Source organism: Streptomyces griseochromogenes (assembly GCF_001542625.1).
GTDB lineage: Bacteria > Actinomycetota > Actinomycetes > Streptomycetales > Streptomycetaceae > Streptomyces > Streptomyces griseochromogenes.
The window spans coordinates 337016-392421 of record NZ_CP016279.1; the positions used below are offsets into that span (position 1 = coordinate 337016).

56 protein-coding genes, 1 tRNA gene and 3 pseudogenes (1 of these 60 cut by a window edge) are annotated in these 55406 nt (G+C 71.1%); 38 read left to right on the forward strand and 22 right to left on the reverse strand.

Annotated features, from left to right (window positions below; genetic code table 11):
• Positions 1 to 155: the 3' portion of a hypothetical protein gene (locus tag AVL59_RS01610; RefSeq protein ID WP_067299424.1), read on the forward strand. 526 nt of this gene lie to the left of the window's left edge; the window shows 155 of its 681 coding nt (coding positions 527-681); its start codon lies beyond the left edge, outside the window; its stop codon occupies positions 153 to 155.
• Between the two features lie 19 nt (positions 156 to 174).
• Here AVL59_RS01610 and AVL59_RS01615 read toward each other — a convergent pair whose 3' ends face one another.
• From AVL59_RS01615 to AVL59_RS50255, 3 genes are all read right to left on the reverse strand, one after another.
• Positions 175 to 1971 carry a SpoIIE family protein phosphatase gene (locus tag AVL59_RS01615; protein ID WP_237281414.1) on the reverse strand — a complete coding sequence of 599 codons (1797 nt, stop codon included), beginning with the start codon at positions 1969 to 1971 and terminating at the stop codon, positions 175 to 177.
• A 1127-nt stretch (positions 1972 to 3098) separates the two neighbouring features.
• Positions 3099 to 3428, reverse strand: a complete 330-nt coding sequence (locus AVL59_RS01625) for a hypothetical protein (protein WP_067299426.1) — start codon at positions 3426 to 3428, stop codon at positions 3099 to 3101.
• Between the two features lie 1348 nt (positions 3429 to 4776).
• Positions 4777 to 5046, reverse strand: a complete 270-nt coding sequence (locus tag AVL59_RS50255; protein ID WP_159399856.1) for a hypothetical protein — start codon at positions 5044 to 5046, stop codon at positions 4777 to 4779.
• Between the two features lie 6 nt (positions 5047 to 5052).
• On the opposite strand from AVL59_RS50255, the pseudogene AVL59_RS55895 reads away from it, so the two are divergent.
• Both AVL59_RS55895 and AVL59_RS01635 read left to right on the forward strand, forming a co-directional pair.
• Positions 5053 to 5232, forward strand: a pseudogene (locus AVL59_RS55895) (hypothetical protein); the annotation flags it as partial.
• A 2-nt stretch (positions 5233 to 5234) separates the two neighbouring features.
• Positions 5235 to 5624, forward strand: a pseudogene (locus AVL59_RS01635) ((2Fe-2S) ferredoxin domain-containing protein); the annotation flags it as partial.
• 138 nt (positions 5625 to 5762) lie between these two features.
• Here AVL59_RS01635 and AVL59_RS53860 read toward each other — a convergent pair.
• Positions 5763 to 6037 (reverse strand): annotated as a pseudogene (locus AVL59_RS53860) (tetratricopeptide repeat protein); the annotation flags it as partial.
• Positions 6038 to 6118: 81 nt separating this feature from the next.
• Here AVL59_RS53860 and AVL59_RS01640 point away from each other — a divergent pair.
• Together AVL59_RS01640 and AVL59_RS01645 are read left to right on the forward strand one after the other, a co-directional pair.
• On the forward strand, positions 6119 to 6517 hold the full coding sequence (locus AVL59_RS01640; protein ID WP_067299428.1) for a BlaI/MecI/CopY family transcriptional regulator: 399 nt from the start codon (positions 6119 to 6121) through the stop codon (positions 6515 to 6517).
• A 3-nt stretch (positions 6518 to 6520) separates the two neighbouring features.
• The gene (locus AVL59_RS01645; RefSeq protein ID WP_067299429.1) at positions 6521 to 7459 is read left to right on the forward strand and encodes a M56 family metallopeptidase; all 939 of its coding nucleotides are present in this window, start codon (positions 6521 to 6523) and stop codon (positions 7457 to 7459) included.
• Positions 7460 to 7515: 56 nt separating this feature from the next.
• Here AVL59_RS01645 and AVL59_RS01650 read toward each other — a convergent pair whose 3' ends face one another.
• A complete protein-coding gene (locus tag AVL59_RS01650; RefSeq protein WP_237281415.1) occupies positions 7516 to 8235 on the reverse strand; it encodes a phosphatase PAP2 family protein in 720 nt (239 codons plus the stop codon).
• A gap of 200 nt (positions 8236 to 8435) precedes the next feature.
• On the opposite strand from AVL59_RS01650, the gene AVL59_RS51970 reads away from it, so the two are divergent.
• Positions 8436 to 8579, forward strand: a complete 144-nt coding sequence (locus tag AVL59_RS51970; protein ID WP_159399857.1) for a hypothetical protein — start codon at positions 8436 to 8438, stop codon at positions 8577 to 8579.
• A 40-nt stretch (positions 8580 to 8619) separates the two neighbouring features.
• Here AVL59_RS51970 and AVL59_RS01655 read toward each other — a convergent pair whose 3' ends face one another.
• Together AVL59_RS01655 and AVL59_RS01660 are read right to left on the reverse strand one after the other, a co-directional pair.
• Positions 8620 to 9993: a sensor histidine kinase gene (locus tag AVL59_RS01655; RefSeq protein ID WP_067299431.1), complete on the reverse strand. Its 1374-nt coding sequence runs from the start codon at positions 9991 to 9993 to the stop codon at positions 8620 to 8622.
• Positions 9990 to 10661 (reverse strand): response regulator transcription factor, encoded by a 672-nt coding sequence (locus AVL59_RS01660; protein WP_067299432.1) that lies wholly within the window; start codon positions 10659 to 10661, stop codon positions 9990 to 9992. Before AVL59_RS01660 ends, AVL59_RS01655 begins: the two co-directional genes overlap by 4 nt.
• A 151-nt stretch (positions 10662 to 10812) precedes the next feature.
• Here AVL59_RS01660 and AVL59_RS01665 point away from each other — a divergent pair, with 151 nt between their 5' ends.
• The 4 genes from AVL59_RS01665 to AVL59_RS01680 are packed head-to-tail and all read left to right on the forward strand — an operon-like array spanning position 10813 to position 13478.
• Positions 10813 to 11472: a DUF4956 domain-containing protein gene (locus AVL59_RS01665; RefSeq protein ID WP_079146482.1), complete on the forward strand. Its 660-nt coding sequence runs from the start codon at positions 10813 to 10815 to the stop codon at positions 11470 to 11472.
• On the forward strand, positions 11469 to 12287 hold the full coding sequence (locus AVL59_RS01670; protein WP_067299433.1) for a polyphosphate polymerase domain-containing protein: 819 nt from the start codon (positions 11469 to 11471) through the stop codon (positions 12285 to 12287). Before AVL59_RS01665 ends, AVL59_RS01670 begins: the two co-directional genes overlap by 4 nt.
• The gene (locus AVL59_RS01675) at positions 12284 to 13141 is read left to right on the forward strand and encodes a phosphatase PAP2 family protein (RefSeq protein ID WP_067299434.1); all 858 of its coding nucleotides are present in this window, start codon (positions 12284 to 12286) and stop codon (positions 13139 to 13141) included. The genes AVL59_RS01670 and AVL59_RS01675 overlap by 4 nt, the downstream gene beginning before the upstream one ends.
• A 28-nt stretch (positions 13142 to 13169) precedes the next feature.
• A complete protein-coding gene (locus tag AVL59_RS01680) occupies positions 13170 to 13478 on the forward strand; it encodes a hypothetical protein (RefSeq protein ID WP_237281416.1) in 309 nt (102 codons plus the stop codon).
• Positions 13479 to 13853: 375 nt separating this feature from the next.
• On the opposite strand, the gene AVL59_RS01685 is transcribed toward AVL59_RS01680, so the two are convergent.
• Positions 13854 to 13927: transfer RNA gene (locus AVL59_RS01685), tRNA-Gly, on the reverse strand.
• A 284-nt stretch (positions 13928 to 14211) separates the two neighbouring features.
• On the opposite strand from AVL59_RS01685, the gene AVL59_RS53130 reads away from it, so the two are divergent.
• The 3 genes from AVL59_RS53130 to AVL59_RS01695 all read left to right on the forward strand — a co-directional run bounded on the left by AVL59_RS53130 (position 14212) and on the right by AVL59_RS01695 (position 15563).
• Complete coding sequence (locus AVL59_RS53130; RefSeq protein WP_167549290.1) at positions 14212 to 14370, forward strand: hypothetical protein; 159 nt, start codon at positions 14212 to 14214, stop codon at positions 14368 to 14370.
• Between the two features lie 106 nt (positions 14371 to 14476).
• On the forward strand, positions 14477 to 15052 hold the full coding sequence (gene dcd, locus AVL59_RS01690; RefSeq protein ID WP_067299435.1) for a dCTP deaminase: 576 nt from the start codon (positions 14477 to 14479) through the stop codon (positions 15050 to 15052).
• A gap of 13 nt (positions 15053 to 15065) precedes the next feature.
• Positions 15066 to 15563 carry a phosphoribosyltransferase gene (locus tag AVL59_RS01695; protein ID WP_067299436.1) on the forward strand — a complete coding sequence of 166 codons (498 nt, stop codon included), beginning with the start codon at positions 15066 to 15068 and terminating at the stop codon, positions 15561 to 15563.
• A 77-nt stretch (positions 15564 to 15640) separates the two neighbouring features.
• Here AVL59_RS01695 and AVL59_RS01700 read toward each other — a convergent pair whose 3' ends face one another.
• Positions 15641 to 16681 carry a Yip1 family protein gene (locus AVL59_RS01700; RefSeq protein WP_208870287.1) on the reverse strand — a complete coding sequence of 347 codons (1041 nt, stop codon included), beginning with the start codon at positions 16679 to 16681 and terminating at the stop codon, positions 15641 to 15643.
• Positions 16682 to 16760: 79 nt separating this feature from the next.
• The gene (locus AVL59_RS01705; protein ID WP_067299438.1) at positions 16761 to 18242 is read right to left on the reverse strand and encodes an FG-GAP and VCBS repeat-containing protein; all 1482 of its coding nucleotides are present in this window, start codon (positions 18240 to 18242) and stop codon (positions 16761 to 16763) included.
• Positions 18243 to 18529: 287 nt separating this feature from the next.
• On the opposite strand from AVL59_RS01705, the gene AVL59_RS01710 reads away from it, so the two are divergent.
• The gene (locus AVL59_RS01710; RefSeq protein WP_067299439.1) at positions 18530 to 18856 is read left to right on the forward strand and encodes an antibiotic biosynthesis monooxygenase family protein; all 327 of its coding nucleotides are present in this window, start codon (positions 18530 to 18532) and stop codon (positions 18854 to 18856) included.
• Between the two features lie 37 nt (positions 18857 to 18893).
• Here AVL59_RS01710 and AVL59_RS01715 read toward each other — a convergent pair whose 3' ends face one another.
• A complete protein-coding gene (locus tag AVL59_RS01715; RefSeq protein ID WP_067299440.1) occupies positions 18894 to 19154 on the reverse strand; it encodes a GntR family transcriptional regulator in 261 nt (86 codons plus the stop codon).
• Positions 19151 to 19405 carry a GntR family transcriptional regulator gene (locus AVL59_RS01720; protein WP_067299441.1) on the reverse strand — a complete coding sequence of 85 codons (255 nt, stop codon included), beginning with the start codon at positions 19403 to 19405 and terminating at the stop codon, positions 19151 to 19153. Before AVL59_RS01720 ends, AVL59_RS01715 begins: the two co-directional genes overlap by 4 nt.
• A 460-nt stretch (positions 19406 to 19865) precedes the next feature.
• On the opposite strand from AVL59_RS01720, the gene AVL59_RS01725 reads away from it, so the two are divergent.
• Positions 19866 to 20114: a hypothetical protein gene (locus AVL59_RS01725; RefSeq protein ID WP_237281417.1), complete on the forward strand. Its 249-nt coding sequence runs from the start codon at positions 19866 to 19868 to the stop codon at positions 20112 to 20114.
• 84 nt (positions 20115 to 20198) lie between these two features.
• On the opposite strand, the gene AVL59_RS01730 is transcribed toward AVL59_RS01725, so the two are convergent.
• Entirely contained in the window at positions 20199 to 22481 is a 2283-nt protein-coding gene (locus AVL59_RS01730; protein WP_067299442.1) for a (Fe-S)-binding protein, read from the reverse strand.
• Positions 22482 to 22674: 193 nt separating this feature from the next.
• Here AVL59_RS01730 and AVL59_RS01735 point away from each other — a divergent pair, with 193 nt between their 5' ends.
• The 5 genes from AVL59_RS01735 to AVL59_RS01755 all read left to right on the forward strand — a co-directional run bounded on the left by AVL59_RS01735 (position 22675) and on the right by AVL59_RS01755 (position 27965).
• Positions 22675 to 23703, forward strand: coding sequence for an MraY family glycosyltransferase (locus tag AVL59_RS01735; protein ID WP_067299443.1), 1029 nt, complete (start codon positions 22675 to 22677; stop codon positions 23701 to 23703).
• Positions 23704 to 23797: 94 nt separating this feature from the next.
• Complete coding sequence (gene dnaK / locus AVL59_RS01740) at positions 23798 to 25642, forward strand: molecular chaperone DnaK (protein ID WP_067299444.1); 1845 nt, start codon at positions 23798 to 23800, stop codon at positions 25640 to 25642.
• Positions 25639 to 26301 (forward strand): nucleotide exchange factor GrpE, encoded by a 663-nt coding sequence (gene grpE / locus AVL59_RS01745; protein WP_067299445.1) that lies wholly within the window; start codon positions 25639 to 25641, stop codon positions 26299 to 26301. Before dnaK ends, grpE begins: the two co-directional genes overlap by 4 nt.
• Positions 26302 to 26337: 36 nt before the next feature.
• Positions 26338 to 27507: a molecular chaperone DnaJ gene (dnaJ, locus tag AVL59_RS01750; protein ID WP_067299446.1), complete on the forward strand. Its 1170-nt coding sequence runs from the start codon at positions 26338 to 26340 to the stop codon at positions 27505 to 27507.
• Between the two features lie 5 nt (positions 27508 to 27512).
• Positions 27513 to 27965 carry a heat shock protein transcriptional repressor HspR gene (locus tag AVL59_RS01755; RefSeq protein ID WP_067299447.1) on the forward strand — a complete coding sequence of 151 codons (453 nt, stop codon included), beginning with the start codon at positions 27513 to 27515 and terminating at the stop codon, positions 27963 to 27965.
• A gap of 93 nt (positions 27966 to 28058) precedes the next feature.
• Here the strand turns inward: AVL59_RS01755 and AVL59_RS01760 are convergent, their stop codons facing one another.
• The gene (locus AVL59_RS01760) at positions 28059 to 28583 is read right to left on the reverse strand and encodes a hypothetical protein (RefSeq protein ID WP_067299448.1); all 525 of its coding nucleotides are present in this window, start codon (positions 28581 to 28583) and stop codon (positions 28059 to 28061) included.
• A gap of 336 nt (positions 28584 to 28919) precedes the next feature.
• Between AVL59_RS01760 and AVL59_RS01765 the strand changes: the two genes are divergently transcribed.
• Together AVL59_RS01765 and AVL59_RS01770 are read left to right on the forward strand one after the other, a co-directional pair.
• Positions 28920 to 30026, forward strand: coding sequence for a sugar ABC transporter substrate-binding protein (locus AVL59_RS01765; protein WP_067299449.1), 1107 nt, complete (start codon positions 28920 to 28922; stop codon positions 30024 to 30026).
• Positions 30027 to 30463: 437 nt separating this feature from the next.
• On the forward strand, positions 30464 to 31516 hold the full coding sequence (locus AVL59_RS01770; protein WP_067299450.1) for a helix-turn-helix transcriptional regulator: 1053 nt from the start codon (positions 30464 to 30466) through the stop codon (positions 31514 to 31516).
• On the opposite strand, the gene AVL59_RS01775 is transcribed toward AVL59_RS01770, so the two are convergent.
• Genes AVL59_RS01775 through AVL59_RS01795 form a run of 5 tightly spaced genes read right to left on the reverse strand, consistent with a single transcriptional unit; the run spans position 31479 to position 35706 of the window.
• Entirely contained in the window at positions 31479 to 32459 is a 981-nt protein-coding gene (locus tag AVL59_RS01775; protein WP_067299451.1) for a helix-turn-helix transcriptional regulator, read from the reverse strand. The genes AVL59_RS01770 and AVL59_RS01775 overlap by 38 nt on opposite strands.
• The gene (locus AVL59_RS01780; RefSeq protein ID WP_067299452.1) at positions 32456 to 32641 is read right to left on the reverse strand and encodes a hypothetical protein; all 186 of its coding nucleotides are present in this window, start codon (positions 32639 to 32641) and stop codon (positions 32456 to 32458) included. The genes AVL59_RS01775 and AVL59_RS01780 overlap by 4 nt, the downstream gene beginning before the upstream one ends.
• Positions 32638 to 33645, reverse strand: a complete 1008-nt coding sequence (locus AVL59_RS01785; RefSeq protein WP_067299453.1) for a helix-turn-helix transcriptional regulator — start codon at positions 33643 to 33645, stop codon at positions 32638 to 32640. Before AVL59_RS01785 ends, AVL59_RS01780 begins: the two co-directional genes overlap by 4 nt.
• Positions 33642 to 34643, reverse strand: a complete 1002-nt coding sequence (locus AVL59_RS01790) for a helix-turn-helix transcriptional regulator (protein ID WP_067299454.1) — start codon at positions 34641 to 34643, stop codon at positions 33642 to 33644. Before AVL59_RS01790 ends, AVL59_RS01785 begins: the two co-directional genes overlap by 4 nt.
• A 25-nt stretch (positions 34644 to 34668) precedes the next feature.
• Positions 34669 to 35706: a helix-turn-helix transcriptional regulator gene (locus AVL59_RS01795; RefSeq protein ID WP_237281418.1), complete on the reverse strand. Its 1038-nt coding sequence runs from the start codon at positions 35704 to 35706 to the stop codon at positions 34669 to 34671.
• A 297-nt stretch (positions 35707 to 36003) separates the two neighbouring features.
• Here AVL59_RS01795 and AVL59_RS01805 point away from each other — a divergent pair, with 297 nt between their 5' ends.
• Positions 36004 to 36339 (forward strand): Rieske (2Fe-2S) protein, encoded by a 336-nt coding sequence (locus tag AVL59_RS01805; protein WP_067299457.1) that lies wholly within the window; start codon positions 36004 to 36006, stop codon positions 36337 to 36339.
• A gap of 191 nt (positions 36340 to 36530) precedes the next feature.
• On the opposite strand, the gene AVL59_RS01810 is transcribed toward AVL59_RS01805, so the two are convergent.
• The gene (locus AVL59_RS01810; protein WP_067299458.1) at positions 36531 to 36980 is read right to left on the reverse strand and encodes a pyridoxamine 5'-phosphate oxidase family protein; all 450 of its coding nucleotides are present in this window, start codon (positions 36978 to 36980) and stop codon (positions 36531 to 36533) included.
• 150 nt (positions 36981 to 37130) lie between these two features.
• Between AVL59_RS01810 and clpB the strand changes: the two genes are divergently transcribed.
• The gene (clpB, locus tag AVL59_RS01815; RefSeq protein WP_067299459.1) at positions 37131 to 39728 is read left to right on the forward strand and encodes an ATP-dependent chaperone ClpB; all 2598 of its coding nucleotides are present in this window, start codon (positions 37131 to 37133) and stop codon (positions 39726 to 39728) included.
• 3 nt (positions 39729 to 39731) lie between these two features.
• Here the strand turns inward: clpB and AVL59_RS01820 are convergent, their stop codons facing one another.
• A complete protein-coding gene (locus AVL59_RS01820) occupies positions 39732 to 40157 on the reverse strand; it encodes a hypothetical protein (RefSeq protein ID WP_159399858.1) in 426 nt (141 codons plus the stop codon).
• Positions 40158 to 40342: 185 nt separating this feature from the next.
• Between AVL59_RS01820 and AVL59_RS01825 the strand changes: the two genes are divergently transcribed.
• The gene (locus AVL59_RS01825; RefSeq protein WP_067299461.1) at positions 40343 to 40873 is read left to right on the forward strand and encodes a YbjN domain-containing protein; all 531 of its coding nucleotides are present in this window, start codon (positions 40343 to 40345) and stop codon (positions 40871 to 40873) included.
• Positions 40874 to 40932: 59 nt separating this feature from the next.
• Here the strand turns inward: AVL59_RS01825 and AVL59_RS01830 are convergent, their stop codons facing one another.
• A complete protein-coding gene (locus AVL59_RS01830; protein ID WP_067299462.1) occupies positions 40933 to 42117 on the reverse strand; it encodes a pyridoxal phosphate-dependent aminotransferase in 1185 nt (394 codons plus the stop codon).
• A 139-nt stretch (positions 42118 to 42256) separates the two neighbouring features.
• Here AVL59_RS01830 and AVL59_RS01835 point away from each other — a divergent pair, with 139 nt between their 5' ends.
• The 13 genes from AVL59_RS01835 to AVL59_RS01895 all read left to right on the forward strand — a co-directional run bounded on the left by AVL59_RS01835 (position 42257) and on the right by AVL59_RS01895 (position 55404).
• A complete protein-coding gene (locus AVL59_RS01835) occupies positions 42257 to 42589 on the forward strand; it encodes a hypothetical protein (protein ID WP_208870288.1) in 333 nt (110 codons plus the stop codon).
• 322 nt (positions 42590 to 42911) lie between these two features.
• Complete coding sequence (locus tag AVL59_RS01840; protein WP_067299463.1) at positions 42912 to 43436, forward strand: DUF2617 family protein; 525 nt, start codon at positions 42912 to 42914, stop codon at positions 43434 to 43436.
• 108 nt (positions 43437 to 43544) lie between these two features.
• Positions 43545 to 45182, forward strand: coding sequence for a polyamine aminopropyltransferase (locus tag AVL59_RS01845; protein WP_067299464.1), 1638 nt, complete (start codon positions 43545 to 43547; stop codon positions 45180 to 45182).
• A gap of 91 nt (positions 45183 to 45273) precedes the next feature.
• Complete coding sequence (locus AVL59_RS01850) at positions 45274 to 46194, forward strand: SRPBCC family protein (protein ID WP_067316780.1); 921 nt, start codon at positions 45274 to 45276, stop codon at positions 46192 to 46194.
• Between the two features lie 58 nt (positions 46195 to 46252).
• Positions 46253 to 47059 carry an aldose epimerase family protein gene (locus AVL59_RS01855; protein ID WP_067299465.1) on the forward strand — a complete coding sequence of 269 codons (807 nt, stop codon included), beginning with the start codon at positions 46253 to 46255 and terminating at the stop codon, positions 47057 to 47059.
• Positions 47060 to 47069: 10 nt separating this feature from the next.
• Positions 47070 to 47618 (forward strand): orotate phosphoribosyltransferase, encoded by a 549-nt coding sequence (gene pyrE / locus AVL59_RS01860; protein ID WP_067299466.1) that lies wholly within the window; start codon positions 47070 to 47072, stop codon positions 47616 to 47618.
• Between the two features lie 145 nt (positions 47619 to 47763).
• On the forward strand, positions 47764 to 48786 hold the full coding sequence (gene fbaA, locus AVL59_RS01865) for a class II fructose-bisphosphate aldolase (RefSeq protein WP_067299467.1): 1023 nt from the start codon (positions 47764 to 47766) through the stop codon (positions 48784 to 48786).
• A gap of 67 nt (positions 48787 to 48853) precedes the next feature.
• Positions 48854 to 50308 carry an MFS transporter gene (locus tag AVL59_RS01870; protein ID WP_067299468.1) on the forward strand — a complete coding sequence of 485 codons (1455 nt, stop codon included), beginning with the start codon at positions 48854 to 48856 and terminating at the stop codon, positions 50306 to 50308.
• A 135-nt stretch (positions 50309 to 50443) separates the two neighbouring features.
• Positions 50444 to 50857, forward strand: a complete 414-nt coding sequence (locus AVL59_RS01875; protein ID WP_067299469.1) for a DUF3151 domain-containing protein — start codon at positions 50444 to 50446, stop codon at positions 50855 to 50857.
• 145 nt (positions 50858 to 51002) lie between these two features.
• Positions 51003 to 51851: a tryptophan 2,3-dioxygenase family protein gene (locus tag AVL59_RS01880; protein WP_067299470.1), complete on the forward strand. Its 849-nt coding sequence runs from the start codon at positions 51003 to 51005 to the stop codon at positions 51849 to 51851.
• On the forward strand, positions 51844 to 53028 hold the full coding sequence (gene kynU / locus AVL59_RS01885) for a kynureninase (protein ID WP_067299471.1): 1185 nt from the start codon (positions 51844 to 51846) through the stop codon (positions 53026 to 53028). The genes AVL59_RS01880 and kynU overlap by 8 nt, the downstream gene beginning before the upstream one ends.
• Positions 53029 to 53257: 229 nt before the next feature.
• Positions 53258 to 54151: an alpha/beta hydrolase gene (locus AVL59_RS01890; RefSeq protein WP_067299472.1), complete on the forward strand. Its 894-nt coding sequence runs from the start codon at positions 53258 to 53260 to the stop codon at positions 54149 to 54151.
• Between the two features lie 161 nt (positions 54152 to 54312).
• Positions 54313 to 55404 carry an alpha/beta hydrolase gene (locus AVL59_RS01895; protein ID WP_079146486.1) on the forward strand — a complete coding sequence of 364 codons (1092 nt, stop codon included), beginning with the start codon at positions 54313 to 54315 and terminating at the stop codon, positions 55402 to 55404.
• The last annotated feature ends 2 nt before the right edge of the window (positions 55405 to 55406 follow it).

Consider the following 55406-nt stretch of genomic DNA (forward strand, 5'->3'; position numbering starts at 1 on the left):
ACGGTGCTGCGCTCGGCGTCGCACTGGTGGATGTCCGGGACGACAGGACCGTCGAGACAATGCGGTCCTGGGGCTGGCGTTACGCCGGAGACGACACCCTCCAGGCCGTGCCGCCCGGTCCGTTCCGCGTTCTGGTGCTGGCTCCGGGAGAGTGAGCGGCCGGGCCGTCCTGGATCACGCCTCGGCTCCGGTCACGGGCACCGGCAGGCGCAGGGCGAGAAGGGCGATGTCGTCGGTGCTGCCGGGGGCCATCCGGGCGGACAGCCGGTCGCACAGGGTGTCCAGCGGATCGTGGGCGAGAGCGAGGGCATGACGGCGCAGCCGGGCGAGCCCGCTGTCCAGGTCGCTGCCGCGAACTTCGATCAGGCCGTCGGTGTAGAGCAGGAGCGTGGACCCCGGCGGCAGGGCGTGGGTCGCGCTCGGCCGATGACCGCCGGCGCCCAGGTGGGTTCCGAGGATGAGTCCCTGCCCGGATTCGAGGTACTGCGCGTTCCCGTCGGAGGTCAGCAGCAGGGGCGGCGGGTGCCCGGCACTGGTCCAGTGCAGCGTCCAGGGGCCGGTGTCCGGACCTTCCACCCGGGCGAGGACGAGGGTGGCCATCCGCACGGTGGTGATGGCGTGCATGGCGTCGTCGAGGCGGTCCACGACGGCACCGGTCGGCCCGGGGTGGTCCCAGGTGAGGGAGCGCAGGATGCCGTGCAGCTGCGCCATCCCGGCCGCGGCGGTCAGATCGTGGCCCACGACGTCGCCGATGACCAGGGCGAGCGTGCCGTCCCTCAGCGGGAACGCGTCGTACCAGTCCCCACCGACCTGGGAGCCGGCCGGAGCGGGCTGGTACCGGGCGGCCAGCTGGAACCGGCCGTGCTCGGGCAGCGGGGGGAGGAGGTTGCGCTGCATGGCCTCGGCGACCGCACGCTGCCGGCCGAACCGGCGGGCGTTGTCGATGACCAGGCCGACCCGGCGGCCGATGTCGCTCACCACGTCCAGATCGCCGGTGTCGAAGGGCCGTGCCGCCTCGGTGCGCACCAGTGTCAGCGCACCGGTGACGTGCCCTCTGCTGCCCAGCGGCACCGTGATGACGGATGCCGCGCCGGTTGCTCCGAGGAAGGCGCTGTGGACGGCGGCGAGGGGGGAGTCGGGCGGTGCGTCCAGGTCCGGCCGGACCTGCAGGACGGGACCGCCTCCGCTGAGCACCTGGACCAGGGGCGAGTGGGCCGCCTCCCCGGCCGGGGGCAGGTGACCACGCCAGTCCTCCTGCCGGGCGTCACGGCCCTCGGGGCCGGTCACCGCCACTCGGTGCACCTGGCGGGAGCCGACCCGCAGGTCCACGGCGGCCCAGTCGGCGAGGCGGGGAACCAGGAGCCGGCTCAACCGGGCGAGGGCCTCGTCCACCTCAAGGGTCTGACCGAGCACGTCGGTGATCTCCGCGACGAGTGTCAACCGCTCGGCGAGACTCTCCAGAGCGCTCGTATGAGCGGCTCGTTCCGCCTGCTCCACCCGCTCTGACTGCTCCGCACGTTCCGCGCGTTCCCTACGGGCACGGCGTTCCGCCGCGATCTCGACGATCAGCACGACCATGCCCAGGGAGACGCCGGAGACGTCGTCGTCCGTCAGAGGTGTGGCCGACCAGGACATCGGGACCAGCCGTCCGTCACCCCGCAGGAACCGGTCGTCGTCCCCGCGTGCGGGACGCCCCTCGGCCAGCGCCCGCAGCAGCGGACAGCGCTCTCGTGGGACAACGGCGCCTCCCGGGTCCCGATGGCACAGGTCATGCAGGTCCTGCCCGTGCACCACCGCTGCCGCGCGACCCAGCAGCCGCTCGGCGGCCGGGTTGACCGCGACGATCCGCCCGGCCGGGTCGAGCACGGCGACGGCCGTGCCCAGCTGCTCGGCCACGTGCTGCCACAGACCCGGCATCGCCGCCGACAGCCGTCTCTCGTGGTCTCCGCCGGACCTCAAGTCCTCCACCACGCCGCCGCCGTCCTTCCCGCACAGAACCACACCGCGACCCGGGATCCCCCGGGCCGCCGGGTCACGGAGACGTCGGTGCCCCGACGGGTCCCTCTTCGAGTACCCGGCCGCACGGCCGGCACGACAGCGCCTCCGCGAACCGCGGTACGGCCGCTCCCGCCGGGCGTGTCACTGCCGGTGGCTCACGACGTGGGTCTGCGCCGCTCAGTTGTTCCGTGTCCCGGGTCCTGCCCGACGACATGCCGTTCCGACACGGCCTTCCGCCGCCGAAGTCCCGGCTGCCGGAAGGGACTTCGGTATCTCCCAAAACCCTTGCCGGAGCGTGAAGATGCCGCTGTTGACCGTGGTTGTCCGTTCTTACGGGCACGCTTTGGGCACGACTGCGCGTGGGGCGCGTTTCCCTTGAGCGGCGGATGCTTGTGCGTGCAGCGCTGCCTCGATCACGAAGGGGCTCTTCGGCTCTGGCGGCGTTTCACACGGTCACGCCGTCTTTCCCATTTCGTCCTCTATGGCCCCTCTTGCCGTGATGGCCATCTCTCCCGTCACGCCCGTCTCTGCCGTCCCGCCCGCGCCTGCCGTCTTTGCCTGGTGGGCCGGAGGGGCCCCTCGGGCCATCGGGACCGGCGGGGCCGGGCGGACCGGACGCGCCGGGCTCGGCAAAGTGTTCCTGGAGGTCGATGTTCTGTACCTGCATGGCGTCGAGCTCCATTTGATGCGCGACGAGCACGGTTGACTGCGCGACGAGCGCGACAATCAGCGCTGCGCGGAACGCAAGGGGGCGCCACGGCCTACGCGGCAATTCGTTTACGCTACTCACAATATCCCTCACGCTGTGTGACGGCGAAAGTGTAAAGGGCGCAGCGGGGAACCAGGGCGATGCCGGCCGAGCGCGCAGGAGCTACGAAAGGGCCCCCGACGGGCCCGTCACTCAGACGGCAATGCCCCTCCAGCCGAGAGTTCATGACGAGGAGTTCGCAGACCCGTTCCCGACGCGCGGCATACTCGCCCGGTCACCGATCCGGGTGGCACCCGTGGGGGTGCTGCAGTCGATGAACACCTGCCAGTGCATCACGGAGGAACTGCCCGTGAGGGCCCTATCCTCCGACGTCCCCACTGCGGCCCTGGGCTCAACGCCGGCTCGGGGTCTCAGCCGGCGCTGGATTGGCGACAGCGTCTTTCCCGTTGGTGCCGTCCTTGCCGTTGGTGCCGTCCTTGCCGTCTTTGCCGTGTGTGCCGTCAAGACCGTTGGTGCCGTCCTGGCCGTCCTTGCCGTCCTTGCCGGCCGGGCCGACGGGGCCTGGTGGACCGGAGGGGCCGGGCGGACCGGAGGGGCCGGACTCGACGTGGTATCCCTGGATGTCGACGTGCTGTGCCTGCAGATGGTTGATCTGCATCTCCTGGGCGACGATCACAACTGACTGCGCTACGAGTGCGGTGATCAGCGCTGCGCGGAGCACGAGGGGGCGCTGCGTTCCACGCAGCAATTCGTTTACGTTTCTCACATTGTCCCTCACGGTGCGTGACGGCGATAGTGTAAAGGACGAGGAGTCGGAGAAGGTGGAACTCCTCGTCGAGGTTTTGGCCCGGGGCGACCTCGAAAGTCCTGAGCCTGTCGATCACTGCACGGAGGTGCTGATGCTTCGGCCTGGAGGATGAGGACGCAGAGCAGCCGGACTGCCGCGAGGAATGGCGTCCCTGGAGTCCGAATCAAGGAGGCAGAGCCTGCCTGTCGACACCGTTCATCACGGTCCACCTGAACCATGACGAATACTTTGAACCCGACCGTGCGTCACAATCTCGGTGTCGTTCGATGGGCAGTTGAGGATGCCGCGGAAGGCGGGCCGGCGACTCCGACGCCGATCGTTCCGCCCCTCCGTCGGCCGTCATGCGACGGCCACAGCCCAGCCCGCGCGCTCCGCCCCTCGGCGCCCTCCGCGACGCCCGTGCCGAATGGCGCCGAGCCCAAGCAGCAGCCAACAGCCCCACACCCGAGCGTGCGACGGACACGACGTACGTCCTCGCGCACTGGGTCTTCGCCGGTACCCGGAGGCAGGATCGGTCGACTTCCGGGTCCGGATGACCGACAGCAGGAAGTCGCTGGCGGTCTCGACGCGACAGTCCGCAAGGCAGGCCAGGAAGCTGTAGCCATGCCAGATGATCCGCCGGAGGGGCCGGACGATCAGCGTTCTGGCACGAATCTGCCATGCGACTCACTGATCACCACACACAGCACAAAGGCCCGGGTCTCCGACCCGTGCCTTCTCCATGGAGCGGGTGACGAGAATCGAACTCGCGCTCTCAGCTTGGGAAGCGACGGCGCTTGCGTCGATGGTCTGCCCCTGACCTGAACAGACACGTCGAGCTGCAATCCCATCAGCAGTCCGGCTCGCCGCCCTGGGGCGGGAAATGGCGGCAGACCGCCGGGCGGTGAGCGAGTGGGGGCAGCGGGCCGTTGACGGGGCCCTGCTGAGCGTCGTCGACCATCCCGGGTGGGCGGCCGGCGCTCCGGCTGCGGCGATGGGCTCGGAACGGATGCTCGACGCCCGCCTCTGCCAGTTGGAAGGCGGGCCACCACCAACTGCCGCCCGGACAGAATCCGGCTGACGCGGAGGGGAGTGGGCGTGGTCTCGCCGCTGTGGGCTGCAGCGGGGTCTGCGGCCATGGCTGCACAGGAGCACGGCGGCAGGCGTCGCGGCACTACGGCCGCTGCGGAAGCCGTTGGCCACAGGGTTCATGGCCACAGCCGGGCCGTCGCCCAGAGTCTCGTAGTGTCGGCGCAGAGCGGGCGCGTCGAGGATGGCCCAGTCACTCCTTGATCGTCGCCGTCTCGGCCGCCGGTGGGGTCGCGGCAAGGGACGTCGGGCGACGGTGCCGCAGCATCCAGGGGAGCCTGACCGTCTTGCCACGACGGATGGCGAAGCGCGCCAGGACGACGTGGCCACCCATGAAGACGACCTTGAGAAGGACAACCGCCAGGATTGCATTGACGCCCCACTCGGTCCATGCCGACGCGGCCAGCGCGGCACCGAAGGCTCCCACGTGTCCGGCGATGACCAGTGCGCCCACCACCGTCATGGCTATCGCCTTGCGGTGCCGCAGAACTTGGTCATCGCGGGCGCGTTCATCGCCGGCCTGGTCGCGTGGGACCTGATCGGCACCCTGCCGCTGCCACTGGGCGTGGCCGGCCACGAGGGCTCCACGGTCATCGTCGGCCTCAACGGACTGCGCCTGCTGCGCGGGGCGGCGTGGCGGCGGGCCGCCGAATGCGCCGACGCAAGGCTCCCGCACAGGGCGAGCCCCGGTGCTCGGTCACCGTGTGCCGGGGCTGCTGCTGCGGCACCGCCAAGATCCCCGGCGTCGACCATGCCACCCAACTCAACACGCTCAAGGCCGAATTGAGTGCGGTCGCCCGGATCTGGGCCGTGAACTGCCTGGACACGTGCGAGCAGGCCAACGTCATCGTGGTCCAGCCGTCCTCCGCCGGCCGGGCCGCGGGTGGACGGCCGGTCTGGCTCGGTCTCGTCAACGATCCCGACGCGACGGCCGACATCGCACAGTGGGTGCGATCCGGTGGCCCCGGGCTCGCCGATCCGCCCGACATCCTGGACCTGTACGAGTTCGCTCCGTCGCGGCGGGTGCGACGGGGCGTCGAGGAGTGGGCGGACGCGGCTGCGCCGGGTCGGCATGGGTGCAGGGCGCGAGGGCGCCCAAAGGCTGAGTCTGCTGCGTCGGTTCGCGCCTTCGAAGGCCGTGGACTCCTGTCCCGCTCGGTCAGTGGACGCGCAGAGCGGCAGTGAGTCTTCGCGGCGCTGGTAGACGGTGAGGCTGTCGCCGAGGTCGGCGTAGGTGAGGGCGTGGACGCGTCTGTACTTCTGGGGGTCTCGGGGCACCAGGGCGTCGTGCTGCTGTTGTTCGGTGCTGACGTGGTCGTCGAGACCGGTCAGGGTGCGGGCGGCGGGCCGGCGACGGTGCCGCCGGCCGGTCCGCTGACGCGGGAGTGGATGGGCTGGGGACCGTCGTCGCGCAGCAGGGCGTCTTCGGCGGCAAGGCAGACCCGAGAGCACGCCTTGGCTGTTTTTCTACGTCTCGTAGTAGCTTGAACGGGGCGAAGACAGAGCTTGCTGGAGCAGGCAGAGGGAGGTGCCGGATGACCGGCGGTACTGACGGCCCGAAGGAGTCCCGGCGCCGTGCGCGGGGAGAGCTGGAGGGGCAGGTGCTGGCGGCCCTGTGGGCGGCCGGCGGGCCGGCGACGGCTGTGGTCGTGCACGAGAACCTGGGGGACGACGACACGGCCCACACCACCGTGCTGACCATCCTGACGCGGCTGTGCGACAAGGGGCTGGTGACCCGGCAGCGTGAGGGGCGTAGCTACGTGTACACGCCCGTGGACGACCGGCCGGGGATGGCCGCGGCCGGAATGCACTCGCTGCTCGACGACGGTGGAGACCGCGCGGTGGTGCTGGCCCGGTTCGTGTCCGATCTGTCGGCGGAGGACGAACGGCTGCTGGAGCAGCTGCTGCACGGTGACGGCCCCCTGCGGGGGTGAGGCGTGTTCTGGCCCGTACCGATGTATCTGCCGCTGCTGGTGAGCGCGGCGCTGGCGCTGGTGGCGCCATGGGCGGGGCGCCGGATGCCGCCCCGGGCAGGGACGTGGGCGATGGCGTGCGCGGCCGTCGTGGCGGCCGGTACATGGGCGACCGAGCTGGCGATCCTGGCGTTCACCGCGATAGGGCAGGTGCCGCTGGTGGCGGAGCAGGGGCCGTGGTCGGTGAGCGTGCTCGCGGCGGAGGACCCGGTGAACCGGAAGGTCGCCGCGGTGTGCGCCGGGGTGGTGCTGGTCGTGGTGGGCAGTGTGACAGTGGCGTCCTGGCGCCGGGGACGAGCGCTGGTCGATGCCTGGCGGGAGTGCCGGCACATCGCGGGAGGCGGGGACCTCGCGGTGGTCGACGATCCCGTCCCTGCGGCCTTCGCCGTGCTCGGCGCGCCGGGGCGTGTGGTGGTCTCCTCCGGGATGCTGCGGCTCCTGGACGCGCCGGAGCGTCGGGCCCTGCTCGCCCATGAGCGCGCGCACCTGCGCCATAGGCACCAGGTGTTCTCGCTGGTACTCCATCTGACGACCACGATCGATCCGTTGCTGCGGCCGCTGGAGCGAGCTGGGGCGTTCGCGGTGGAGCGGTGGGCGGACGAGGAGGCGGGCGCCGAGGTGGCGGACCGGCGCCTGGTGGCGCGGGCCATCGCACGGGCGGCCCTGGCGGCGAGCCGGGCCCGGCAGGCGGCTCTGGCCGCCACCGGCGGGCCGGTGCCGCAGCGCGTCCAGGCGCTGATGGCTCCGCCGGTCTCGCGCCACCACGGCGCGACGGCCGTGTTCGCGGTGCTGATGGCGGCGTGCTGCGCGAGCCTGGCCCTGACCGCGCACGACACGGAGCGGCTGTTCGAGGCCGCGATGCACGCCCATGCCGCCGCCGGAGCACACCTGCCTGCGCGGTGACCGCTTCGGTGTGGAGCGGTACCCGCCGCGGTCCTTCGGGTACCGGCCCCTGAGGTCTACCGGGCGTGCTGCGGGGTGGCCACCACGGGTTCGGCGGTCAGCAGCGGGCGCAGTGCGCCGCCGCTCAGGGACGCGACCAGCGTTGCGGCCCAGCGGCGCAGAGCCAGGCTGGTGAGGTAGGCGACGGGCAGGGCCAGGAGAGCGGAGCCGAGGACGTCGTGGGGGTAGTGGGCGCCGACGTACACCCGGGTGAAGCCCTCCATCAGCGCGAACACGGCGGCGATGGCGCTCAGGCGGCGGTCCAGCAGGAAGAGCGCGGCCACGGTCGCGGCGGCGACGGTGGTGTGGCCGCTGGGGAAGGCGTAGTCGGACGGCGCCGGGCAGGCGTCGACGATGTAGGCGTGGGGCATCGACCGGCAGGGGCGTACCTCGCCGACGATCTTCTTGACCACCTCGGCGGCGGCGAAGGCGACCACGACGGCGACCGGTGCGGCCAGCGCGACGGTCATCGCCCGCGTGCCGCGGCGGCGCGCGTTCCACCAGCCCATCACCATGAGTACGGCGAAGACGCCCAGGCCGAGGTTGGTCCACAGCTCCATGGGGGTGTTCAGCCACGTGGTGTCACGGGCGAAGTCGGTGACGGTGGTGAACAGCGAGCCGTCGATGCCGGAGCCGTCGAAGGCCAGTTGCGCGGTGGCGGCCGCGGTCATGGGCACGTCCTTCCATGTCAGCACGAGGCGACGCGGAACGGCACGGGCGTCGCTGGTGATCCCCACGCTCGCGATGGCAACAGAGTGACGTCGCGGTGAATCAGTAGTGGCCGTCAAGCCAATCTACTACATGTTGTAGAAACTTTGTCTCCGGTCCAGTGGGCAGGATCGCCAGGGTCACGGCTGGCCGTCAGTCCGGGGTCGGCGCGGCCGCGTGGTCTTGTGCATCCCGGCATGCGGGTTCCGACTCCCGCGCTGTCGCACTCATGTATCGAGACGGTCTGCTACCGGGCCTGGCTGCCGCCGGAGCGGCGGTCACGGTGTCGCTGGGCATCGCGGCCCCGATCGCCTGCACCGAAGCCCCCGCGCGCCTCCCCCCGGTCACCCGCTGCCTGGAGCTGGACTGGTGAAGGCGGAACGAGGGCATCGCAAGCAGAATGCGCGCGCCGGTCAGCACGGCATGCGCAGAGTGACAGTCGCTCCTTGACTCGCGTTGTCCACGTGGGCAGTGCCGCCGTGGGCGGTGGCGACGGCGTGGACGAAGGCGAGTCCGAGGCCGGATCCGTCGCTGGTGCGGCTGGCCTCGGCGCGGGCGAAGCGGTCGAAGGCGCGTGGTAGGAACTCCGGTGGGAAGCCGGGGCCTTCGTCCGTGACGGACACCTGCAGTTCCTCCTCCTCGACTGTCGCCGTGAGGCGGACCGTGCCGTGGCCGTGCCGCAGGGCGTTGTCGACGAGGTTGCCGATAGCAGGCCTCATCCATCGGGCGTCGACGTCGACGATCAGGCCGGAGGTGTCGACGGTCAGTGTGCGGCCGGCCCGCTCCGCGGTGCGCCGGTGCGGGGTGACGGCGGTGTCGAGGAGGTCGGTGAGGGGCACGGGCGCGCGGGTGATGTGGCCGGTGCTGCCGAGTTCCTCCAGGTCCAGCAGGGCGTTGGAGAGGTCGATCAGGCGCTGCACCTCGGTGTCCACGGCGCGCAGGGTCTCGGTGAGTTCGGCGGCGGAGCGGGGGCGGTGCAGGGCGACGTCGAGTTCGGCGCGCATCAAGGTGAGCGGGGTGCGCAGTTCGTGACTGGCGTCCGCGACGAACCGGCGCTCGCGTTCGGCGGATGCCTCCAGGCGGTCGAGCATGTGGTTGAGGGTGTGGCCGAGGCGGGTGATCTCGTCGTCGCGGTCGGCGGGCACGTCCAGGCGCAGGTTCTGGGTGCCGTCGGTGAGGGTCGCGGCGCCGCCGCGGTAGCGCTCGACGGGGCGCAGGGCGGCGCGGGCGGTGCGGTAGCCGACGTAGGAGGCGGCGATCAGGGTCAGGCCGGAGGCGATGGCCAACTGGGCTAGGAGTTCGCGCAGCGCCTCGTCCCGGTGGCCGCGCCGGACGGCGGCGATCACGATCCTGGCCCGTCGGTCCGCCGTGACGCGCTTGGCCTGGACGCGCAGGGTGCCCGGGGTGATCGGGAGCAGGGGGCCGACGTCGCGCCGTACGGTGGCGCCCCGCGCGACGGCGCGGAGTTCGGCGGGGGTGAGCAGGGGCTGGTGGCGGACGGCGTCGCTCGCGCACAGGACGCGGCCGTGCGCGTCCAGGACCTGCCGGAGGCTGCCGCTGGGCCCGGGAGGGAGCCGGACGCCGGCGCGCACCGCCTGGTCGAGGCTGTGCCGGTAGGTGGTCAGGTCGTCGTTCAGCTGCTGGTCGAGGGCGGTCTGGACGCGCCAGTAGACCAGGCCCGCCGCGCCGGTCAGGACCAGTGACATGGTGATGGCGACGGCCAGCACGAGACGGATGACGACGGGCAGCCGCCGGAACCGGGCGGGCAGCCGGCCCGGCAGGGTCACGGGGCGGTCTCCAGCCGGTAGCCGCGCCCGCGCAGGGTCGTGATCGTCGTACGGCCGAAGGCCCGGTCGACCTTGGCGCGCACCTTGGAGACGTGCACGTCGATGGCGTTGCTGCGCAGGTCGGCCTCGCCGTCCCACACCTCCTCCAGCAGCCGCAGCCGCGACACCACGCACCCGGCGTTCTCCATCAGCACCCGCAGGACGCCGAACTCCCGCCGTGACAGGTCGAGTTCGCTGTCCGCACGCCAGGCGCGCTGCTGCTCGGGATCGAGGACCAGGTCGCCGACCTGGAGCCGGCCGGCCGGGTCGGGGCGGCGCCGGGATATCGCGCGCAGCCGTGCCAGCAGTTCCTCCATGGCGAACGGCTTGACCACGTAGTCGTCGGCACCGGCGTCCAGTCCGGCGACCCGCTCGCCGATCGCCCCGCGTGCGGTGAGCAGGACCACGGGTACGTCGATTCCTTCGCTCCGCAGTGTCCGGCAGACCTCTACGCCGTCCATGCCGGGCAGCATCACATCGAGCAGTACGGCGTCCAGCCGGGGGTCGCGGGCGGCGGCGAGCCCGGAGGGCCCGTCGTAGCGGCCTTCGGCGGTGTGTCCGGACTCCGTGAGGTAGCGGACGACCAGATCGGTCAGGCGGGTCTCGTCGTCGACGACCAGGCAGTGCATGCCGGGCAGAGTAGCCGCCCGCCGGTCACGGCCGGCCGACGGGAAGCCTTCATGATCTGTTCATGTGACATCCCTACCGTCCTTCCGGTCGCGGTGCTCCGCGGGCCGCGACCGGTCCGCCGTCCGACGTGCCGTGACGGAAGGGACAGCCATGCACGCACTGGTGCTCGCCGCCAAGGGCATCACCACCCACATTGCGGTCATCGATCTGCTGACCCGTGGTGGTCTCGACGTCATCGCTCTGCTGGTCCTGGTCGGCTGGCTCTACCGCCGCCGTCCGAGCGCACCGGCGATGCCGCTGGTCCTCGCCTCTCTGAACATCGGCCTGTTCGCCGCGATGAGCACGATCAGCGCCGGCAAGTTCCCGGCCGGGGTCGGCTTCGGCCTGTTCGGCATCCTTTCCCTGGTCCGCCTGCGCAGTGCCGCCTTCACCCTTCGAGACGTCGCCTACACCTTCGTCACCCTCGTGATCGCCCTGTGCACGGGCCTGCCGCAGCGGCAGACCTGGCTCGTCGTCACCCTCGACGTCGTGGTCCTGGCGGCGGTCCTCATAGTCGACGACCCAAGGTCGTACGAGCCGCCGACCCGGACGGTGAAGCTCACCCTCGACCGGATCTACCCGGACCCGTCTGTCATCGCCGGAGACGTGGCCTTCCGCTTCGGTCAGGCACCGCTGTCCGTGGTCGTGGACGAGGTCGACTACGTCCGTGAGACCACCCGGGTCTCCGCCCGCTACCCCGCCCCACCGCAGGAACGGGAACCCGCGATCACTCCGGACGTCGAGCCCCGCGAACCGGTGACGGCGTCATGACCCTCGCCTCCTCCCTCGCGGCCGGGCTGAGCCTGGCGGAGCTGCGCGGTGCGACGCTCGCCGAGGTGGACGCGGCCGCGGCCCTCCAGCACCGGGTCGACCGCAAGTACCTGGTCCCGCTCGACCGTGCCCGCCGCCTCATCGCCGCTCTCGCCGACAGCCACCACGTCCTGGACCTCGGCGGGCGTCGTACGACGAGCTACCTCAGTACCTACTTCGACACCGAGCGGCTCGGCGCCTGGCGGGCCCACGTCCAGGGCCGCCGGCGCCGCTGGAAGGTCCGCACCCGCCTGTACGTGGAGGACGGGCTGTGCCGGGTGGAGGTGAAGACGAAGGACGGCCGCGGCGCCACGGTCAAGCACGCCTTGAAGGTCCCGACCGCCGACTACGGCGAACTGACCACACAGGCAGCTGACTTCGTCGACGAGGTGCTGGAGCAGGCCGGCATCCCCATCACCGCCAAGGAACTCTCGGCCTCCGCCGAGGTCCGTTACGTCCGTGCGGCTCTCGCCGACCTCGACCACGGCAGCCGCGTCACCCTCGACGGCACCCTCAGCTGCCACTGCGACGACCGCACCGCCGCACTCGACCCCGGACACGTCCTGATCGAGACCAAGGGCGGCGCGCAACCCGCCCCCGCCGACCGTCTGCTGCTCGGCATGGGCGTCCGTTCGGTCTCGCTCAGCAAGTACATCGTCGGCCAGTCCCTGCTCACCCCGGGCCTGCCCGACAACGACGTACGCCGCCTCGCCCGCGCCCACTTCACCACCGAGGCGCACCCGGCACCGCTCACCGAAAGGATCCCCGCAGCATGAACGTCCTGCGCGGCATCAAATGGCCGTACGCCCTGATCGCTCTCCTCGCCGTCGCGGCCGTCGGCGTCGGCACGCTGCAACCGCAGCTGGTCTCGGCCGCCGCCGGCCTGGTGAAGAAGAAGCCCAGCGCGACACAGAAGATCAAGCAGGATCCGCCGCCCACGCTCTTCACCGACGCCGAGATCGCCACCATCGGCAAGCAGACGGCGGCCCAGCGCAAGAAGGCCGACACCCTCTTCGCGCAGTGGAGGGAGGCGCACGGCACCGCCCGCGACGACAAGGCGTTCACCGCCTGGGCCGCCCAGCAGGTGCCCGCCCCGCCCACCGCGGCGCAGCGCACCGCCGAACTCCGTCAGGACCAGCAGCTCGCCAAGACCCGCACGGCGGCCGGGAAGAAGGCCGCGACCTGGCTGGAGCTCCACGGCAAGAAGGACATCTGGAAGCTCTACCTCCACGACCAGGGTGAACTGATCCCCGCCAAGCAGGGCACGGCCGAGAAGACCCAGCTCAAGGCGGTGCTGAAGCTGGCCAAGACGATCAGCGACCAGGTGGCGGCCAAGGACAAGCAGCCCGCCCCGTACGTCCTGGACCCCACCCTGCGCCCTGACAAGCACATCAAGCCCGGCGCCAAGGGCCCGTACTCCTACCCCTCCAGCCACGCCGCCCGGTCCGCCGCCGCCGTCACCTACCTCACCGTCCTCTCCCCGCACCGCGCCGCGGACTACCAGTGGATGCAGGACGAGATCCTCTACTCCCGCCTCTACATGGCCGGCCACGTCACCAGCGACATCACCGCCGGCACCCTCCTCGGTGATCTGATCGGCGACTACGAACTCACCGTCAGCGGCCACTGACACCCGCCGTCGTACCCGGCGCCGTCCCTTGTCCGGGGTCTCACCCCGCGGCGGGGCGGCGCCGTACCGCGGTGAGGGCCGGGCCGAGGGCGAGGAGGAGGTGTGGTCCGCCCACCGCGCCCAGACGGGTATCACCCGGCGCGAGTACGACGACTACATGAGCGGCGCGACTCCGGCGAGTGGGCTCACACTGGAGGATCCCGTCTCCTTCGACGAGCCGGTGACGCTCAGCGCGCTGCGCTCTGCGGGGGCTTTCCACCCTCCGCAGAGCTACCGGTACATGAAGGGCGATGAGCTTCGGCAGGTGGCAGCTTGCACGGCGTCCCCTCCTTCGTAGGGCGTCCGCAGCGCGGTGCTGTCGGGCGTCTTCGGGGGCGGCCGTATCTACTGGGCATGCGGGGCATTGAGTACCACCTGCGCATGCCGCCGCGGGGGAACGGCTGAGTGGAGGAGCGAGCGGTCCAGGATGCTGGGCCCCCGCAAGTCCTGCTTTGCGTAAGCGACTTGGCCGCCATTTGCGCAATATGTGATGCGGGTCACGTGAAATGTGTCTCACTATTTGAGACAGGTGGCTGGTGGGGTGGGGTGCATGCCGCGCGAATGTCCCCGAGGGGGCTATGTCGCCTGCATATAGGGCGCGCGGAGGGCACGCCACCCTCAAATTGGACTAGATAACAAACAAACCCCAGGCCACTGACCTAGGGTTTCTCTCTGGAGCGGGTGACGAGAATCGAACTCGCGCTCTCAGCTTGGGAAGCTGATGTTCTACCATTAAACTACACCCGCGTAAGACGGACAGATCGACTCCGGTGGAGTTGATGTCCGAACGCTCGCTCACTGTACCTCATCGAAGACCCCCCGTGTGTGGATCACCGGAGCGGGGTCCGGCGCAGGCGGGGGATCCGCCTGCGGGGGAGTCGAGTTGGGGCGTACCGTGGAGGCGTGGGAGAGGGTCCGGGTGGGGCCGGAGAGCCTCCTGGAGAGTCGTCTCTTTGATCCCGTAATGTGGCTTTTGTCGTCCATGGCAGTAACCCGGACGCGGCTCTTGGGGAAGGGACTTGAGGGATTTGATGGAACGCACCGTCGTTCGCTGTGCGGACGGGCACGTCTTCAGCACCGCTTCGTTCCCGATGCAGCAGGCCGAGCGGCTCGGCCCCGGCCGGCTGCTGAGGTGTCCCCGGTGTGCCCGGCTCCGCAGTGTGGTGCCGGTCACCCTGGAGAAGCGGTAGCGGACGGAGCGGTCGGCCGCTCCGGCGGGACCGGACCAGGAAGATCGAAAGGCGCGCGGGCCGTCACGATTGTCACGGCTCCGCGCGCCTTGCGTATCCTCGGGACGTGCTTCTCTCAGACAAGGACATCCGGGCCGAGATCGACGCCGGGCGGGTACGGATCGATCCCTACGACGAAACCATGGTGCAGCCGTCGAGCATCGACGTCAGGCTGGACCGGTACTTCCGGGTGTTCGAGAACCACCGGTACCCGCACATCGACCCCTCCATCGAGCAGGCCGATCTGACGCGGCTGGTGGAGCCCGAGGGCGATGAGCCGTTCATCCTGCATCCCGGGGAGTTCGTGCTGGCCAGCACGTACGAGGTCATCTCCCTTCCCGATGATCTCGCCTCGCGGCTGGAGGGGAAGAGCTCGCTCGGGCGGCTCGGGCTGGTCACGCACTCCACCGCCGGGTTCATCGACCCCGGGTTCAGCGGCCATGTGACCCTGGAGCTGTCCAACCTCGCCACCCTGCCGATCAAGCTCTGGCCGGGGATGAAGATCGGCCAGCTGTGCATGTTCCGGCTCAGCTCGCCCGCCGAGTTCCCGTACGGCAGCGAGCGTTACGGGTCCCGATACCAGGGGCAGCGCGGGCCGACCGCCTCGCGGTCCTTCCAGAACTTCCATCGGACCCAGGTGTGAGGGCGACGACGACATGAGTGACGTGCGGGAGAACCTGACCTACGAGCGGTTCGGCGGCGCCATCCGCGAGCTGGCGCAGACCATCGCCGACGACGGGTACGAGCCGGACATCGTGCTCAGCATCGCCCGCGGGGGTGTCTTCGTCGCCGGCGGGCTCGCCTACGCCCTCGACTGCAAGAACATCCACCTGGTGAACGTCGAGTTCTACACGGGTGTGGGGACGACCCTCGAGATGCCCGTCATGCTCGCGCCCGTCCCCAACATCATCGACTTCTCCGACAAGAAGGTGCTCATCACCGACGACGTCGCGGACACCGGCAAGACGCTCAAGCTGGTGCGCGACTTCTGCCTCGACACCGTCGCCGAGGTGCGCTCCGCCGTGATCTATGAGAAGTCCCACTCCCTCGTGAAGTGCGAGTACGTGTGGAAGCGGACCGATGACTGGATCAACTTCCCGTGGAGCGTCGAACCGCCCGTGGTGAAGCGGGCCGGGCAGGTCCTCGACGCCTAGGCGAGAACGGCGAGAACGGCGACAACACGGAGAAGGGCCCCGGCGCTGCCGGGGGCCCTTTCCTGTGCCGGACGGGACTAGAACGTGCCCAGCTTCACTATCGACAGCAGCGCGATCAGCTGGATCGCCGACGCGCCCAGCGCCTTGGGCCAGGGCAGGTCGTGGGAGCGGGAGACCATCAGGGTCAGCAGGGCGCCCGCGCCGATCCAGGTGGCCCAGCCGAGCAGCTGGACGAAGCCGGCGTCGCCGCCGAAGAACATGGCGACGAGCAGGCGGGGGGCGTCCGTGAGCGATGTGATCAGCATGGACAGGCCCACCGTGGGCTGCCAGGCACCGTCGCCGCCGAGCTGGCGGGCCAGGGTGTGGGTGACCACACCCAGGACGAAGGCGCTCAGCACCATCGCGACGGCGGTGATCAGCACGATCGGGACCGCGTTGGACAGCGTCGCGTTGATCGCGTCCTTGCGGGCGTTGTCGAAACCGAAGACGGCGAGCAGGCCGTAGAGGAAGGTGACGATCAGGGCCGGGGCCCACATCGTGTAGTCCCGCATGCGCAGGAAGGTCGCGTCGGGGGCGAGCACGATGCCCCGCAGGAGTTCCTTCCAGTGCAGGGGCGGGCCGGTGGGGCCGGAGGGCGCGGCCGAGCCGGCGTGGTAGGTCGCGCCCTGGGTGTAGCCGGAGGCCTCGTCGATCGAGAAGGCCTGGGTGTGGCCCGGGTTGTTCGCCGCGTACGGGTCCCGCGCACCGCCCGGGCCCTGGCCCGGGTAGCCGCCGTCGCCGAAGTACTCCGGGCCGTCCTCGGCCTGGCCCGGGTAGCCGTGGGACGGCCCCGGCTGCGGGTAGCCCTGCGGCGGGTACGACGGCTGCGGACGGCCGTACGTCGGCCCCCGCTGCCCGTACGACGGTCCTCCGGGCTGTCCCTGCCCGTACGACGGTCCCGCGGGCCGCCCGTGTCCGTGCGACGGTCCCTGCGGCGCCTGCTGTCCTTGGGGGGTGCGGTTGTCCCGGCCCCCGCGTCCGATCCTGAATCCAGCCACGTCAACGAACGTACCCGGTCCCGCACAGCGACGTGTCCGGCCGGGGCCTCGGGGCCGGGCTTTGCTGCCGACCTGTGACATCCCCTAAGGGGCCGTCAGGGGACCGGTCCGGGACATCCCCCGGTTTCACCGGCCCGCCGGACGGCCCGGGCGGAGCGGGTCAGTCCGCGAACAGGGCGCCGAACTGGGGCTCGCCCGTCGTGGAGATTCCCGCGGCGCTCGCCGAGACGGACCGGGAGCCGGCCGTGGTGATCTTCGTGCCGTCGGAGGGCAGATAGGTCAGCGCGCCGTCACCGCCGTTCTCGTACGACCCCACGACCAGGTCGGCCCGGCCGTCGCCGGTGACGTCGTCCAGCTTGACGTCGGCGCCGAACAGGTCGCTCTTCTCGTCGTCGCCGGGGACGCCGGCGGTGCTCTGGCCGAAGGACTGGGCGCCGGACGTGGTGTTCACACCGGAGGCGGAGCCGTACAGGACGGCGACCTGGCCGGTGTCGGTGACGCCGTTCATGTCCTCGTTCGGGCTGCTGACGACGAGGTCCTGGTAGCCGTCGCCGTTGACGTCGCCGAGGTCGAGGTCCCAGCCGAAGCCGTCGCCCTTCTCCGCGGTGCCGGGCACGCCGCCGGTGTCCTGGGTGATGCCCGTGGTGGCACCGGGGCCCGAGGCGGAGCCGTAGGTGACGCTCACCTTGCCGCCCTTGGCGGCGTCCGGGACGGTCTGGCCGTCGCTGGTGGTGTTGTCCCAGGAGGAGCCGCTGACGATGTCGCCGAAGCCGTCGCCGTTGATGTCGCCGATGCCCGTGACGATGCCGGGCTTGAGGGCCTTGGCCGAGGCGGCGCTCAGCCCGCTCGCGGTGCCGGGCAGCCAGTAGTTGGTGTTCCAGTGCGACGAGGTCTTCGTCTCGTAGCCGTCGACCACGAGGTCGGTGCGGCCGTCGCCGTTGACGTCACCGGCGGTCAGGCTCATCGGCCCGTAGGGGTAGTCGTTGCTGCCCGACTGGATCGGCGGCTTGACGGTGGTGCGGCTGCCCGGGGTGCCGGAGGTGCTGAAGCCTCCCCTGTAGAGGTAGAGGGTGCTGGCGGAGCTGCCGACGACCAGGTCGGCCTTGCCGTCGCCGTCGAAGTCGCCGGCGGCCAGGTCCTTGCCCCAGTAGTCGTGGGAGCTGGGGGCCGGGTCGGGCACGTCGACGCCCTTGCCGGTGAGGCCGTTCGCGGAGCCCCAGAGGATGGCGAGGCCGCCGCCGTCGGTGTCGGTGCCGACCTTCTCGTGCGGGGCGCCGACGGCGAGGTCGTCGTAGCCGTCGTTGTTGAAGTCGGCGTACGCGAGGTCGTAGCCGAACTCGTCGCCGGCCTCGGCGGTGCCGGGGGCACCGGTGGTGTTCTGGCTGATCGTGGTGCGCTTGGCGCCCGAGACGCCGGTGGCGGCGCCGTACAGGACGACGACCTGGCCGGCGTTCTGGTGGCCGCTGACGTAGGCGGTGGCCGCCGAGGTGGCGATGTCGCCGATACCGTCGCCGTTGAAGTCGGCCTTGGCCACCTTGACGGAGTCGGCGGCCGTGGCGGGAGCTCCGGCGAAGGTGAGCAGACCGCCCGTCAGCGCGGCCGCGGTGGCCGTCGCGAGGGCGAGTCGGCGGTGCGTGTGCATGCTGTTCTCCTGCGGCATGCGGGGATGCCCGGCGGGGCATCCGCAGTCGATGAGGTGCCGGACCGCCCGTGTTCGCCGTGGGTTGTCCCAGGGTTCACCGAGCGGTCGGCGATCAGGAGACCGGCCGCGGCACGTAAGGGTTGTACGTGAGTTCGGTTATTTTCCGGGGCTGATGGGGCCACCGGGCCCGGGACGTTCCGGCGTGCCACGTCGGGAACTCCCCCACGCGGGGTCACCTGCGGGCAGCCGCCCGAGCCGGAGCGGAGGGGGAGGGGCAGGATGGGCGCATGAGCGTAGTCAAGATCAATGTGCTGACCGTGCCCGCCGAGCAGCGGGAGACGCTGGAGAAGCGGTTCGCCTCGCGGGCCCACGCCGTGGAGAACTCGGACGGGTTCGAGTGGTTCGAGCTGCTGCGGCCCGTCGAGGGCACCGACACCTACCTCGTGTACACGCGCTGGCGCGACGAGGAGTCGTTCCAGGCGTGGATGGAGGGCCCGATGAAGTCCGCGCACCAGGGCGGCGGGGAGGGCGGCGAGCGGCCCAAGCCTGCTGCTTCCGGTTCCACCCTGTGGTCCTTCGAGGTGGTGCAGCAGGCGGGGCCGAAGGCCCAGTAGGAGAGCCGAGCGCGGGGCGCCCCGTCGCCGGACGGCCCTATGCGGGCGGTTCGGATTCTCCGGCGGGGCGCTTTGCCACGAAGGAGCCGAGGCCTACTTCGGCTCGGATGAGTCCCTCGGACTTGAGGTGGGCCAACGCCTTCTGCGCGGTCGAGGTCGCGATGCCGAACTCGGTGGAGAGTTCGACGACGGAGGGCACGCGGGCGGCCACGGGGTACTCGCCGCCGGCGATCCGGCTGGTCATGGCCGCCGCCACCTGGCGCCAAATGGGGCGAGTGCGGTCAAGGGCGGTGGTCATGCGGGCGGTTCGGACTCTTTGGCGGGGAGCTTCGCAACGAAGGAGCCGAGGCCGGGTTCCGTGTAGGTCAGGCCTTCTTCGCGCAGGGCTCGCAGCACCTTGTGTGCCGTTGCGTTGGCGATCCCGAACTCCGCCGTGAGCTGTACGACGGACGGCACCCTGGTGCGCGGTCCATACGTGCCGTCTGTGATGCGGCGCCGGATGATCTCGGCGACCTGGCGCCAGCGGGGGATGTCGGGAGCGAATTCCATCACCCCACCATCATCCGCATGCCTGTACAACCGTGCGATACAGGGGATCCCTGTGATCCCTAGAATGCCTAGACTTCCTCCGCTAGGGTAAGGACACGAAAGACCCCCGCGACGGGTGGAGCCGTCCGGGGGCGTGGCCACCAGCTGAAATGGAGCTGATGACGTGACCGACCTTATCCGCCGCCTTGCCGCTTGGGTGGGGTTCCTGGTCCTCCCTCCGGGAGAGGAGCGCGTGCCGTACCCTGCCCCCGTCGCCGCCCCCCCGGCCGATCCCGCCCCTGTCCCTCCCGCGCCACCGCAGCCCGTACGGACTCGACACGCCCCTCGATGCCACCGCCGCCAGGGCCGTACGACCGTACGTGACGGCCCATGAACTGCGAGAATGGCGAAGGGAGTCGGCGCCGGCGGCACTGGGGCAGGACATGCCCGGTCCGTACTGGATCCACGGGCTGGAGGTCGCGTGAGCCGACCGACCCGTCTGCTGCCCTGGATCACCGACGACCGCGACGGGCCGCTCTCCCGGCCGGCCGACGTCACGGAGTCCGTTCAGCTCGGTATGGGCGGCCAACTCCTGGACCATGCGCGCGAGATCCTGCCGGACGCCCCGCCCGGCGAACTCCGCTTCCTCGCCGAGCGTTTGACCCGGGCCCTCGATGATGCCCTCCGTGTCGCGGAGAGCCGGGGTCGGCGGCTGGACCAGCTGAACTGAGCCGAGCTGCCCGGCGGCCGCACATACGACGGCGCCCCCTGCCTGTGCGGGTCAGGGGGCGCCGTCGGGCTTTTCAGCGGCCGGTCACTTCACCGGCTCGGGCTCCGGCTCGCTCTCCGGCGCCGCCTCGCCCGCCGGGTCGACCGGCGTCCTGACGGAGTCGAGGAGCAACTGGGCGACGTCCACGACCTGGATGGACTCCTTGGCCTTGCCGTCGTTCTTCTTGCCGTTCACGGAGTCCGTGAGCATCACGAGGCAGAACGGGCAGGCCGTCGAGACGATGTCGGGGTTGAGGGAGAGGGCCTCGTCGACGCGCTCGTTGTTGATGCGCTTGCCGATCCGCTCCTCCATCCACATCCGCGCGCCACCGGCGCCACAGCAGAAGCCGCGCTCCTTGTGGCGGTGCATCTCCTCGTTGCGCAGGCCCGGGACCTTGCCGATGATCTCGCGCGGGGGCGTGTAGATCTTGTTGTGGCGGCCCAGGTAGCACGGGTCGTGGTAGGTGATGATGCCCTCGACCGGGGTGACCGGGATCAGCTTGCCCTCGTCCACCAGGTGCTGGAGCAGCTGGGTGTGGTGGATGACCTCGTAGTCGCCGCCGAGCTGCGGGTACTCGTTGCCGAGCGTGTTGAGGCAGTGCGGGCACGTGGCGACGATCTTCTTCGCCGACTTCGGCTTCCTCGACTCCGCCGTGACCTTGCCCTCGTCGTCCAGCTCCTCGCCGAACGCCGTGTTCAGGGCCATGACGTTCTCCATGCCGAGCTCCTGGAACAGGGGCTCGTTGCCGAGACGGCGGGCGGAGTCACCGGTGCACTTCTCGTCGCCGCCCATGATCGCGAACTTCACGCCCGCGATGTGGAGGAGCTCCGCGAAGGCCTTCGTCGTCTTCTTGGCGCGGTCCTCGAGGGCGCCGGCGCAGCCGACCCAGTACAGGTACTCGACCTCGGTCAGGTCCTCGATGTCCTTGCCGACGACCGGGACCTCGAAGTCGACCTCCTTCAGCCACTCCAGGCGCTGCTTCTTCGCCAGGCCCCAGGGGTTGCCCTTCTTCTCCAGGTTCTTGAGCATCGTGCCCGCCTCGGACGGGAACGCGGACTCGATCATCACCTGGTAGCGGCGCATGTCGACGATGTGGTCGACGTGCTCGATGTCCACCGGGCACTGCTCGACACAGGCGCCGCAGGTGGTGCAGGACCACAGGACGTCCGGGTCGATGACGCCGTTCTCCTCGGCGGTGCCGATCAGCGGGCGCTCGGCCTCGGCGAGAGCGGCCGCGGGAACGTCCTTCAGCTGCTCCTCGGACGCCTTCTCCTCGCCCTCCACGGTCTTGCCGCCACCCGCGAGCAGGTAGGGCGCCTTGGCGTGGGCGTTGTCGCGCAGCGACATGATCAGCAGCTTCGGGGAGAGCGGCTTGCCGGTGTTCCAGGCGGGGCACTGCGACTGGCAGCGGCCGCACTCGGTGCAGGTGGAGAAGTCCAGCAGGCCCTTCCAGGAGAACTGCTCGACCTGGGAGACGCCGAAGACGTCGTCCTCGCCCGGGTCCTCGAAGTTGATCGGCTTGCCGCCGGAGGTCATCGGCAGCAGGCCGCCCAGGGAGGTCTCGCCGGTGGCGTTGCGCTTGAACCAGATGTTCGGGAAGGCCAGGAAGCGGTGCCAGGCCACACCCATGTCGGTCTTCAGGGCGACCGTGATCATCCAGATGAAGGAGGTCGCGATCTTCAGACCCGCGAAGAAGTAGGTGAGGTTCTGGAGCGTGGAGACGTCCATGCCCCGCAGCCACGACACCACCGGGTAGGAGATGAAGAACGAGGCCTCGTAGGCGTCCACGTGGTGCTGGGCGCCCTCCAGCGCGTGCAGCATGAAGATGCAGACGCCGACGATGAGGATGACGCTCTCGACGAAGTACGCCTGGCCGAAGTTGGAGCCGGCGAAGCGGGACTTGCGGCCCGGCTTGTTCGGCTTGCTCAGCTGGCGGATCACGATCAGGACCGCGATGCCGAGCACCGTCATCGTGCCGATGAACTCGACGAAGATGTTGTACGGCGCCCAGTCGCCGATGACCGGCAGGATCCAGTCGGCCTTGAACAGCTGGCCGATGGCGTTGACGATCGTCAGCAGCAGGGAGAAGAAGCCGACCGCCACGAACCAGTGCGCCACACCGACGATGCCCCAGCGGTTCATCCGGGTGTGGCCGAGGAACTCCCTGGCCACGGTGAGGGTGCGCTGGACGGGCTCGTCGGTCCGCGTGCCGGCGGGCACGTTCTGGCCGAGCCGCATGAAGTTGTAGATCTGAAGGATGGCGCGGGCGAACAGGGCCACGCCGACCACGATCAGAACCAGCGACACGATGATCGCGGCGAGTTGCATTTCGGGGCTCCTCGGGCCTGCGAGGGACATTACTAAGCGGTAACTTATGCAGTCCGTTCGAGACTACCCGCATCTTTCCTCGCACTGTAGCCAGGTGCGGGGTGATCTGGGTCGCTGAGGGGCGCCTGACCCGGCAGGCAATCGGATCGTGTTATTCGTACCGAATTGCTACATTCATGCCTAACTTATAGCCGTGCTCTACGGGATCGCAGCCGCCACCGCCGCCCTCCTCCTCGCCGCCCTGCTCGCGGCGCTGCTCAGGGTGCCCGCCCGGCGGGCGGGGCTCGTCGACCGGCGGCGGCAGCGGCCGGTCCCGGTGGTCGGGGGGATCGCCGTCGTGGTCGTCACCTGTCTGGTCTCCTGGGCGGGGGAGTGGACGAGGGTCGCGCCGCTCGGCGAGGGGGTCGGGGAGCTGCTCGTCGCCGGTGCCGGGGTCGCCGTGCTGGGGCTGGTCGTCGACGTGTGGAGGCTGCGGGCGAGGGTCCTGGTCGCCGGTACGGCCGTCGCGGCGGCCTGCGTGGTGCCGTACGACGAGACGGGCATCTGGGGCGGGATCCTGGCCGTGGGCTGGATCGTCTTCGCCTCGCTCGCCTTCAAGGGGCTCGACCACGCCGACGGGCTGGCCGGAACGGTCGGGGTGGTCACCGCCTTCGGGGTGGGGGTCTGTGCCGCCGCCGAGGTGATGGACGGGCTCGCGGTGCTGCTCAGCGTGTTCGCCGCCGCTCTCACCGGCTTCCTGATGCACAACTGGCATCCCGCGCGGGTCGGCCTCGGAGCCGGCGGGGCGCTGTTCACGGGGTTCCTGCTCTCCTCGTCCGCCGTCTTCACGCGCGCGGGGTACGCGCTGGGGCCCACGGCGGGCGTGCTGTTCTGTCTCGGTGCCGTCGCCGCCGCCGACTTCCTGCTCGTGCTCCTCGCGCGCGGGACGGCCCGCCGGCCGCTGCTGCGGCGCGGCCCGGACCACCTCGCCCACCGGCTGCGGCGGCTCGGGCTCACGCCCCAGGGGGGCGTCGTGCTGCTGGGCGCCGGTTCCTTCTCCTCGGTGCTCGTGGGGGTGCTCGTGCACACCGGGTGGACCGGGCGGGGGGCCGTGCTGTGGGTGGCCGGCGGGGTGCTGCTCGCCGTGCTGGTGCTCGTTCGGGTGCCCGTTCAACCGCCGCAAACGGCTCGCCGGGATGTATCGACGCAGGTCAGAGGCCAGTTGCGTGTAAGGAACGGATAAGAGTTGAGTCCTACTGACTCAGCTCTGTTGACCGGGCGAATCTCCTCGTGCACACTTGAGCCTGTTCCACTCAAGTCAGCTGGAGGAATCAACCATGGCACGTGCGGTCGGCATCGACCTGGGCACGACTAACTCCGTCGTCAGCGTTCTGGAGGGCGGCGAGCCCACCGTCATCACCAACGCCGAGGGCGCCAGGACCACGCCGTCCGTCGTCGCCTTCGCCAAGAACGGCGAGGTGCTCGTCGGCGAGGTCGCCAAGCGCCAGGCGGTCACGAACGTGGACCGGACCATCCGCTCGGTGAAGCGCCACATGGGCACCGACTGGAAGATCCAGCTGGACGGGAAGGACTTCAACCCGCAGCAGATCTCCGCCTTCATCCTGCAGAAGCTGAAGCGCGACGCCGAGGCCTACCTGGGCGAGAAGGTCACGGACGCGGTCATCACCGTCCCGGCCTACTTCAACGACTCCGAGCGCCAGGCGACGAAGGAGGCCGGCGAGATCGCCGGTCTGAACGTCCTGCGCATCGTCAACGAGCCCACCGCGGCCGCGCTCGCCTACGGCCTCGACAAGGACGACCAGACGATCCTCGTCTTCGACCTCGGTGGCGGCACCTTCGACGTGTCCCTCCTGGAGATCGGCGACGGCGTCGTCGAGGTGAAGGCCACCAACGGTGACAACCACCTCGGTGGTGACGACTGGGACCAGCGCGTCGTCGACTACCTGGTCAAGCAGTTCCAGTCCGGCCACGGCGTGGACCTGTCCAAGGACAAGATGGCCCTGCAGCGTCTGCGCGAGGCCGCCGAGAAGGCCAAGATCGAGCTGTCCTCGTCCAGCGAGACCTCGATCAACCTGCCCTACATCACGGCGTCCGCCGAGGGCCCGCTGCACCTGGACGAGAAGCTGACCCGCGCTCAGTTCCAGCAGCTGACCGCGGACCTGCTGGAGCGCTGCAAGACGCCGTTCCACAACGTGATCAAGGACGCCGGCATCGCGCTCGGCGAGATCGACCACGTCGTCCTCGTCGGCGGCTCCACCCGTATGCCCGCCGTCGCCGAGCTCGTCAAGGAGCTGACCGGCGGCAACGAGGCCAACAAGGGCGTCAACCCGGACGAGGTCGTCGCCATCGGCGCCGCCCTGCAGGCCGGTGTCCTCAAGGGTGAGGTCAAGGACGTCCTGCTGCTCGACGTCACCCCGCTGTCCCTCGGTATCGAGACCAAGGGCGGCATCATGACCAAGCTGATCGAGCGCAACACCACGATCCCGACCAAGCGCTCCGAGATCTTCACGACGGCCGAGGACAACCAGCCGTCCGTGCAGATCCAGGTCTACCAGGGCGAGCGCGAGATCGCGGCCTACAACAAGAAGCTCGGCATGTTCGAGCTGACCGGTCTGCCGCCGGCGCCGCGCGGCGTCCCGCAGATCGAGGTCGCCTTCGACATCGACGCCAACGGCATCATGCACGTGACCGCCAAGGACCTGGGCACGGGCAAGGAGCAGAAGATGACCGTCACCGGCGGCTCCTCGCTGCCGAAGGACGAGGTCGACCGCATGCGCCAGGAGGCCGAGAAGTACGCGGAGGAGGACCACGCCCGCCGCGAGGCCGCCGAGACCCGCAACCAGGGCGAGCAGCTCGTCTACCAGACCGAGAAGTTCCTCAAGGACAACGAGGACAAGGTCCCCGGCGAGATCAAGACCGAGGTCGAGGCCTCCGTCGAGGAGCTGAAGGCCGCGCTCAAGGGCGAGGACACCGCCGAGATCCGCACCGCCACCGAGAAGGTCGCGGCCGTCTCGCAGAAGCTCGGCCAGGCCATGTACGCCGACGCCCAGGGTGCGCAGGCCGCCGCGGGCGGTGCCGCCGGCGCCGAGGCCCCGAAGGCCGACGACGACGTCGTGGACGCCGAGATCGTCGACGACGAGCGCAAGGACGGTGCCGCGTGACGGAGGAGACCCCGGGCTTCGAGGAGAAGCCCGACGTCCCCTCCGGCGCCACCCCCGACGACGCCGAGCCGAAGGCCGCCCCCGAGGAGGGGGCGGCCCCGGCCGGGGACGGAGCAGCAGACGTGGGCCTGGTGGCCCAGCTGGACCAGGTGCGTACGGCGCTCGGCGAGCGCACGATGGACCTCCAGCGCCTCCAGGCCGAGTACCAGAACTACCGCCGCCGCGTCGAGCGCGACCGGATCGCGGTCAAGGAGATCGCCATCGCGAACCTCCTGACCGAGCTCCTGCCGGTGCTCGACGACATCGGCCGCGCGCGGGAACACGGCGAACTGGTCGGCGGCTTCAAGTCGGTGGCCGAGTCGCTGGAGACCGTCGCGGCCAAGATGGGTCTGCAGCAGTTCGGCAAGGAGGGCGAGCCCTTCGACCCGACGATCCACGAGGCCCTGATGCACAGCTACGCGCCCGACGTCACGGAGACGACGTGCGTGGCCATCCTGCAGCCCGGGTATCGCATCGGCGAGCGCACCATCCGCCCCGCGCGGGTGGCCGTCGCCGAGCCGCAGCCCGGCGCGCAGACCGTCAAGGCCGAGGACGCCGAGGAGAACTCGGCGACCGGCGCCGCCGACGACAAGGAGAACGGTGGCCCGGAGGAGGGCTGACGTAATCGCTGAAGACAGGAAGGAGGGGCGTCGGGGATGAGCACCAAGGACTTCATCGAGAAGGACTACTACAAGGTCCTCGGCGTCCCCAAGGACGCCACCGAGGCCGAGATCAAGAAGGCGTACCGGAAGCTCGCCCGCGAGTTCCACCCGGACGCCAACAAGGGCAACGCCAAGGCGGAGGAGCGCTTCAAGGAGATCTCCGAGGCGAACGACATCCTCGGCGACCCGAAGAAGCGCAAGGAGTACGACGAGGCACGCGCCCTGTTCGGCAACGGCGGCTTCCGCCCCGGGCCGGGTGCCGGCGGCTCCTACAACTTCGACCTGGGCGACCTCTTCGGAGGAGGAGGCAACGCCCAGAGCGGAGGCTTCGGCGGCGGACTCGGTGACGTCTTCGGGGGCCTGTTCAACCGCGGTGGCACCGCGGGCACCCGCACCCAGCCCCGGCGCGGCCAGGACATCGAGTCCGAGGTCACGCTGAGCTTCACGGAGGCCATCGAGGGCGCCACGGTGCCCCTGAGGATGTCCTCCCAGGCGCCCTGCAAGGCCTGCTCGGGCACCGGCGACAAGAACGGCACACCGCGGGTGTGCCCGACCTGCGTCGGCACCGGGCAGGTGGCGCGGGGCTCGGGCGGCGGGTTCTCGCTCACCGACCCGTGCCCCGACTGCAAGGGCCGCGGTCTGATCGCCGAGCACCCCTGCATGGAGTGCAAGGGCAGCGGCCGCGCCAAGTCGTCGCGCACGATGCAGGTCCGGATCCCGGCCGGGGTCACGGACGGCCAGCGCATCCGGCTGCGCGGCAAGGGAGCGCCCGGCGAGCGGGGCGGACCGGCGGGCGACCTGTATGTGATGGTCCATGTCGGCGAGCACCCGGTGTTCGGACGCAAGGGCGACAACCTCACCGTCACCGTGCCGGTGACGTTCGCCGAGGCGGCCCTCGGCGGCGAGGTGCGGGTCCCGACCCTCGGCGGCCCGGCCGTCACCCTGAAGCTGCCGCCCGGCACGCCCAACGGCCGCACCATGCGCGCCCGGGGCAAGGGCGCGGTCCGCAAGGACGGCACCCGCGGCGATCTGCTGGTCACCGTCGAGGTGAGTGTCCCGAAGGACGTGACGGGGAAGGCTCGTGACGCGCTGCAGGCGTATCGCGAGGCGACCTCGGGCGAGGACCCGCGTGCGGAGCTGTTCGAGGCCGCGAAGGGAGATTGAGCGAGATGGACGGCCGTCGGCGTAACCCGTATGAACTGACCGAGGAGACCCCGGTCTACGTCATCTCGGTGGCGGCCCAGCTCTCCGGACTCCACCCGCAGACGCTGCGCCAGTACGACCGCCTCGGTCTGGTCTCACCGGACCGCACCGCAGGGCGGGGCCGCCGTTACTCGGCCCGCGACATCGAACTGCTCCGCCAGGTGCAGCAGTTGTCGCAGGACGAGGGCATCAACCTGGCCGGCATCAAGCGCATCATCGAACTGGAGAACCAGGTCGCCGCGCTCCAGTCCCGCGTCGCGGAGATGCAGGCGGCCCTGGACGGCGCGGCGGCCGCGATGCAGCAGCGCGAGGCCGCCGTCCACGCCTCCTACCGCCGCGACCTGGTCCCGTACCAGGAGGTGCAGCAGACCAGCGCGCTGGTGGTGTGGCGGCCCAAGCGGCAGCAGTCCTCGGACTGACGGCACCTCGGTGCGGCACCGGGCCCGCGGACGTACACCGTCCGCGGGCCCTCGCCTTTTCACCGGCCCCGCGGCCGGCCGCCGCGGACGCGGTCAGCCGGGGAGCAGGTCGCCCGCCAGCTCCAGCGCCATCATCCACATCGGCTGTCCGCCGGTGCCGAACGCGGCGGCCAGCGCGTAGCCGACGGCCGCGTCCGTGGCGTCCGGGGCCGCGTCCCTGCGCCACTCGGCGAACACCCGCCCGTCGCCCCCGGAGGAGAAGTCGCCGAGGCGCTCCCGGCCGCGCAGCAGCCGGCTGCTCGGGATCGAGCCGGGCACCAGACGCCAGGAGCGGCCCGCGTACCGGACGTCGACGCGGTACGAACGCCGGGTCACCCGCCCCCTGGCCAGGTCCAGCTCGGCCGGGGCGCCGTCGACGGTGAGCGTCAGCACGGCGCCGTCCCGGGTGCCGATCGGCACATGGTCCGCCCTGTCCGTACCGGTGGTGCGGCGCAGTACGACCCGGGGCACCGACGCGCCCTCCACGACCACCTCGCCCTCCCGGCCGTCCAGCCGGACGGTGATCGCCCCGAAGAGGTCGTCGTCCGTGACGCTCTCGGGTGTCGGGTCTTTCGGCATGCGGTCGTTCCCTCGCTGTCGCTGTCCGGGCCGTACGCCAGGGGGACGCACGGCGGGGTGCTCACGTTCCCGGCGCCGCGCAGTTGGCCGGGTCTGATCGATCATCTGATCGATCAAGCTCCTTTGCCCTCTCATGGACTGCCCTTGGGATGGAGGGTCCGTAAAGAGTGTTTGGAGGCGATTCCGCTCCTCCTTCACAGGCTCAGCGGAGCGTGCTGTTGCGCACTCGTTAAGTAATTCCGCTTGACGCTGGGTGGCGGCTCCAAGTTGTCTTTTCAGACACCTGGGTCGTAAAGCAGCACCCACGTCCGGAACGCACCTGAAGTGAGCCCCCGAATGCGCCGTATCGCCATATCCGTGGCCGCGTCCACGATGACCCTCTCGCTCGCCGGCTGCGGCGTGCTGAACGCGACGGGGGACGGCGCGAGCGCGAGCCCGACGAAGGGCGACGACGTCACCATCGGGCTCCTGCTGCCGGAGAAGGCGAACACCCGCTACGACAAGTTCGACTACCCCATCATCAAGAACAAGGTCTCCGAGCTGACCGGCAAGAAGGGCGAGGTCCAGTACGCCAACGCCGACGCGGACGCCGGCCGGCAGACCGACCAGATGCAGCAGATGATCGACGACAAGGTCGACATCATCCTGCTCGACGCGGTCGACTCGCACGCCGTCGCCGGCGAGGTCAAGAAGGCCAAGGAAGCGGGCATTCCGGTCATCGCCTACGACCGGCTGGCCGAGGGCCCGATCGACGCGTACATCTCCTTCGACAACGAGCTGGTCGGCGAGGTGCAGGCCCGCTCGCTGCTGGCGGCCCTCGGGTCGGGCGTCGACACCTCCGACAAGGTCGTCATGGTGAACGGCTCGCCCACCGACCCGAACGCCAAGCAGTTCAAGCAGGGCGCGCTCTCCGAGCTGAACGGCAAGGTGGACATCGCGGCGAGCTTCGACACCACGGACTGGAAGCCGGAGAACGCCCGGGCCGAGATGACCGAGGCGATCAACAAGATCGGCAAGAACAACATCGCCGCGGTCTACGCCGCCAACGACGGCATGGCCGGCGGTGTCATCAAGGCCCTGGAGGCGGCCGGCGTCACCAAGCTGCCCCCGATCACCGGCCAGGACTCCGAACTCGACGCGGTCCAGCGGGTCATCGCCGGCGAGCAGTACATGAGCGTCTACAAGTCCTACCCGGACGAGGCCGAGGCCGCGGCCCAGATGGCCGTCGCCAAGGTGCAGGGCAAGGACATCCAGTTCGACGCCCTCACCCAGGACAAGGTCGACAGCCCCACCGACAAGGACATCCCGGCCAAGCTGGTCCAGGTGTCCGAGCTGACCAAGAGCAAGATCAAGGACACGGTCATCGAGGACGGGATCTACACCGTCGGCGACATCTGCACCGCCAGGTACAAGGCGGCCTGCGCGGCGATCGGCCTGAAGTAGCGGGCGACCGCGGCACGGTCAACCGGGGCGCGGGCCCGGACGTCACCCGCGTGTGCGGGACCGGCGTGCCGGACGACTGCACGAGACGCGGCGGCCGTCGGCGGGTTTTCGACGGTCGCCGCGTCACGTTCTGAGCGGCCCTCTCGCATCGCGCCACCCCCGTGCGCGCGATGCGACGGCCCCGGCCGAACGGGGGGAGTCCGGCCAGGGCCGCTCCGGGTGCCTGGGCACCCGGGGGAAGCGGGAACAACGATGCCCCTGTGACGATCGCGCCACCACCATCATCTTGTTGCAATGCGACGGGCGGAGGCCGGGAGGAACCTGTCCATAACGGCGCTTTACGTCGCCCACGGCCGAGCGAGCCGTGTTGCGGACCCGCTCCCGGCCGCGCATAGTTGCGCTGCGGAGGTGGCAGCAAGCCGGGGGTGGAATGGGCGATGGCCGGGCACGGAACGGAGGAGCATCCACACGGTGCCGACCGGCTGTGCGGGGCCGGGGACCGCGTGTATTCCCGCGCCGTACGCCGGGGACGGGTGCCGCGCACGGACGCGGTGCCGGTGCCCTGCCTGCTGGAGCTGGCCCTGCTGCACCCCGACCCCGACGACATGGACTGGCTGGTGCCCACCTCCCCGCAGGAGGTGATGACCCGGCTGCTGCGCGGGGTCTACGACGAGGTCAGGGAGAGCCAGCGGCGGATGGGCTCGGCGGTGGCCGCCTTCGAGTGGTACGCCGGCCTCGGCGGTGGGCTGCAGGCGCTGTCGGCACCCGGCGAGCACACGGCCATCCGCGTGCTGGACGGACTCGCCCGCATCCAGGCCGCGATCGACGAGGCGACCGAGGCGTGCACCACGGAGGTGCTGATCGTCCAGCCCGGCGGCATCCGGCGGGAGGACGAGCTGACCGAGGGACTGCACCGGGCGCTGGACCTGCGCGGCCGGGGCGTGCGCATGCGCGCCCTGTACACGCATGTGGCCCGGCACGGGCAGGGGCTGCTCAACTACCTGGAGTTGATGGGTGACGCGGTCGAGGCGCGCACCCTGGACGAGGTCATCGACCGGCTGATCCTTTTCGACCGCAAGGTTGCCTTCATCCCCGCCAACACCGAGCGCACGATGGCCCTGGAGCTGCGCCACCCGGCTCTGGTCGAGTACCTGGTCACGGTCTTCGAACGGCTGTGGCGCCTGGCGCTGCCGCTGACGGCCGCCCTCCCCGACAGCGGCATCGAGGGCATCTCGCACCGCGAGCGGTCCATCGCCGCGCTGCTCGCGGAGGGCCACCAGGACGCGGTGATCGCCGAGCGGCTCGGCATCAGCGTCCGCACCTGCCGGGCCCATATCGCCCGCCTGTCGGACACCCTGGGCGCGGCGAGCCGTACCCAACTGGGCGTGCGCATCGCCCAGGTGGGCCTGGACCAGCCCCGGCACCCCGCCCCGCCGGCCGCGGCCGCCGTACTCAGGGTTCCTGGTCAAGAATCCCCGACCGGGCGATGAGATAGCCGAGCTGGGCGCGGCTCTCGCTGCCGAGGACCGCGGCGAGTTTGGCGATGTGGACGCGGGCGGTGCGGATGTTCATGCCGAGGCGCTCCGCGACGGCGGCGTCGGTGAGGCCCTCGACGAGCAGGCCGGCGATGGCGCGCTGGCGGGGGGTGACGCCGTTCAGGGTGGGACGCTTCACGGTCTGCGGGTAGATGGGCGTGGCCAGCCGCCACAGCCGGTCGAAGGCTGTCACGAAGAACCGGAGCAGGGCCGGGTGGCGGACTTCCAGGGCGATCCGGCCGTCGTCGCCGGCCGGGACGAAGACGACGGTGCGGTCGATGACGATCAGCCGGTCCGGCAGCTCGTCCAGGGCGCGGGCCTCGACATCGCCCTGCAGCCGCTGGAAGCCGGCGTACACGGCGGGCACATGGCGCAGGGTGTGCTGGTAGAGGCCGCGCATCCGGGCGCCGCGGTCGAGCACCGCCTGGTCGCGCGCCGTGGCGGCCGTGCCCGCGGCCTCGCCGCGCCTGCCGGTGAGCCCGGCGCGCGACTGGATGGTGAGCACCTCCTCGCTCGCGTCGGCCATCGCCTCGGTGATGGCCCGGTTGATGCGCTCGGTGCCGCTGTGCAGCCGCAGCACCGGGGTGTCGGCGCCCACGTGGGCCGGCGTCTCGATCCGCGTCAGCGGCTCGAACTGCTCCACCAGCCGTTCCTGGCGCCGCCGTTCGGCGGCGATGCGGGCGGCCGAGAGGCCGAGCAGCCGGTGCAGCGCCGCGGTGGGAGTGACCGGCTCCAGCAGGCCGGGGTCGCCGGGGGCCGGACGCAGCAGCCCGGAGCCGATCAGACAGGGGGCGTCCGCCGCGTCCCCGGCTTGCAGGCGGCCGTCCCGCAGGGCGCGCTCGTACAGCGTGGCGCCCGCCTCGCAGAGTTGCCCGGGGCCGTGTTCAGGATGGCTCACGGGGTCGTCTCCCGCGGTTCGAGAAGGGTGGAGTCCGCTGTCAGGCAGCCGAGTCGGGCGCGGCTCTCGCCACCGAGGGGGGCCGCGACGGTGCGCCGGTGGGGTGTGACGCCGTTCGGGGCGGGGTGCTGGACGGCGCCCGCGTCGCGCAGATCCTCGGTCCCGTGCTCGCGGTGGCTCACCCGCCCGCCTCCTCCGGTTCGAGTATCCCGGACCTCGCTATCAGGTAGCCGAGCTGGGCCCTGCCCTCGCTGCCCAGGGTGACCGCGAGCCGGGCGATGTGGTCGCGGGCCGTGCGGACGTTCATGCCGAGGCGGTCGGCGATGACGGCGTCGGTGTGGCCTTCGACGAGGAGGGCGGCGATGGCGCGCTGGCGCGGGGTGACGCCGTTCAGGGTGGGCCGGCGGACCGGTTCCGGGTACATGGGGGTGGCCAGCCGCCACAGCCGGTCGAACGTGGTCGCGAAGTAGCCGACCAGCGCGGGATGGCGGACCTCCAGCGCGAGCGTGCCGTCGTCGTCGGCCGGTATGAAGGCCGCCTTCCGGTCCATGACGATGAGCCGGTCGGTCAGCTCGTCCAGGCAGCGGGCCTGGCTGTCGCCGGTGAGCCGTTCGTTGTAGCCGAGGATGGCCGGCAGATGGACCGCCGTGTGCTGGAAGAGGGTCCGGATGCGGCCGCCGCGGTCGAGCAGTCTCTGGTCACGGCGGAAGGCGGTCTCGCGGGCGGCTTCACCGCGCGGACCGACGAGTCCCGAGTAGTGCGGCTGGATGCACAGGACCTCCTCGTACGTCTCCTCCATCGCCTCGGTGAGGGCCTGGTTGATGCGCTGGGAGCCGCTGTGCAGGCGCAGCAGCGGGGTACCGGCGCCGGTGCCCGCGGCCTGCGGCCCGTCCGTCCGCAGCAGCGGCTCGAACTGCTCCACCAGCTGTTCCTCACGCCGGTACTCGTCCGCGACCCGGGCCCGGGAGCCGCGCAGCAGCTGGTTCAGGGCGGCGGCGGGGGCGACGGGTTCGAGGCGGGCGGGGTCGTCGAGGGCCGGGTGCAGCAGGCCGAGGTCGGTCAGGCAGGGGGCCTCGCCGGCCTCGTCGGCGCGCACGTGACCGTCCGTGAGGGCCTGGGTGTACAGCTTCACTGCGGCCGGGCACAGATCTTCGGCTCCGTGCTCCTGATGCGGCTTCGTGGTCAATCCGCCGCCACCTCCCCCTCCTCGTCCTCCTGCCTCAGGATCCCCGACTCGCCTATGAGAAAGCCGAGTTGGGCGCGGCTCTCGCTGCCGAGGGTGGCGGCCAGCTTGGCGATGTGGACGCGGGCGGTGCGGACGTTCATGCCGAGGCGGTCGGCGATGGCGGTGTCGGTGTGGCCTTCGACGAGGAGGGCGGCGATGGCGCGCTGGCGGGGGGTGATGCCGTTGAGGGACGGTTTCCGCACCGCCTCGGGGTACATGGGGGTGGCCAGGTTCCAGAGCCGGTCGAAGGTGGTCGCGAAATAGTCGACCAGGGCCGGGTGACGGACTTCCAGGGCGAGGGTGCGGTCCTTGTTCGCGGGGATGAAGGCCACCCGGCGGTCGATGACGAGCAGCCGCTCGGTGAGCTCGTCCAGGGTGCGGGCCTCCACGTCGCCGTGCAGCTGTTCGTAGCGGGCCATGGCCCTGGGCCGGTAACGCTCGGTGTGCTGGTAGAGCGTGCGGATACGGCCGCCGCGGTCGAGCAGGGCCTGGTCGCGTTCCAGGGCGAGAGGCACCACGCTGAGATCCCCGATGTTGTGGGGCTGGATGGTGAGGACCTCCCCCGTGAGGTCCTCCACGGCCTCGGAGATGGCGACGTTGATCCTGTCGAGTCCGCTCAGCAGCCGGATGCCCGCGGGGTCCGCCGGGCCGGTGCCCGGCGCCGCGAGGGCGAGGAGTGGTTCGAAGGCCTCGGTGAGGCGGACGCCCTGGCGGCGCCGGTGGGCTATGTCCTCGTCGACGGAGCGCAGCAGCCGGGGGAGGGCGACGGCGGGGGCCGTCGGCCTGAGGCGGTCCGCGTCATCGGTGTCGGGCCGCAGGAGTTCCGCGTCCAGGAGACAGGGCACCGCTTCGGCCTCGCGGACGGGGACATGGCCCTCACGCACCGCGCGGCTGTACAGTTCGAGGCCCGCCTCGCACAGCTCCTCCGCGGCGTGCTCCTGATGTGGCGGAGGGGTCACCGTGACGCCTCCCTCCCCGCGCCGCTCACTGCCGGCCGCCCGGTCCCGGCTGTGAGGTGTCCTTGTCCAGGATCCCCGACTGGGCGATGAGATAGCCGAGTTGGGCGCGGCTGCCGCTGCCCAGGGCCTGGGCGAGCTTGGCGATGTGGGCCCGGCAGGTACGGACGTTCATGCCCAGCCGGCGGGCGATGGCCTCGTCGACATGGCCCTCGACGAGGAGCTTGGCTATGGAGTGCTGGATCTCGGTGATGCCGTCGGCCGCGGCTTCGTAGGGAGCGCCGGCGCTCAGTGGCACCGCCCGGTCCCACATGAACTCGAACACCTTGATCAGGTAGCGCACGAGACCCGGGTGGCGCAGCTCCAGGGCGACCTGCCGGTCGTCCTGTATGGGGATGAAGGCGACGGACTCGTCACAGATGATGAGACGTTCGACCAGTTCGTCGATGGTCCGGTACTCCGCCTTGCCGTTGGCGAACTGGTCCACGTAGGCGAGCCGTTCGGGGCTGTATCTGGCGGTGTGCTGGTACAGGGTCCGGATGCGGACGCCTCGCTCGATCAACGGCTTGTCGCGTTCGAGGGCTTCGACGAGTCTGCGTTCGGGATGGCGGTGGCTGGGCTGGACCGTGAGGACCTCGTTCTGGCACTGGGCCGTGGCCAGGTCGAGTGCCGTGTTGATCCGGTCGAGCCCCTCCAGCACGGTGACCGAGTGGGTGGACGCCGTAGCCTGGGCGCTGAGGTCCAGGAACGGCTCGAACACCTCGGCAAGTTTGGTTGACACCGTCCTGCGTTCGGTGATTTCACGCTCAAGGGGGTTGAGCCGCTGGGCGAGGGCCACCGACGCGGGGACCGGGCGCAGCCAGTTCGCATCGTCAGGATCCGGATGGAGAAGCGCGAACTCCATCAGACAGGGAGCAACTTCCACATCCGCGCGGGCGATGCGTCCCGTACGCAGTGCGTTCGCGTAGAGACGGCTGCCTGCCTCGCACAGATCCGTCAAGGCATGGGGATGTGTCTCTTTAGTGCGATTCGTTACCAAATCTCCACCCCCCAGGGTCCTGAACATGCAGGAACATGATGCACTGATTGTGTGGCCATGACGTGCCCGAATGAGCCATCGTCTTGTTCGACGGGGGAAGAGGGGACTTTCAAGTGAGGACGAAGCCGACTATGCGAAAGAGAATGCTTCGCTCGATACTTGTCGCCGCCTTCTCCGCCGTTGTGGCCTTCGGATCGCTGAGTGGCCTCTCTGGCGCGAAGGGTGACGCTCGAGCGGACACCGCTTGGTCTGTCATGGCCGGCACGCGCCAGGTGGGCGCGAGCGCCGCTGCCGCCTTCCCGACCGACACCGCGTGGAGTTGATGTGACGACTCCACCCGACGACCGCTCCTTCCGACGCGAGATGGCCACCGCCTACCGCTCGGGCTGGCACTTCATCGACCTGGTCACCGCCATCCCCCACAGCGGCGACTCGTTGATGGTGACGGTGTTCGGCGAGCCGGTCGTCGTCACCCGGGACGACGAAGAGGACGTGCGCGCGTACCGGTGCCTGCGCAAGCCTCGCGGTGCGCCACAGCCGGTGCGATGTGCCATCCGCTACGGCATGATCTTTGTGAACCTGGACCAACGCGACCATCGGTTGGCAGAACCGGACGATTCAGACCTTAGGGCTGTCTCTGCCACCCCCCGCAGTGCCTGACGCGATTCCCCCGTCGTAAAAGATCGCTCAGGTGCTTCCCCCCGCAGCGGCGTCACCGTGACCTGAACACGGTGACGCCGCTGCAGTTTGTGGCGACATTTCGATGTATGGGAGCGCTTTCACGGTGGCTGAAACCAACCGGTTGACCTCTTCTTGAGGGTGGCTGAAACCAACCGGTTGACCTGCTCGTCTCAGCCGCGCCCCAGAGCGCGCTCCACCTCGATCTCGATCACCACCCGTGAGGGGTTCTCGCCGGGCACGCGTCCGTACCGCTCGGCATAGCGCCGCTCCGCCTCCGCGACCCTTCCCCGCTCTCGGCTCCGCTCGTGCGGGGGGACGCCCATCGCCTCGCCCCGCACCCGCGCCCGGCCCTCCAGCGTGGCCCAGCGCCGGCCGTCCACCTGGCACACCGCGACCCGTGCGCCCTCGGGTCCGGCCGCGAGGACGTGGGACACCTTCGCGCTGGTCCTGTTGGTGATCACCCTCGCCAGTCGCGCCTCGGGGTCGTACGTCACCCCGACCGGCACCACGTGCGGGCTGCCGTCGGGGCGCAGGGTGGTCAGCGTGCACAGGTGCCGCTCCCGCCAGAAGGCGAGGTACGGCTCGTCCGGGGCGACCGGGTCCACGGAGTACGAGGTCATGGCAGTCATGGGCCGCAACCTAGCCCCAGAATCCTCCGGAGCCAGCCTTGAGTGGAATAGACTCAACTTTGTGTACGCTGGTTAAGTCAGCAATGGGAGACATGGGAGAGACACGGCCGACGGGCCGACGTCGAGGAGGAGAGCGCGAACGTGGACGCCGAGCTGACCAACAGGAGCCGGGAAGCGATCAATGCGGCCAGTAGCCGTGCCGTGACCGGGGGGCATCCCGACCTCACCCCCGCCCACCTGCTGCTCGCGCTGCTCGCGGGGCAGGAGAACGAGAACATCACCGATCTGCTGGCGGCCGTGGAGGCCGACCAGGCCGCCGTACGATCGGGCGCCGAGCGGGTGCTGGCCGGGCTGCCCAGCGTGACCGGCTCCACCGTGGCGCCCCCGCAGCCCAACCGCGAGCTGCTCGCCGTGCTCGCCGACGCGAACGAACGGGCGAAGGCCCTCGGTGACGAGTACCTGTCCACCGAACACCTGCTGACCGGCATCGCCGCGAAGGGCGGCGCGGCCGGTGAGGTGCTCCGCAAGCAGGGCGCCGACGCGAAGAAGCTCCAGGAGGCCTTCCGGAAGGCCAGGGGAGGGCGCCGTGTGACCACCGCCGACCCCGAGGGCCAGTACAAGGCCCTGGAGAAGTTCGGTACCGACTTCACCGCCGCCGCCCGCGAGGGCCGCCTGGACCCCGTGATCGGGCGGGACCAGGAGATCCGGCGGGTCGTCCAGGTCCTCTCCCGCCGTACGAAGAACAACCCGGTCCTCATCGGTGAGCCCGGCGTCGGCAAGACCGCCGTCGTCGAAGGGCTCGCCCAGCGGATCGTGAAGGGCGACGTGCCCGAGTCCCTGAAGGACAAGCGGCTCGTCTCGCTCGACCTCGGCGCGATGGTGGCCGGCGCCAAGTACCGCGGCGAGTTCGAGGAGCGGCTGAAGTCCGTGCTCGCCGAGATCAAGGACTCCGACGGGCAGATCATCACCTTCATCGACGAGCTGCACACCGTCGTGGGCGCGGGCGCCGGCGGGGACTCCGCCATGGACGCCGGCAACATGCTCAAGCCGATGCTGGCCCGCGGCGAGCTGCGCATGGTCGGCGCGACCACCCTGGACGAGTACCGGGAGCGGATCGAGAAGGACCCCGCCCTGGAGCGCCGCTTCCAGCAGGTGCTGGTCGCCGAGCCGACCGTCGAGGACACCATCGCCATCCTGCGCGGACTCAAGGGCCGCTACGAGGCCCACCACAAGGTGCAGATCGCGGACAGCGCGCTGGTCGCGGCCGCGACCCTCTCCGACCGCTACATCACCTCCCGCTTCCTGCCCGACAAGGCCATCGACCTGGTCGACGAGGCGGCCTCCCGCCTCCGCATGGAGATCGACTCCTCGCCCGTCGAGATCGACGAACTCCAGCGCTCCGTCGACCGGTTGAAGATGGAGGAGCTGGCGATCGCCAAGGAGACCGACCCGGCCTCCGTCGAACGCCTGGACAAGCTGCGCCGCGACCTCGCCGACAAGGAGGAGGAGCTGCGGGGCCTGACCGCCCGCTGGGAGAAGGAGAAGCAGTCCCTCAACCGGGTCGGCGAGCTGAAGGAGAAGCTGGACGAGCTGCGCGGTACGGCCGAACGCGCCCAGCGCGACGGCGACTTCGACACCGCGGCCAAGCTGCTCTACGGCGAGATCCCGCAGCTGGAGAAGGAGCTGGAGGCCGCCTCCGAGGCCGAGGAGGAGGTCGCCAAGGACACCATGGTCAAGGACGAGGTGGGCTCCGACGACATCGCCGACGTCGTCGCCGCCTGGACCGGCATCCCCGCCGGGCGCCTCCTGGAGGGCGAGACGCAGAAGCTGCTGCGCATGGAGGATGAGCTCGGCAAGCGGCTCATCGGGCAGGGCGAGGCCGTACGGGCGGTGAGCGATGCCGTACGGCGGTCGCGTGCCGGGATCGCCGACCCCGACCGGCCCACCGGCTCCTTCCTCTTCCTCGGCCCGACGGGCGTCGGCAAGACCGAACTCGCCAAGGCGCTCGCCGACTTCCTCTTCGACGACGAGCGGGCCATGGTCCGCATCGACATGTCGGAGTACAGCGAGAAGCACAGCGTGGCCCGGCTGGTCGGCGCGCCTCCCGGCTACGTCGGCTACGAGGAGGGCGGACAGCTCACCGAGGCGGTGCGGCGGCGCCCGTACAGCGTGGTGCTGCTGGACGAGGTGGAGAAGGCCCACCCCGAGGTCTTCGACATCCTGCTCCAGGTGCTGGACGACGGACGCCTGACGGACGGCCAGGGACGCACGGTCGACTTCCGCAACACCATCCTGGTGCTCACCTCCAACCTGGGCAGCCAGTACCTGGTGGAGCCGCTGACCAGCGAGCACGAGAAGAAGGAGCAGGTCCTGGAGGTGGTCCGGGCCTCCTTCAAGCCCGAGTTCCTCAACCGGCTCGACGACCTGGTGGTCTTCTCGGCGCTGGCCAAGGACGAGCTGGCCCGGATCGCCCAGCTCCAGATCGACCGGCTCGCCAGGCGGCTGGCCGAACGCCGGCTCACCCTGGAGATCACGCCCGAGGCGCTGACCTGGCTCGCCGACGAGGGCAACGACCCGGCCTACGGCGCCCGCCCGCTGCGCCGCCTGGTGCAGACCGCCATCGGCGACCGCCTCGCCAAGGAGATCCTCTCCGGCGAGATCAAGGACGGCGACACGGTCCGGGTGGACCGCTTCGGCGAGGGCCTGATCGTGGGCCCGGCGACCGGGAAGACACTGTGACGCTCACACGGTGAACGCCATGAACCGTACGAGGGCCCGGTCGGGGCCCTCGTACGTCACATCCACGAGCACCGCGTCCGCCTCGGCCCCGGCCGGGGGTGCGTGCTCGCCCTCGCCGTTCAGCCGCAGACAGAGATCCACTCCGTCGTCGCAGTACTCCGTGTCGGTCTCGGGCGCGTGCGGATAGGCGGCCCGCAGCCAGTCGCGCACGCCCTCCCGCGGCATCCGGAACGAGGCGTCGTAGGAGGTGTCCAGCCAGGTCTCCACGGTGCAGTGCGCGGCATGCGCCTCCTTCGGCAGCTTCGCCCCACCGAAGGCGAGCGCCTCGGCGCAGGGCGCCTTCTGCGGGCTGCCCATCTCGGAGAACGAGATCGCGAACGTCACCACCTCCACGCCCAGCCACACCAGGACCAGGGCCGGAACCGCCACGATCACCGCGACGAGAACCCGTCTTTTCCGCCCCCACCCCGCCATACCGACCCCCCTGCGCGCCCCGGCCCTCCACCCGACCAGACGGATCCTGTCAGCCGACGGCTGACAGGTCCCGGCGGGGCTTGCCACCCCCCTCCCCGCATGGGGGAGGATGACGGAATCCGCATGAAGGGAAAATCACGGTGAGCATCGACCCGTCCTCGATTCCGAACTTCGGGGGCCAGCCCGAACCCGATCCCCAGGGACCGGCCGGCCCCGTCGTCCCGGATCAGGACCTCGTGAAGCAGCTCCTCGACCAGATGGAGCTGAAGTACGTCGTCGACGAGGAGGGTGACCTCGCGGCGCCGTGGGAGCAGTTCCGCACGTACTTCATGTTCCGCGGGGAGGCCGAACAGTCGGTCTTCTCGGTGCGGACCTTCTACGACCGCCCCCACAAGATCGACGAGAAGCCGCAGCTGCTGGAGTCCATCGACGACTGGAACCGCCGCACCCTGTGGCCCAAGGTCTACACCCACACCCATGACGACGGCACCGTCCGCCTCATCGGCGAAGCCCAGATGCTGATCGGCACCGGTGTCGACATCAACCACTTCGTCTCCTCCACGGTCAGCTGGGTGCGGGCCGCGATCGAGTTCGACCGGTGGCTGGTGGAGCAGCTGGGCCTGGAGGAGGACGTCAACGACGCGGAGGAGCCGGGCGGCGACGAGGAGTGATCCCGGCCCCCTGCCACAGCTGAGGTCCGGGGGCCGCCGCCCCCGGATCGCAGCCGGACTCACATGCTCCGCAGCCGCTGTGCCGCCTCCCGCAGCACCTCCTCGCGCTTGCAGAAGGCGAACCGCACGAACGGCGCTCCGGCCTCCCGGTCGTCGTAGAAGACCGCGTTGGGGACGGCCACCACGCCCGCCCGCTCCGGCAGGGCGCGGCAGAAGGCGAAGCCGTCCTTCTCGCCGAGGGGGCGGATGTCGGTCGTGATGAAGTAGGTGCCCGCCGTCCGGAAGACCTCGAAGCCCGCCTCGGTGAGCCCCTGGGCGAGGATGTCCCGGCGCACGCGCATGTCCCGGCGGAACCCGTCGAAGTAGGCGTCGGGCAGCGCGAGAGCCTCGGCCACCGCGTACTGGAAGGGCCCCGCGGAGACGAAGGTGAGGAACTGCTTCACCGCGCGCACGGCGCTCACCAGCTCGGGCGCGGCCGTCACCCAGCCGACCTTCCAGCCGGTGAAGGAGAAGGTCTTGCCGGCCGAGCCGATCGTGACCGTGCGCTCCCGCATCCCGGGGAACGTGGCCAGCGGCAGGTGCTCGGCGTCGTCGAAGACCAGGTGCTCGTAGACCTCGTCCGTCACCACCAGCAGATCCCGCTCCACCGCCAGCTCGGCGATCGCGGCCAGCTCCGCGCGGGTGAGGACCGTGCCCGTGGGGTTGTGCGGGGTGTTGATCAGCAGCAGCCGGGTGCGGTCGGTGACCGCCGCGCGCAGCTCGTCCAGGTCCAGCCGGAAGCCGCCGTCGTCCGGACGCAGGGTCACCGGCACCCGCCTGCCGCCCGCCATCGCGATGCTCGCCGCGTAGGAGTCGTAGTACGGCTCCAGGGCCACGACCTCGTCATCCGGCTCCAGGAGGGCCAGCAGGGAGGCCGCGATGGCCTCCGTGGCGCCGGCCGTGACCAGCACCTCGGTGTCGGGGTCGTACGACAGCCCGTAGCGGCGCAACTGGTGCGCGGCGATCGCGGTGCGCAGCTCCGGGATGCCCGGACCCGGCGGGTACTGGTTGCCGCGCCCGTCGCGCAGCGCGCGCACGGCCGCCTCCCGGACTTCCTCGGGGCCGTCGGTGTCCGGGAAGCCCTGGCCCAGGTTGATCGACCCGGTCGACACGGCGAGGGCGGACATCTCGGCGAAGATCGTCGTCCCGAACTCGGCGAGGCGGCGGTTGAGGTGCGGGCGCGCGCTGGAGGTCATGCCCGTCATCCTGCGCCCAAGCTCTGGAGTTCCTCAACTCGGCTTTGAGGCACGGAACGGCCGGGCATCCCCCCGTCACCGCACGACAGGCGGCGAGGGACGAGGCGTCCACGGGGCCGCTTCGGGGGAACGGAAGGAGCGTGACGCCATGAGCGACAACATGATCGAACTCATCATGCTGGCGGCGGCCGTGGTTGTGCTGACCGTGGTGAGCAAGATCCGTCGCAGGCGGCATGCCGGGCCGTCGCTCGGCAAGCGCCGCGGGGGGAACCGGGCGTACGGCTCGTCCTCGACCAGCGGGGGCGGCAGCTGGTGGGCCGGCGACGGGGGCGGCGGTTCGTCGTCCGGCGGCCACCACTCCGGTGGCCACCACTCGGGCGGCCATCACTCCTGCGGGGGCGGCCACTCGTGCGGCGGCCACTCGTCGTGCGGCGGGGGTTCCTCCTGCGGCGGCGGGGGCGGATGCGGTGGAGGCAGCTGACACGGGGCAGCTGAGCTTCCCGCTCTCGGGCGCCCGCCGGGCAGCACATCCGGCGGGCGCCCGGCCGTCGCGATCCCGCTCGCGGCGTGCGCCCGGCGTACGCCATAGTTGAACAGTTGAGCTGTGTAGCCCTCTGAGGGATGGAAAGCCCACGAAGTTGGGTAAAAACGCTGTGGTGGCGCCACTGTCCATGATTCCCTCTAAAACACCTACGCAGCCCCTCGGACGTCCCGCAGACTCCCCTCCCCGGCCGGGCAGGCTGGGCTGATCGGGCTGACATGGCCGAACTCCCCCCATCTTTGCGTGTTAGCGGAGCCGATCCATGCTCACGACCCTGAACACCTCCTACACCGATACGCGCGCTGCCGACCTCGCCTGGGCGCTCGGGCGCGAGCCGCTGCCCGCCCTGGCCGCCCTCGATCTGGAACTGACGGGCGCGAAGCTGCAGTTGAGACTGCTCGGCGCATCCCACCAGGTACTGCTGGAGGAGGAGCGGGGCAGCTGCTCGGAGACGGTCGCGTGCATCCCCGGATCCAGCACCCCTCTTCCGCTGGGCGTGGCCAAGCGGGTCGGCGACTGGGAGTACGAGTTCGCGGCGCGCGTCGAGGTGCTGACACCGGGCTCGTTCGCGGGCCGCGCCCAGGAGTTGCTGGCCCTCGTCTCCGACCACCCGCACGGTCTCGCCGGTGTCTTCCCCGGCAGTCCGCACGCCTTCACCGCGATGCTCGCCCAGCGGCACGAGGGCCAGGTGCACTGGCGCACCTGGCACGCCTACCCGCAGGACGGGCAGTTGGTGGCGACACGGACGCGCGTCGGGCAGCGGGTGTCCGCGGCCCAGACGGACTGAGGCGTGCCGCAAGCCTCCCGGACGACATAAACCCCGCTACGACAACTGCCCGCAGTTCCACACGTGTGGGTGACGAAGCGTACCGAGCCTGTGACGTAACGTCGCAACGTGATCGAACCGCACGCCCCCCCGCGCCCGGGTGCCTCGCCCTGGACCGGCCCCGCTCGGCTGCCCGTCCGGCCCGGCACCGGCCGGTTCCTGGTCCTCGTGTGCGTCTTCGTCTGCGCGGCCTGCGGACTCGTGTACGAACTCGAACTCGTCGCGTTCGCCTCGTACTTGATCGGCGACTCGGTCACCCAGGCCTCTGTCGTGCTGTCCGTCATGGTCTTCGCGATGGGCATCGGCTCGCTCGCCGCCAAGCGGCTGCGCTGGCACGCGGCCGTCGGCTTCGGCGCGATCGAGACCGTCCTGGCGCTGGTCGGCGGGTGCAGCGCGATGGCGCTGTACGCCGTCTTCGCCTGGACCGGCGGCTGGGGCGGGATGTGGGCGGCCGGACCGCGCTGCCTGCTGGTCGCCTTCTCCCTCGCCATCGGCCTGCTCATCGGCGCCGAAGTCCCCCTGCTGATGGAGCTGATCCAGCGCATCCGCCGTCAGGACGCGGGCGGCGCGGTCGCCGACCTGTTCGCGGCGGACTACGTGGGCGCGCTGGTCGGCGGCCTGGCCTTCCCCTTCCTTCTCCTGCCGTTCCTGGGCCAGTTGACGGGCGCCCTGCTCACCGGCACGGTCAACGTCGTCGCAGGGGGCGCCCTGGTCCTCGGTCTGTTCCACCGCGACCTGACCCACCGCGCCCGCTGGACGCTGCTCGTCGCCGGCCTCGTCGTCCTCGGCGTCCTCGCCTCCGCGGTCGCCCTCGCCGACGACTTCGAACGGGCGGCCCGGCGTGCGGTGTACGGCAGGGACGTCCGGGTCGCGCTGCAGACCGATGTGCAGGAGGTGGTCCTCACCGGCGGCACCCACGGCCGTCCCCTCGACCTCTTCCTGGACGGCCGGCTGCGGGTCGGGGGCCGCGACGAGCGCCGCTACCACGAGGCCCTGGTCGCCCCCGCGATGACCGGCCCGCACGCGCGCGTGCTCATCCTCGGCGGCGGCGACGGCCTGGGTGCCCGCGAGGTCCTGCGCCACCGGGGCGTGCACCGCGTCGACGTCGTCGAGCTCGACGCCGGCCTGGTGGGCCTGGCCCGCCACGACCCCGGCCTGACCGCCCTCAACGGTCACGCGTACGACGATCCCCGCGTCCGCGTCACGACCGCCGACGCGCTCACCTGGCTGCGCGGGGCGCCCGAGGCGGCGTACGACGTCGTGATCGCGGACCTGCCCGACCCCGGCATCACGGCCAGCACCAAGCTGTACTCCCAGGAGTTCTACGGCCTGGCCCGCCGCGTCCTCGCCCCCGGCGGCCGCCTGGTGGTGCACGCCGGACCCGTCGCCACCCGCCCCCGCGTCTTCTGGACGGTGGCCGCGACCCTCCGCGCGGCCGGCTTCGCCACGGCCCCCTACCGGGTCCTGGGCCATGACTCCGGCTTCCCGGCCGGTCCCGACCGCTCGGCGGGCGCGTCCAGGGCCCCACGCGACTGGGGTTTCCTCCTGGCGGCCCCGGACCCCTCTGCTCCCCGCCTGACCCTGGACCCGCGGGACGCACACCCGCGCACCCTGACCCGGGCCGACCTGGCCGCCGCCGCACGGGCGGCGGCGCGGACGAGGGTCGCAGGGCTGCGGGCTTCGACGCTGGTGCATCCGCGGTACTGAACGGTGCCGAACGGTACCGAGGAGCGCGCCGGTGAGGCGGCCGCTGCTGGGGAGGGTACGTTCCGGCCACTACTGGGTAGGCTCAGCCGACATGGAGCACCAGGTCTTCGTCCCGGTTCCGCCCGACCGGCTGAGGGCGGCCCTCGCCGACCCCGCCCGGGTGGCAAGGGCGGTTCCCGGCCTCCAGCAGGACGCCGGTGCCGAGCCCGTCGCCGGACGCCTGAAACTGCGGGTCGGCGGCCACTCCGTCACCTACCGCGGCGCCCTGCGCATCACGCCCCGCGCGGACGGCACGTACAGCGTCGAGGGCGATGCCACCGAGGCCCGCGGCACCGGCGGCGTCGAACTGGCGCTCACCGTGCGCCTCGCGGACACCGAGGACGGCACGACGGTCACGGTCGAGGGAACGGCGGACGCGGACGGACGCATCGCGGAACTCCCCCAGGACGCGGTCGGTTCGGCACTGACCCGGCTGCTGACCCGCTGGGTGGAGGCCTTGGCGGAGAGCCCCGGACCGCAGAGCCCGGAGAAGCCGGCCGCCGAGTCCGGGTCCGTGCCGGAAGCCGAGCACACCTCCGTCTTCGACACCGAGGTCCCCCCGTCGTCCCTGGCCCCCGACGCGGACGACGACACCGCGGCCGGATGCACCGCCGCCGCGGCCGACCGCCTCTCCGGCGACGGCCTTTCCGACGACCGCCTCTCCGACGACCGCCTCTCCGACGACCGCCTCTCCGACGACCGCCTCTCCGACGACCGCCTCTCCGACGAACGCTTCGCCGAGGACTTCGCCGACACGGGCGAGCCGCCCGCCGAGGCCGCGCACGCCCGCCGGACGATGATCGGCCGCAGTGCGGAGGAGGTCGACCACGCTCCGCCGCGCGGCCGCTACGCCCCCGTCCCGGCCCCCCAGACCGCCACCGCGGGCCCGGCCCTGCGCTGGGCGGCCCCGGCCGCCGCCCTCGCCCTGGCCTCGGCGATCGTCGTGGGCCGTGCCCTGCGTCGACGCCGCTAGGCCCCGCGCGCCGTTCGTCCGGCGAACGCCGTCTTGATCGCCCCAGTACTGTCATCCCGTGAGTAACGAAGACATCACGCTGACCGCAGGCGACGCGGAAGTACGCGTCAGCCCAGCCAACGGTGGCCGCATCAGCGGGCTCAAGTTCGATTCCCTGGAACTGCTGAGGCAAGGGGACCGCTACGGCTGCTTCCCGATGGTGCCCTGGTGCGGCCGGATCCGGGAGGGCCGCTTCCTGGACGGCGCCACCGTCCGCCAGATGCCCCTCAACTCCCCGCCGCACGCCATCCACGGCACCGCCCGCGACGGCGCCTGGAGCGTCGCCCGCGCCTCGGCGAGCGAGGCGGTCATCACGTACGAACTGGTCGACCCCTGGCCGTACCCCGGCCGGGTCACCCAGATCGTCACGCTGGCCGAGGACAGCCTGACGCTGGCGATGTCCGTGGAGACGTACGACGACTCCTTCCCGGCGCAGATCGGCTGGCACCCCTGGTTCAACCGAACCCTCGCGGGCGAGGACGGCGCGGTCGGCGCGGGCGCACAGCTGGACTTCACACCGGCCTGGCAGGAGGAGCGCGGCGACGACCACCTGCCCACCGGCAACCGCATCGACCCGGAGCCCGGCCCCTGGGACGACTGCTTCGGCATGCCCGGCGGCGTCGACGTCACCCTCACCTGGCCCGGACAGCTGGAGCTGAAGGTGACCAGCCGGCAGGAGTGGGTGGTCGTCTACGACGAGCAGGCCGAGGCCGTCTGCGTGGAGCCGCAGACCGGCCCGCCCAACGGCCTGAACACCCTCCCGCGCCTGGTCACGCCGGTGCGGCCGCTGGAGGCGGCGACCACCTGGAGCTGGCGCCGCATCTAAGCTGGTCGGCATGACGGACGTACGCGGCGAGCTGCTGCAGCAGATCAAGGACAAGGCCGTGGTGCACGGCAAGGTGACCCTCTCCTCGGGTCTGGAGGCCGACTACTACGTCGACCTGCGCCGCATCACCCTCGACGGCGAGGCCGCCCCGCTGGTCGGCCAGGTGCTCCTGGACCTGACCGACGACCTCGACTTCGACGCGGTGGGCGGCCTGACCATGGGCGCCGACCCGGTCGCCGCCGCCATGCTGCACGCGGCCGCCGCGCGCGGCAGGAAGCTCGACGCCTTCGTCGTGCGCAAGGCGGCGAAGGCGCACGGGCTGCAGCGGCGGGTGGAGGGACCGGACATCGCGGGCCGGCGTGTGCTCGTCGTCGAGGACACCTCCACCACCGGCGGCTCCCCGCTCACCGCCGTGGAGGCCGTGCGCGAGGCCGGTGCCGAGGTCGTCGCCGTCGCCACCATCGTGGACCGGGCCACCGGCGCGGCCGAGAAGATCGAGGCCGGCGCGGGCGTTTCGTACCGGTTCGCCTTCTCGAAGGATGAACTGGGTCTGGACTGACGCGCGCCTTTGACCTGGACTTGACCGGAGCCCCGACCATCGGGTCGGGTCTGGAAAGATGGGGCCGACGACGACGTCACACCCCAGGTCTAGGTCAGGGCCGTAGTACGCAGAACGCCAACCCGCACACTCAAGGAGCGGACAGATGCCCATCGCAACCCCCGAGGTCTACAACGAGATGCTCGACCGGGCGAAGGCAGGCAAGTTCGCCTACCCGGCCATCAACGTCACCTCGACCCAGACCCTGCACGCCGCCCTGCGCGGTTTCGCGGAGGCCGAGAGCGACGGCATCGTCCAGATCTCCACGGGTGGCGCCGAGTTCCTGGGCGGCCAGTACAGCAAGGACATGGTGAGCGGCGCGGTCGGGCTCGCCGAGTTCGCGCACATCGTCGCCGAGAAGTACCCGGTCAACATCGCGCTGCACACGGACCACTGCCCGAAGGACAAGCTCGACGGGTACGTACGTCCGCTGCTCGCGATCTCCGAGGAGCGCGTCAAGGCCGGCCGCAACCCGCTGTTCCAGTCGCACATGTGGGACGGTTCCGCCGAGACCCTGGCCGACAACCTGGCCATCGCGCAGGAGCTGCTCGAGCAGGCCCGCCGCGCCAACATCATCCTCGAGGTGGAGATCACCCCGACCGGTGGCGAGGAGGACGGCGTCTCCCACGAGATCAACGACTCCCTGTACACCACGGTCGAGGACGCGATCCGCACCGCCGAGGCCCTGGGCCTGGGCGAGAAGGGCCGTTACCTGCTGGCCGCCTCCTTCGGCAACGTGCACGGCGTGTACAAGCCGGGCAACGTCGTGCTCCGTCCCGAGCTGCTGAAGGAGCTGAACGAGGGCGTCGCCGCCAAGTACGGCAAGCAGTCCCCGTTCGACTTCGTCTTCCACGGCGGATCCGGCTCCACCGAGGAGGAGATCCGGACCGCGCTGGAGAACGGCGTCGTGAAGATGAACCTGGACACGGACACCCAGTACGCCTTCACCCGTCCGGTCGCCGCCCACATGTTCCAGAACTACGACGGCGTCCTGAAGGTCGACGGCGAGGTCGGCAACAAGAAGGCCTACGACCCGCGCACCTGGGGCAAGCTGGCCGAGGGGTCCATGGCCGCCCGTGTCGTGGAGGCCACCAAGAACCTGCGCTCGGCGGGCAACAAGATCAAGTAACCCGCGGCGGTACTTCGGTGAGCCCGGCGCCTGCGCAAGGCGCCGGGCTCGCTGTATACCTGGGTGCATGCCCGATGTCCGGATCTCCTCGTCCCAGGGCAAGTGGATCCTGTTCACCACGGTCCTCGGCTCCAGCATGGCCCTGCTGGACTCGACGGTCGTCAACGTGGCCCTGCCGACCATCGGCCGCGACCTCGGCGCGAGCCTCGCCGCCCTCCAGTGGACGGTCAACGCGTACATGGTCACGCTGGCCGGCCTGATCCTGCTGGGCGGTTCGCTGGGCGACCGCTACGGCCGCCGCAGGATCTTCGTGCTCGGGGTCGTCTGGTTCGCGGCCGCGTCCCTGCTCTGCGGCCTCGCCCCCACGCCCGGCATCCTCATCGCCGCCCGGGCCCTCCAGGGCGTCGGCGGCGCGCTCCTCACCCCCGGCTCCCTCGCCCTCATCCAGGCCTCCTTCCATCCGGACGACCGCAGCCGGGCGGTCGGCCTGTGGTCCGGCTTCGGCGGGATCGGGGCGGCCGTGGGCCCCTTCCTGGGCGGCTGGCTGGTGGACGGTCCCGGCTGGCGCTGGGTGTTCCTGCTCAACGTGCCGCTGGCCCTGTTGTGCGTCCCCATCGCCCTGCGGCACGTCCCGGAGTCGTCCGACAAACGTGCCCACGGCCGCTTCGACGTCCTCGGCGCGGTCCTGGGCGCCCTGGCGCTGGCCCTGCTGACGTACGCGCTGATCGAGGCGCCCGGCGGCTCCGTGGCGGTGGCGCTGACCGCGGTGGCGGGAGTGGCCGCGGCCGTCGCCTTCGTCTACGTCGAGCACCACCGTCCCGATCCCATGCTCCCGCCGGACATCTTCGCCTCGCGTCAGTTCACGGCGGTCAACCTGGTCACGCTGTGCGTGTACGCGGCCTTCGGCGGCTATTTCTTCCTCACCGCGCTCCAGCTGCAGGTGGTGGCGGGGTACTCCGCCCTGCAGGCCGGTACGGCCCTGCTGCCCTCGACCGCCCTGATGCTCCTGTTCTCCGCCCGCTCCGGCGCGCTGGCCGACCGTACGGGGCCGCGGCTGCCGCTGACCGTCGGGCCGCTGCTGTGCGCGACGGCGATGCTGCTGATGCTGCGGGTGGGCGAGCACGCGAACTACCTCGCCGACGTCCTCCCGGCCGTCCTCATGATGGGCGTCGGCATGGTCACCCTGGTGGCCCCGCTCACCGCCACGGTCCTCGCTTCCGTCGACACCGCCCGGGCGGGCCTGGCCAGCGGCATCAACAACGCGGCGGCGCGGGCGGCGAGCCTGGTGGCGGTGGCCGCGCTGCCCCTGCTGGCGGGGATGGGCCCGGAGGCGTACCGCTCGGCCGCGGCTTTCGACGCGGCGTTCGACCGGGCGATGCCGATCTGTGCGGGGGTGCTGGTGGTGGGGGCGATGATCGCTTTCACCCTGGTCCGGCGGCCGGCCCCGGACTGCCGGCACCCGGAATGCAGGACTCACGGCTGCGTCACGGCTCCGCCGCTGGAGCGGGGCAGCCGTTCGTAGCCCCGGCCCACCGTCTTCGCCCGCGGACCCGCGGTGGCTGGTCGCGCGGTTCCCCGCGCCCCTTCAGGGCGCTCGGCCGCGGGCAGCCGCAGACCTGGCGGGCTCTGTACGCCCCGGTGCGGGAAACTGGGTGCCATGACGATTCACGAGAACCTCCTCGGCGGTCCGCCCCCCACCCACCTCCCCGACGACCCGGAGCCCCGCGAGCTCCTCGCCCAGGGCACCGCCCCCGCGGACGTCGCCGCCAAGTACCCCACCTCCTCCCTCGCCTGGGCCCAGCTGGCCGACGACGCGTTCGAGCGGGGCGCTGTCGTGGAGTCGTACGCCTACGCCCGTACGGGCTACCACCGTGGTCTGGACGCCCTGCGCCGAGGCGGCTGGAAGGGCCACGGCCCGGTCCCCTGGGAGCACGAGCCCAACCGCGGCTTCCTGCGTGCCCTGCACGCCCTGGCCCGCGCCGCCCAGTCGATCGGCGAGCAGGAGGAGTACGAGCGCTGCGCGCAGTTCCTGAAGGACTCCTCGCCGACGGCGGCCCAGACGCTCGGCTAGCGGCTGCCCGGGTGTGGCCCGTCTGGCAGCAGACGGGCCTTGCCGTATCCGAGGGGATTGCGGAGGATTCCGCTTGGAGACCGGGGCCCCCGTGCCGGCATCGGCAGGGGCGGACCGCTACCCGGAGTAACAACAGGAGACAGAGATGTCCCAACAGGCTCACCCCCTTTCCGAGGCCGCTGAGCCCGAGACCCCGCATCTCGACTTCGCGGGTACGACGCCGTACGAGGACTACGTCAAGGCGGACGTGCTCACCCACCTCCAGCACACCCTCTCCGAGGACCCCGGAGAGATGGTCTTCCTGGTGACGACCCAGGTCATGGAGCTGTGGTTCACGGTGATCGTGCACGAGTGGGAGACCGCCGCGAAGGCGCTGCGCGGCGACGACGTCCCGACCGCCATCGCCGCGCTCAAGCGCTCCGTACGGGAGCTGGAGGCCCTGAACGCCTCCTGGAAGCCGCTCGGCCAGCTGACCCCGGCGCAGTTCAACTCCTACCGCTCGGCCCTCGGCGAGGGCTCCGGCTTCCAGTCGGCGATGTACCGGCGTATGGAGTTCCTGCTCGGCGAGAAGTCCGCGTCCATGCTCGTCCCGCACCGCGGTGCCCCGCGCGCCCACGCGGAACTGGAGAAGGCCCTGCACGAGCCGAGCCTGTACGACGAGGTCCTGCGGCTCCTCGCGCGCCGCGGCCACCCGATCCCGGCCTCCGTCCTGCACCGGGACCTCGCGCAGCGCCACGAGTCCTCCGACGCCGTGGAGGCGGCCTGGACGGAGATCTACTCCGGCGACCAGAACACCGAGCTCGTCCGTCTCGGCGAGGCGTTGTCGGACGTCGCCGAGCTGGTGTGGCGATGGCGCAACGACCACCTGGTCGCCACTCGCCGCGCGATGGGTGCCAAGCAGGGCACGGGCGGCTCGGCCGGCGTGGCCTGGCTGGAGAAGCGCGCCCGCAAGAACGTCTTCCCCGAGCTGTGGACGGCGAGGTCCCATGTCTGAACTCGTGTTGCGCGCGGAGAAGCTCGACGCGGCGGACGAACTGGCCCCGCTGCGCTCCCGCTTCGTCCTGGACGACGTGGTGTACCTGGACGGAAACTCCCTTGGCGCCCTGCCGGCGAACGTGCCCGGCCGCGTCGAGGACGTCGTCCGCAGACAGTGGGGCGAGCTGCGCATCCGCTCCTGGGACGAGAGCGGCTGGTGGACGGCCCCCGAGCGGATCGGCGACCGGATCGCCCCGCTGGTGGGCGCCGCACCGGGCCAGATCGTCGTGGGCGACTCCACAAGCGTCAACGTCTTCAAGGCACTTGTGGCCGCGGTCCGCATGGCGGGGGAGGAGCGCGACGAGATCCTGGTCGACGCGACGACGTTCCCGACGGACGGCTACATCGCCGAGTCCGCCGCCCGCCTGACCGGCCGCAGGCTGCGGGCCCTCGACCCGGCCGAGGTGCCGTCGGCACTCGGCGACCGCACGGCGGCGGTCCTGCTGAACCACGTCGACTACCGCGGCGGCCGCCTGCACGATCTGCCCGCGCTCACCGCGGCGATCCACGCGGCCGGCGCGCTCGCCGTCTGGGACCTGTGCCACAGCGCGGGCGCGCTGCCGGTCGGCCTGGACGAGCACGGGGTCGATCTGGCGGTCGGCTGCACCTACAAGTACCTGAACGGCGGTCCCGGTTCGCCCGCGTACCTCTATGTCCGCCGTGACCTGCAAGGCCGCTTCGACTCCCCGCTGCCCGGCTGGAACTCCCACGCCGAGCCCTTCGGCATGAGTCCGTCGTACGCCCCGGCACCGGGCGCCCTGCGCGGCCGCGTCGGCACGCCCGACATCCTCTCCATGCTGGCGCTGGAAGCGGCCCTGGACGTCTGGGACGACGTCTCGGTCTCCTCGGTCCGCGCCAAGTCCCTGGCCCTGACGGACTTCTTCCTGGAGTGCGTCACGGCGTACACCGAGCCGGGCCGGGTCGTCTGCGTCACTCCGGAGCCGCACGGCGAGCGGGGCAGCCAGATCGCCCTGCGCTGCCCCGACGCGGGCGAGGTCATGAAGCGCCTGATAGCCCGGGGGGTCGTGGGCGACTTCCGCCACCCCGACATCCTCCGCTTCGGCTTCACCCCGCTGTACGTGAGTTTCGCCGACGCGGAACGAGCGGCCCGGGTGCTGGGGGAGGTGCTCGGGTAGCGGAACCCGGGGGAGTGAGGAGGGGCGGGGCGCGACGGTGCCCTGCCCTTCTCTTTCTCCCCGCGGAGCCCCCGGCCGCGTACGAACTCTCCGAAGAACCGTTTACCCTCACCCTCCGTGACATCCCCATGTCCTCGCATGTCACCGGCCTGATACCGTCCCGGCCAACGGCCGACGAAGAATTCCCGCCTGGTCCGCCAAATTCGTTCCGTAGCTGAGAGGTTGGAGCATGCCGGACGACGCCGCAGCAGCCCGCGCCGCCGCCGAAGAGGAGTCGGCCTTCTCGCATCCCCCGGTCGACCCCGATGTCACCGCCGCCTACGGCGACCACCCGGACCAGGTGATCGACTTCTACGCTCCCCGTACCGAGACCGCCCTCGCACCGCTGATCGTCGTCCTGCACGGCGGGGCCTGGCGCGCCCGGTACGACCGCCGCCACATCAGCCCTTTCGCGGACTACCTGGCCCGCAGGGGCTTCGCCGTGGCCAGCGTCGAGTACCGCAGGGGCGGCGCGCCCCTGATCCCGGCACAGCAGCCGGGACCCGAAACCTCGACACCACCGGCCGGCCGCTGGCCCGACACCTTCGACGACGTCGCCGCCGCCCTCGACGCCCTGCCCGCCCTGGCGCGCGAAGCGCTCCCGCAGGCCGATTCCCGCCGCACGGTTCTCACCGGCCACTCGGCGGGCGGCCACCTGGCCCTGTGGGCCGCGGCCCGCCATGTCCTGCCCGCCGACGCCCCCTGGCGCACCGACGGCCCGGCCCTGCTGCGCGGCGTCGTCGCGCTCGCCCCGATCGCGGACTTCGCCGTGGCGGAGAAACTGGACGTCTGCGGCAACGCCTCGCTGCAACTCCTCGGTGGAGAGGCGGAGTTCGCGGAGCGCCGGCCGTACGCCGACCCGGTGCTCCTGCTTCCGACGGGCATCGCGACCACCCTGGTCCAGGGCCGTACCGATCTGGTGGTGCCGCACCAGGTGGCAGAGTCGTACGCGGACGCGGCGGCGAAGGCGGGCGAGGTGGTGGGCCTGACGCTGCTGGAGGACGTGGGCCATTTCCCGCTGATCGACCCGGCGGCGGACGCGTGCGCGGTGGTGGCGGAGGAGATCGCCCAGCTCGCCTGGTGAGGCGCCCGGTTCTCACGTAGGGGCCGGTCCCGGTCATACCCGTAATACCTGAGAGCTACGAAGCGGAACAGCTCCCTGGCGGGACGCGAACGACACGCCCCGATTTCTAACTTCCTTGTCAGAAGAGCCCGATGGCCGGGCGATCTGAGAGGAAGCCGACCATGGGGCAGGCACGGCCCGACACCGCGGACCCGCACTCGCAGGCGGCGCCTTCGCCCCACGAGGGCCCGCCGGACCCGGCGACGGAAGCCGCACGAGGGGTGCGGACGGGAGAAGAGACCCGGCCGAAGGCCGGACGCACTCCCGCATGGCTGCGCGCCCTCCTCTCCGCTCTCCTCACCGCGGCCATAGTCGCCCCCCTCTCCGGCGCGGCCCGCCCCGACATCCCCGCCCCGCCCCCCGCCACCCTGGCCCCCCTCGCCCCCTCCACGCTGCACACCGCGTACGAGGCGAACCGGGCCGACGCCGCCGAAGCGGCCCGCATGGCCGCCGCGCACGGCGACACACACCGAGCCGCCGCCGACCGCGCCCTGGCCTCCCCCTCCCGCCACCTCCTCTCCTTCGACGGCCGGGGCGCCGGACAGGCCACGGAGATCCTCGGCGACCTGACCCGCGCCGACCACGTGGCCGTCCTCGTCCCCGGCTCCGACACCTCCATAGACACCTACGACCGCTTCCACCGGGCGGCGGCGGCCCTGTACGAGGACCTCACGCACCGCGCCCCCGGCGGCACGCGCGTCGCCGTGGTCGCCTGGCTCGGTTACCGCACCCCGGGCACGGTCAGCACCACGGTGACCACCACGACCCGGGCCGACGAGGCGGCCCCTCGCCTCCGCGCCCTCGTCCGGCAGCTGCACACCCTCGCCCCCGCCCGGGCCCGCGTCTCCCTGCTCTGCCACTCCTACGGCTCCGTCGTCTGCGGCCGGGCCGCCGCCGGTCTGCCCGTCGACGACATCGTCCTCGTCGGCAGCCCCGGCACGGGCGCGGACTCCGTCGCCGCCCTGCGCACGCCCGCCCGCGTCTGGGCGGCCCGCGGCAGCTCCGACTGGGTGGCGCACGTACCGCACGTCCGCGCCGACCTCCTCGGCGTCACCGTCGGCTTCGGCACCGACCCGGTCTCCCGCGCCTTCGGCGCCCGGGTCTTCGACGCCGCCGGCGCCGACCACAGCGGCTACTTCACCCCGGGCTCGGCCTCCCTCGCCAACCTGGCCCGGATCACCCTCGGCGAGACCTCGGAGGTGCCCCGTGCCTGAGC

Coding starts and splice junctions, on each gene's coding strand:
- AVL59_RS50255 (WP_159399856.1), bottom strand. CDS start 5,046: ATGACGGTGGTGGGCGCACTGGTCATCGCCGGACACGTGGGAGCCTTC.
- AVL59_RS01640 (WP_067299428.1), top strand. CDS start 6,119: ATGACCGGCGGTACTGACGGCCCGAAGGAGTCCCGGCGCCGTGCGCGG.
- AVL59_RS51970 (WP_159399857.1), top strand. CDS start 8,436: ATGTATCGAGACGGTCTGCTACCGGGCCTGGCTGCCGCCGGAGCGGCG.
- AVL59_RS01660 (WP_067299432.1), bottom strand. CDS start 10,661: ATGCACTGCCTGGTCGTCGACGACGAGACCCGCCTGACCGATCTGGTC.
- AVL59_RS01665 (WP_079146482.1), top strand. CDS start 10,813: ATGCACGCACTGGTGCTCGCCGCCAAGGGCATCACCACCCACATTGCG.
- AVL59_RS01670 (WP_067299433.1), top strand. CDS start 11,469: ATGACCCTCGCCTCCTCCCTCGCGGCCGGGCTGAGCCTGGCGGAGCTG.
- AVL59_RS01675 (WP_067299434.1), top strand. CDS start 12,284: ATGAACGTCCTGCGCGGCATCAAATGGCCGTACGCCCTGATCGCTCTC.
- AVL59_RS53130 (WP_167549290.1), top strand. CDS start 14,212: ATGGAACGCACCGTCGTTCGCTGTGCGGACGGGCACGTCTTCAGCACC.
- AVL59_RS01695 (WP_067299436.1), top strand. CDS start 15,066: ATGAGTGACGTGCGGGAGAACCTGACCTACGAGCGGTTCGGCGGCGCC.
- AVL59_RS01700 (WP_208870287.1), bottom strand. CDS start 16,681: ATGTCACAGGTCGGCAGCAAAGCCCGGCCCCGAGGCCCCGGCCGGACA.
- AVL59_RS01705 (WP_067299438.1), bottom strand. CDS start 18,242: ATGCACACGCACCGCCGACTCGCCCTCGCGACGGCCACCGCGGCCGCG.
- AVL59_RS01710 (WP_067299439.1), top strand. CDS start 18,530: ATGAGCGTAGTCAAGATCAATGTGCTGACCGTGCCCGCCGAGCAGCGG.
- AVL59_RS01715 (WP_067299440.1), bottom strand. CDS start 19,154: ATGACCACCGCCCTTGACCGCACTCGCCCCATTTGGCGCCAGGTGGCG.
- AVL59_RS01720 (WP_067299441.1), bottom strand. CDS start 19,405: ATGGAATTCGCTCCCGACATCCCCCGCTGGCGCCAGGTCGCCGAGATC.
- AVL59_RS01730 (WP_067299442.1), bottom strand. CDS start 22,481: ATGCAACTCGCCGCGATCATCGTGTCGCTGGTTCTGATCGTGGTCGGC.
- dnaK (WP_067299444.1), top strand. CDS start 23,798: ATGGCACGTGCGGTCGGCATCGACCTGGGCACGACTAACTCCGTCGTC.
- dnaJ (WP_067299446.1), top strand. CDS start 26,338: ATGAGCACCAAGGACTTCATCGAGAAGGACTACTACAAGGTCCTCGGC.
- AVL59_RS01755 (WP_067299447.1), top strand. CDS start 27,513: ATGGACGGCCGTCGGCGTAACCCGTATGAACTGACCGAGGAGACCCCG.
- AVL59_RS01760 (WP_067299448.1), bottom strand. CDS start 28,583: ATGCCGAAAGACCCGACACCCGAGAGCGTCACGGACGACGACCTCTTC.
- AVL59_RS01765 (WP_067299449.1), top strand. CDS start 28,920: ATGCGCCGTATCGCCATATCCGTGGCCGCGTCCACGATGACCCTCTCG.
- AVL59_RS01770 (WP_067299450.1), top strand. CDS start 30,464: ATGGCCGGGCACGGAACGGAGGAGCATCCACACGGTGCCGACCGGCTG.
- AVL59_RS01795 (WP_237281418.1), bottom strand. CDS start 35,706: ATGTTCAGGACCCTGGGGGGTGGAGATTTGGTAACGAATCGCACTAAA.
- AVL59_RS01810 (WP_067299458.1), bottom strand. CDS start 36,980: ATGACCTCGTACTCCGTGGACCCGGTCGCCCCGGACGAGCCGTACCTC.
- AVL59_RS01830 (WP_067299462.1), bottom strand. CDS start 42,117: ATGACGGGCATGACCTCCAGCGCGCGCCCGCACCTCAACCGCCGCCTC.
- AVL59_RS01835 (WP_208870288.1), top strand. CDS start 42,257: ATGAGCGACAACATGATCGAACTCATCATGCTGGCGGCGGCCGTGGTT.
- AVL59_RS01840 (WP_067299463.1), top strand. CDS start 42,912: ATGCTCACGACCCTGAACACCTCCTACACCGATACGCGCGCTGCCGAC.
- AVL59_RS01850 (WP_067316780.1), top strand. CDS start 45,274: ATGGAGCACCAGGTCTTCGTCCCGGTTCCGCCCGACCGGCTGAGGGCG.
- pyrE (WP_067299466.1), top strand. CDS start 47,070: ATGACGGACGTACGCGGCGAGCTGCTGCAGCAGATCAAGGACAAGGCC.
- fbaA (WP_067299467.1), top strand. CDS start 47,764: ATGCCCATCGCAACCCCCGAGGTCTACAACGAGATGCTCGACCGGGCG.
- AVL59_RS01870 (WP_067299468.1), top strand. CDS start 48,854: ATGCCCGATGTCCGGATCTCCTCGTCCCAGGGCAAGTGGATCCTGTTC.
- AVL59_RS01875 (WP_067299469.1), top strand. CDS start 50,444: ATGACGATTCACGAGAACCTCCTCGGCGGTCCGCCCCCCACCCACCTC.
- AVL59_RS01880 (WP_067299470.1), top strand. CDS start 51,003: ATGTCCCAACAGGCTCACCCCCTTTCCGAGGCCGCTGAGCCCGAGACC.
- kynU (WP_067299471.1), top strand. CDS start 51,844: ATGTCTGAACTCGTGTTGCGCGCGGAGAAGCTCGACGCGGCGGACGAA.
- AVL59_RS01890 (WP_067299472.1), top strand. CDS start 53,258: ATGCCGGACGACGCCGCAGCAGCCCGCGCCGCCGCCGAAGAGGAGTCG.
- AVL59_RS01895 (WP_079146486.1), top strand. CDS start 54,313: ATGGGGCAGGCACGGCCCGACACCGCGGACCCGCACTCGCAGGCGGCG.